The sequence below is a fragment of the Amnibacterium flavum genome (assembly GCF_003097495.1).
Classification (GTDB): domain Bacteria; phylum Actinomycetota; class Actinomycetes; order Actinomycetales; family Microbacteriaceae; genus Naasia; species Naasia flava.
Window position 1 is genome coordinate 624,549 of record NZ_QEOP01000001.1, and the last position, 55,544, is coordinate 680,092.

General features: G+C 68.0%; 58 protein-coding genes, 3 tRNA genes and 1 pseudogene (2 of these 62 cut by a window edge). 36 read left to right on the top strand and 26 right to left on the bottom strand.

The features are described from left to right. The 4 genes in view from yidC to rpmH are tightly spaced (at most 13 nt apart) and all read right to left on the bottom strand, a layout consistent with a single transcriptional unit that may run on beyond the window. Positions 1–287 carry the beginning of a membrane protein insertase YidC gene (gene yidC / locus DDQ50_RS02925; RefSeq protein ID WP_116755216.1) on the bottom strand. Its footprint begins 664 nt before the window's first position, so 287 of the gene's 951 nt are visible here — the first part of the coding sequence; it begins with the start codon at positions 285–287; its stop codon lies beyond the left edge, outside the window. Between the two features lie 3 nt (positions 288–290). After that, positions 291–599, bottom strand: a complete 309-nt coding sequence (yidD, locus tag DDQ50_RS02930) for a membrane protein insertion efficiency factor YidD (protein WP_116755217.1) — start codon at positions 597–599, stop codon at positions 291–293. Then, positions 596–931: a ribonuclease P protein component gene (gene rnpA, locus DDQ50_RS02935; RefSeq protein WP_116755218.1), complete on the bottom strand. Its 336-nt coding sequence runs from the start codon at positions 929–931 to the stop codon at positions 596–598. The genes yidD and rnpA overlap by 4 nt, the downstream gene beginning before the upstream one ends. A gap of 13 nt (positions 932–944) precedes the next feature. Continuing rightward, entirely contained in the window at positions 945–1,082 is a 138-nt protein-coding gene (rpmH, locus tag DDQ50_RS02940) for a 50S ribosomal protein L34 (protein WP_010204566.1), read from the bottom strand. Between the two features lie 364 nt (positions 1,083–1,446). Between rpmH and dnaA the strand changes: the two genes are divergently transcribed. From dnaA to DDQ50_RS02995, 11 genes are all read left to right on the top strand, one after another. Continuing rightward, positions 1,447–2,862, top strand: a complete 1,416-nt coding sequence (dnaA, locus tag DDQ50_RS02945; protein ID WP_116755219.1) for a chromosomal replication initiator protein DnaA — start codon at positions 1,447–1,449, stop codon at positions 2,860–2,862. Positions 2,863–3,295: 433 nt separating this feature from the next. Continuing rightward, on the top strand, positions 3,296–4,441 hold the full coding sequence (dnaN, locus tag DDQ50_RS02950; RefSeq protein ID WP_116755220.1) for a DNA polymerase III subunit beta: 1,146 nt from the start codon (positions 3,296–3,298) through the stop codon (positions 4,439–4,441). 16 nt (positions 4,442–4,457) lie between these two features. Further along, positions 4,458–5,351 (top strand): phosphogluconate dehydrogenase (NAD(+)-dependent, decarboxylating), encoded by an 894-nt coding sequence (gnd, locus tag DDQ50_RS02955; RefSeq protein ID WP_116755221.1) that lies wholly within the window; start codon positions 4,458–4,460, stop codon positions 5,349–5,351. An 18-nt stretch (positions 5,352–5,369) separates the two neighbouring features. Then, the gene (recF, locus tag DDQ50_RS02960; protein WP_116755222.1) at positions 5,370–6,590 is read left to right on the top strand and encodes a DNA replication/repair protein RecF; all 1,221 of its coding nucleotides are present in this window, start codon (positions 5,370–5,372) and stop codon (positions 6,588–6,590) included. Next, on the top strand, positions 6,587–7,090 hold the full coding sequence (locus DDQ50_RS02965) for a DciA family protein (protein ID WP_116755223.1): 504 nt from the start codon (positions 6,587–6,589) through the stop codon (positions 7,088–7,090). Before recF ends, DDQ50_RS02965 begins: the two co-directional genes overlap by 4 nt. 111 nt (positions 7,091–7,201) lie before the next feature. After that, a complete protein-coding gene (gene gyrB / locus DDQ50_RS02970) occupies positions 7,202–9,187 on the top strand; it encodes a DNA topoisomerase (ATP-hydrolyzing) subunit B (protein ID WP_116755224.1) in 1,986 nt (661 codons plus the stop codon). Positions 9,188–9,330: 143 nt separating this feature from the next. Further along, entirely contained in the window at positions 9,331–11,859 is a 2,529-nt protein-coding gene (gyrA, locus tag DDQ50_RS02975) for a DNA gyrase subunit A (RefSeq protein ID WP_116755225.1), read from the top strand. Further along, positions 11,852–12,259 carry a DUF3566 domain-containing protein gene (locus DDQ50_RS02980; protein ID WP_116755226.1) on the top strand — a complete coding sequence of 136 codons (408 nt, stop codon included), beginning with the start codon at positions 11,852–11,854 and terminating at the stop codon, positions 12,257–12,259. Before gyrA ends, DDQ50_RS02980 begins: the two co-directional genes overlap by 8 nt. Positions 12,260–12,329: 70 nt before the next feature. Next, a tRNA-Ile gene (locus DDQ50_RS02985) sits at positions 12,330–12,403 on the top strand. A 48-nt stretch (positions 12,404–12,451) separates the two neighbouring features. After that, positions 12,452–12,524 (top strand) — tRNA-Ala (locus DDQ50_RS02990). Between the two features lie 264 nt (positions 12,525–12,788). After that, complete coding sequence (locus DDQ50_RS02995) at positions 12,789–13,817, top strand: 6-phosphofructokinase (RefSeq protein ID WP_116756056.1); 1,029 nt, start codon at positions 12,789–12,791, stop codon at positions 13,815–13,817. A gap of 78 nt (positions 13,818–13,895) precedes the next feature. Here DDQ50_RS02995 and DDQ50_RS03000 read toward each other — a convergent pair whose 3' ends face one another. Further along, positions 13,896–14,456, bottom strand: coding sequence for a hypothetical protein (locus tag DDQ50_RS03000; RefSeq protein ID WP_116755227.1), 561 nt, complete (start codon positions 14,454–14,456; stop codon positions 13,896–13,898). A 104-nt stretch (positions 14,457–14,560) separates the two neighbouring features. On the opposite strand from DDQ50_RS03000, the gene DDQ50_RS03005 reads away from it, so the two are divergent. After that, positions 14,561–15,100, top strand: coding sequence for a peptidylprolyl isomerase (locus DDQ50_RS03005; RefSeq protein WP_116755228.1), 540 nt, complete (start codon positions 14,561–14,563; stop codon positions 15,098–15,100). Positions 15,101–15,105: 5 nt separating this feature from the next. Next, a complete protein-coding gene (locus DDQ50_RS03010) occupies positions 15,106–15,792 on the top strand; it encodes a rhomboid family intramembrane serine protease (RefSeq protein ID WP_240614212.1) in 687 nt (228 codons plus the stop codon). A gap of 129 nt (positions 15,793–15,921) precedes the next feature. Here DDQ50_RS03010 and DDQ50_RS03015 read toward each other — a convergent pair whose 3' ends face one another. Beyond that, complete coding sequence (locus DDQ50_RS03015) at positions 15,922–16,164, bottom strand: cell division protein CrgA (RefSeq protein ID WP_116755229.1); 243 nt, start codon at positions 16,162–16,164, stop codon at positions 15,922–15,924. A gap of 66 nt (positions 16,165–16,230) precedes the next feature. Between DDQ50_RS03015 and DDQ50_RS03020 the strand changes: the two genes are divergently transcribed. Genes DDQ50_RS03020 through DDQ50_RS03030 form a run of 3 tightly spaced genes read left to right on the top strand, consistent with a single transcriptional unit; the run spans position 16,231 to position 17,838 of the window. Beyond that, positions 16,231–17,019 carry a class E sortase gene (locus DDQ50_RS03020; RefSeq protein ID WP_205663558.1) on the top strand — a complete coding sequence of 263 codons (789 nt, stop codon included), beginning with the start codon at positions 16,231–16,233 and terminating at the stop codon, positions 17,017–17,019. A 1-nt stretch (position 17,020) separates the two neighbouring features. Continuing rightward, a complete protein-coding gene (locus DDQ50_RS03025; RefSeq protein WP_116755231.1) occupies positions 17,021–17,200 on the top strand; it encodes a hypothetical protein in 180 nt (59 codons plus the stop codon). Further along, a complete protein-coding gene (locus DDQ50_RS03030) occupies positions 17,197–17,838 on the top strand; it encodes an anthranilate synthase component II (protein ID WP_116755232.1) in 642 nt (213 codons plus the stop codon). Before DDQ50_RS03025 ends, DDQ50_RS03030 begins: the two co-directional genes overlap by 4 nt. 50 nt (positions 17,839–17,888) lie before the next feature. Here the strand turns inward: DDQ50_RS03030 and pknB are convergent, their stop codons facing one another. The 7 genes from pknB to DDQ50_RS03065 all read right to left on the bottom strand — a co-directional run bounded on the left by pknB (position 17,889) and on the right by DDQ50_RS03065 (position 26,787). After that, positions 17,889–19,628: a Stk1 family PASTA domain-containing Ser/Thr kinase gene (pknB, locus tag DDQ50_RS03035; protein ID WP_116755233.1), complete on the bottom strand. Its 1,740-nt coding sequence runs from the start codon at positions 19,626–19,628 to the stop codon at positions 17,889–17,891. Between the two features lie 4 nt (positions 19,629–19,632). Next, on the bottom strand, positions 19,633–21,384 hold the full coding sequence (locus DDQ50_RS03040; RefSeq protein ID WP_116755234.1) for a protein kinase domain-containing protein: 1,752 nt from the start codon (positions 21,382–21,384) through the stop codon (positions 19,633–19,635). Continuing rightward, positions 21,381–22,835: a peptidoglycan D,D-transpeptidase FtsI family protein gene (locus DDQ50_RS03045; RefSeq protein ID WP_116755235.1), complete on the bottom strand. Its 1,455-nt coding sequence runs from the start codon at positions 22,833–22,835 to the stop codon at positions 21,381–21,383. The genes DDQ50_RS03040 and DDQ50_RS03045 overlap by 4 nt, the downstream gene beginning before the upstream one ends. A 13-nt stretch (positions 22,836–22,848) precedes the next feature. Then, positions 22,849–24,177 carry an FtsW/RodA/SpoVE family cell cycle protein gene (locus tag DDQ50_RS03050; protein ID WP_116756058.1) on the bottom strand — a complete coding sequence of 443 codons (1,329 nt, stop codon included), beginning with the start codon at positions 24,175–24,177 and terminating at the stop codon, positions 22,849–22,851. Between the two features lie 65 nt (positions 24,178–24,242). Beyond that, the gene (locus DDQ50_RS03055; RefSeq protein WP_116755236.1) at positions 24,243–25,505 is read right to left on the bottom strand and encodes a Stp1/IreP family PP2C-type Ser/Thr phosphatase; all 1,263 of its coding nucleotides are present in this window, start codon (positions 25,503–25,505) and stop codon (positions 24,243–24,245) included. An 8-nt stretch (positions 25,506–25,513) separates the two neighbouring features. Beyond that, positions 25,514–26,044, bottom strand: a complete 531-nt coding sequence (locus tag DDQ50_RS03060; RefSeq protein WP_116755237.1) for an FHA domain-containing protein FhaB/FipA — start codon at positions 26,042–26,044, stop codon at positions 25,514–25,516. Continuing rightward, positions 26,041–26,787, bottom strand: coding sequence for an FhaA domain-containing protein (locus DDQ50_RS03065; protein WP_116755238.1), 747 nt, complete (start codon positions 26,785–26,787; stop codon positions 26,041–26,043). Before DDQ50_RS03065 ends, DDQ50_RS03060 begins: the two co-directional genes overlap by 4 nt. Positions 26,788–26,960: 173 nt before the next feature. On the opposite strand from DDQ50_RS03065, the gene DDQ50_RS03070 reads away from it, so the two are divergent. Together DDQ50_RS03070 and DDQ50_RS03075 are read left to right on the top strand one after the other, a co-directional pair. Continuing rightward, positions 26,961–27,047, top strand: a tRNA-Leu gene (locus tag DDQ50_RS03070). Positions 27,048–27,167: 120 nt separating this feature from the next. Continuing rightward, a pseudogene (locus DDQ50_RS03075) lies at positions 27,168–28,147 on the top strand (NAD(P)H-quinone oxidoreductase). Positions 28,148–28,178: 31 nt separating this feature from the next. Here DDQ50_RS03075 and DDQ50_RS03080 read toward each other — a convergent pair. Next, positions 28,179–28,538 (bottom strand): DUF2200 domain-containing protein, encoded by a 360-nt coding sequence (locus DDQ50_RS03080; protein ID WP_116755239.1) that lies wholly within the window; start codon positions 28,536–28,538, stop codon positions 28,179–28,181. Between the two features lie 210 nt (positions 28,539–28,748). Here DDQ50_RS03080 and DDQ50_RS03085 point away from each other — a divergent pair, with 210 nt between their 5' ends. Next, positions 28,749–30,077, top strand: coding sequence for a hemolysin family protein (locus DDQ50_RS03085; RefSeq protein WP_338065109.1), 1,329 nt, complete (start codon positions 28,749–28,751; stop codon positions 30,075–30,077). Here DDQ50_RS03085 and DDQ50_RS03090 read toward each other — a convergent pair whose 3' ends face one another. Then, on the bottom strand, positions 30,078–30,644 hold the full coding sequence (locus tag DDQ50_RS03090; protein WP_116755240.1) for a manganese efflux pump MntP: 567 nt from the start codon (positions 30,642–30,644) through the stop codon (positions 30,078–30,080). A 305-nt stretch (positions 30,645–30,949) separates the two neighbouring features. Between DDQ50_RS03090 and DDQ50_RS03095 the strand changes: the two genes are divergently transcribed. Beyond that, positions 30,950–31,321 carry a hypothetical protein gene (locus tag DDQ50_RS03095; RefSeq protein WP_133245891.1) on the top strand — a complete coding sequence of 124 codons (372 nt, stop codon included), beginning with the start codon at positions 30,950–30,952 and terminating at the stop codon, positions 31,319–31,321. Positions 31,322–31,336: 15 nt separating this feature from the next. On the opposite strand, the gene DDQ50_RS03100 is transcribed toward DDQ50_RS03095, so the two are convergent. From DDQ50_RS03100 to DDQ50_RS03125, 6 genes are all read right to left on the bottom strand, one after another. After that, positions 31,337–31,891, bottom strand: a complete 555-nt coding sequence (locus DDQ50_RS03100) for a phosphoribosyltransferase family protein (protein WP_116755242.1) — start codon at positions 31,889–31,891, stop codon at positions 31,337–31,339. Positions 31,892–31,953: 62 nt separating this feature from the next. Further along, positions 31,954–32,760: a dienelactone hydrolase family protein gene (locus DDQ50_RS03105; RefSeq protein ID WP_116755243.1), complete on the bottom strand. Its 807-nt coding sequence runs from the start codon at positions 32,758–32,760 to the stop codon at positions 31,954–31,956. A 29-nt stretch (positions 32,761–32,789) separates the two neighbouring features. Then, a complete protein-coding gene (locus DDQ50_RS03110) occupies positions 32,790–33,452 on the bottom strand; it encodes an HAD hydrolase-like protein (protein WP_240614213.1) in 663 nt (220 codons plus the stop codon). An 83-nt stretch (positions 33,453–33,535) separates the two neighbouring features. Next, entirely contained in the window at positions 33,536–34,231 is a 696-nt protein-coding gene (gene nucS / locus DDQ50_RS03115) for an endonuclease NucS (protein ID WP_116755245.1), read from the bottom strand. Between the two features lie 9 nt (positions 34,232–34,240). Then, positions 34,241–35,470, bottom strand: coding sequence for an MFS transporter (locus DDQ50_RS03120; protein ID WP_116755246.1), 1,230 nt, complete (start codon positions 35,468–35,470; stop codon positions 34,241–34,243). Beyond that, a complete protein-coding gene (locus DDQ50_RS03125; RefSeq protein WP_465252664.1) occupies positions 35,467–36,813 on the bottom strand; it encodes an MATE family efflux transporter in 1,347 nt (448 codons plus the stop codon). Before DDQ50_RS03125 ends, DDQ50_RS03120 begins: the two co-directional genes overlap by 4 nt. 74 nt (positions 36,814–36,887) lie before the next feature. Here DDQ50_RS03125 and DDQ50_RS03130 point away from each other — a divergent pair, with 74 nt between their 5' ends. Further along, the gene (locus tag DDQ50_RS03130) at positions 36,888–38,870 is read left to right on the top strand and encodes a M13 family metallopeptidase (protein WP_116756060.1); all 1,983 of its coding nucleotides are present in this window, start codon (positions 36,888–36,890) and stop codon (positions 38,868–38,870) included. Further along, complete coding sequence (locus DDQ50_RS03135) at positions 38,867–39,772, top strand: serine hydrolase (RefSeq protein WP_240614214.1); 906 nt, start codon at positions 38,867–38,869, stop codon at positions 39,770–39,772. Before DDQ50_RS03130 ends, DDQ50_RS03135 begins: the two co-directional genes overlap by 4 nt. A gap of 96 nt (positions 39,773–39,868) precedes the next feature. Here DDQ50_RS03135 and DDQ50_RS03140 read toward each other — a convergent pair whose 3' ends face one another. The 3 genes from DDQ50_RS03140 to DDQ50_RS03150 form a co-directional block, all read right to left on the bottom strand. Next, positions 39,869–40,639, bottom strand: a complete 771-nt coding sequence (locus tag DDQ50_RS03140; RefSeq protein WP_116755248.1) for an isocitrate lyase/PEP mutase family protein — start codon at positions 40,637–40,639, stop codon at positions 39,869–39,871. A gap of 262 nt (positions 40,640–40,901) precedes the next feature. Continuing rightward, positions 40,902–41,402 carry a GNAT family N-acetyltransferase gene (locus tag DDQ50_RS03145; protein WP_116755249.1) on the bottom strand — a complete coding sequence of 167 codons (501 nt, stop codon included), beginning with the start codon at positions 41,400–41,402 and terminating at the stop codon, positions 40,902–40,904. A gap of 19 nt (positions 41,403–41,421) precedes the next feature. Continuing rightward, complete coding sequence (locus tag DDQ50_RS03150; protein ID WP_116756062.1) at positions 41,422–42,714, bottom strand: glutamyl-tRNA reductase; 1,293 nt, start codon at positions 42,712–42,714, stop codon at positions 41,422–41,424. Positions 42,715–42,751: 37 nt separating this feature from the next. Here DDQ50_RS03150 and hemE point away from each other — a divergent pair, with 37 nt between their 5' ends. The 13 genes from hemE (at position 42,752) to hemL (ending at position 53,142) form a co-directional block, all read left to right on the top strand. Then, the gene (hemE, locus tag DDQ50_RS03155; RefSeq protein WP_116755250.1) at positions 42,752–43,831 is read left to right on the top strand and encodes a uroporphyrinogen decarboxylase; all 1,080 of its coding nucleotides are present in this window, start codon (positions 42,752–42,754) and stop codon (positions 43,829–43,831) included. Next, a complete protein-coding gene (locus tag DDQ50_RS03160; protein ID WP_116755251.1) occupies positions 43,828–45,153 on the top strand; it encodes a protoporphyrinogen/coproporphyrinogen oxidase in 1,326 nt (441 codons plus the stop codon). The genes hemE and DDQ50_RS03160 overlap by 4 nt, the downstream gene beginning before the upstream one ends. Before the next feature lie 81 nt (positions 45,154–45,234). Then, on the top strand, positions 45,235–45,603 hold the full coding sequence (locus tag DDQ50_RS03165) for a hypothetical protein (protein WP_116755252.1): 369 nt from the start codon (positions 45,235–45,237) through the stop codon (positions 45,601–45,603). Further along, complete coding sequence (locus tag DDQ50_RS03170) at positions 45,600–46,115, top strand: MarR family winged helix-turn-helix transcriptional regulator (protein ID WP_240614215.1); 516 nt, start codon at positions 45,600–45,602, stop codon at positions 46,113–46,115. The genes DDQ50_RS03165 and DDQ50_RS03170 overlap by 4 nt, the downstream gene beginning before the upstream one ends. A gap of 103 nt (positions 46,116–46,218) precedes the next feature. Continuing rightward, positions 46,219–46,533, top strand: a complete 315-nt coding sequence (locus tag DDQ50_RS03175) for a YtxH domain-containing protein (protein ID WP_116755253.1) — start codon at positions 46,219–46,221, stop codon at positions 46,531–46,533. A 12-nt stretch (positions 46,534–46,545) separates the two neighbouring features. Further along, complete coding sequence (locus DDQ50_RS03180; protein WP_116755254.1) at positions 46,546–46,962, top strand: phage holin family protein; 417 nt, start codon at positions 46,546–46,548, stop codon at positions 46,960–46,962. Continuing rightward, the gene (locus tag DDQ50_RS03185; RefSeq protein WP_165829671.1) at positions 46,952–47,227 is read left to right on the top strand and encodes a DUF3618 domain-containing protein; all 276 of its coding nucleotides are present in this window, start codon (positions 46,952–46,954) and stop codon (positions 47,225–47,227) included. The genes DDQ50_RS03180 and DDQ50_RS03185 overlap by 11 nt, the downstream gene beginning before the upstream one ends. A gap of 37 nt (positions 47,228–47,264) precedes the next feature. Then, the gene (gene hemQ, locus DDQ50_RS03190) at positions 47,265–47,930 is read left to right on the top strand and encodes a hydrogen peroxide-dependent heme synthase (RefSeq protein WP_116755256.1); all 666 of its coding nucleotides are present in this window, start codon (positions 47,265–47,267) and stop codon (positions 47,928–47,930) included. After that, entirely contained in the window at positions 47,927–49,090 is a 1,164-nt protein-coding gene (locus tag DDQ50_RS03195; protein WP_116755257.1) for a ferrochelatase, read from the top strand. Before hemQ ends, DDQ50_RS03195 begins: the two co-directional genes overlap by 4 nt. Further along, positions 49,087–50,061 (top strand): hydroxymethylbilane synthase, encoded by a 975-nt coding sequence (gene hemC / locus DDQ50_RS03200; protein ID WP_116755258.1) that lies wholly within the window; start codon positions 49,087–49,089, stop codon positions 50,059–50,061. The genes DDQ50_RS03195 and hemC overlap by 4 nt, the downstream gene beginning before the upstream one ends. After that, positions 50,058–50,849: a uroporphyrinogen-III synthase gene (locus DDQ50_RS03205; protein WP_116755259.1), complete on the top strand. Its 792-nt coding sequence runs from the start codon at positions 50,058–50,060 to the stop codon at positions 50,847–50,849. The genes hemC and DDQ50_RS03205 overlap by 4 nt, the downstream gene beginning before the upstream one ends. Further along, positions 50,849–51,823: a porphobilinogen synthase gene (gene hemB / locus DDQ50_RS03210; protein ID WP_116755260.1), complete on the top strand. Its 975-nt coding sequence runs from the start codon at positions 50,849–50,851 to the stop codon at positions 51,821–51,823. Before DDQ50_RS03205 ends, hemB begins: the two co-directional genes overlap by 1 nt. After that, positions 51,820–53,142 (top strand): glutamate-1-semialdehyde 2,1-aminomutase, encoded by a 1,323-nt coding sequence (gene hemL, locus DDQ50_RS03215; protein WP_116755261.1) that lies wholly within the window; start codon positions 51,820–51,822, stop codon positions 53,140–53,142. Before hemB ends, hemL begins: the two co-directional genes overlap by 4 nt. A gap of 87 nt (positions 53,143–53,229) precedes the next feature. Here hemL and DDQ50_RS03220 read toward each other — a convergent pair whose 3' ends face one another. After that, positions 53,230–54,225 carry an acrylyl-CoA reductase family protein gene (locus DDQ50_RS03220; RefSeq protein ID WP_116755262.1) on the bottom strand — a complete coding sequence of 332 codons (996 nt, stop codon included), beginning with the start codon at positions 54,223–54,225 and terminating at the stop codon, positions 53,230–53,232. A 171-nt stretch (positions 54,226–54,396) separates the two neighbouring features. Between DDQ50_RS03220 and DDQ50_RS03225 the strand changes: the two genes are divergently transcribed. Continuing rightward, complete coding sequence (locus DDQ50_RS03225; RefSeq protein ID WP_240614216.1) at positions 54,397–55,467, top strand: DNA-3-methyladenine glycosylase family protein; 1,071 nt, start codon at positions 54,397–54,399, stop codon at positions 55,465–55,467. Between the two features lie 7 nt (positions 55,468–55,474). Here the strand turns inward: DDQ50_RS03225 and DDQ50_RS03230 are convergent, their stop codons facing one another. After that, positions 55,475–55,544, bottom strand: the end of a protein-coding gene (locus tag DDQ50_RS03230) for an FAD-binding oxidoreductase (RefSeq protein ID WP_116755263.1). It continues 1,325 nt past the right edge of the window; 70 of the gene's 1,395 nt are visible here — the last part of the coding sequence; the start codon falls outside the window, past its right edge — the gene reads right to left on this strand; its stop codon occupies positions 55,475–55,477.

Sequence of the window (55,544 nt, forward strand, 5' to 3'; positions counted from 1 at the left end):
CGCGACATCGCCTCACGCGAGAACTGGTCGCGCTTGCCCTTGTACTTGTCCTGGATCTTCTTCAGCTGCGGTGCGACCTCGAGCATCTTCCGCTGGCTGCGGATCTGCTTCACGAAGATCGGGATGAGCGCGGCCCGGACGATGATGACCAGGCCGACGATCGACAGCACCCAGGTGATGCCGGCGGCGGGGTCGAGGCCGACTGCCGTCCACAGAGTGTGGAAGGAGACCAGGATCAGCTCGATGGCCCATTTGATGGGCCAGAGGACGGTTGAGATGGGATCCACGGGTCAGACCTTTCTCGTGGCACCGACGACGAAGCCGAACGGCGTTACTCGGTAGCGGAAGCGTCGACGACGTGGGATGTCATCGACACCGCCGGCTGCCCAGGGGTGACAGCGACACACGCGAGCTGCGGCGAGTGCCGAGCCGACCGTGGCGCCGTGCTCTTGTACTGCCTCGAGGGCGTACTGAGAACAGGAGGGGTAGTAACGGCAGACATCGCCGTAGAGAGGAGAGACGACGGCGCGGTATCCCCTGAGGAGGAGCACGAGCAGATTGCGGGGGAGGAGTATCACCGCATCGAAGATGCGTTTCATTTCATGCTCCCCATCGCAGCGGCCTCGATCTCGTGATGGAGGCTAGCCCAGTCGGCTGAGACCGCGGCGGGAAGTGCGCGCACCACGACATCACGAGCCGGCATGCCCTGGTCCACCAGTGAACGAGCGATGGCCTTCATGCGACGGCGGACGCGGTTGCGCACCACGGCGCCGCCGATCTTGCGGGTGATGATGAAGCCGAAGCGCGGGACGCCGGCGGTCGACGGGGACACAACGGACACCACGGCGAACTTGCCCGCGGTGCGGCGCCCTCGGCGCGACACCCGGCGATAGTCCGAGCCGGCGATGATCCGGTTCGCCCGCGTCAACACGCCGCGTCAGCGACTACGCGGAGAGTTCGGTACGACCCTTGCGGCGGCGAGCACCGAGGATCGCGCGTCCGGCGCGAGTGCGCATGCGGAGGCGGAAGCCGTGCACCTTGGCGCGGCGGCGGTTGTTCGGCTGAAAAGTTCTCTTGCTCATGGCATGCTCCAACAGGCTCAAAGAAGGCGGGTGCCCGCTCGACTTGCGACCTGGCGTAGCGACTCGGCGCTGCAGGCCGAGCGCGGGCAACTGGTTAAAAATACGCGTTAAGCACCACCGGGTCAAACAGACCTCCGGCCGGGTTTCCACGTTACGTCCATCCCGGCGTCTCCAGGGGCGGCGAATCGCCGTATGCCCCGACGAGGATTTGATAAGAGCGGCGCGCCTGGTTAACGTGAAACACCCGGGATGGCTCGACCTCCCACCTGAGCACGGCTCCTCCCCGGGCGGTAAAATCCTCATCTCCCGGCTGGTCGAGCAGGGCGCCGCGCAGGCGATAGAGCGCTAACTCAACGGGAGCCCAATGGCCGAGGCAGCACAGACCCGAGAGGTCTGGAGCGCGATGCTCGAAGCGCTCGGAACAGACGATCGGATCACCCCCCAGCTGCGCGGGTTCATCAACCTCGTCGAGCCCAAGGGCATCATGGCCGGCACGATGTACCTCGAGGTCCCGAACGATCTCACACGGGGGATGCTCGAGCAGCGCATCCGGGTCCCCCTTCTCAACGCCATCGCCTCGCTCGACCCCGGGCTCGAGATCGCGAACTTCGCCATCGTCGTGAATCCCGACATCGACACCACTCCGGTCGTGTCCGTCGCGGATTCTCCGGAACCCCACTACATCGAGAGCCCCGTCCAGACGGTGAGCGAGCAGGGCAGCCCCGTCGCCCGCGGTGAGACCCGTCTCAACAGCAAGTACAACTTCGACAACTTCGTCATCGGGGCATCGAATCGGTTCGCCCACGCGGCAGCGGTCGCCGTCGCGGAGGCGCCGGCCAAGGCTTACAACCCCCTCTTCATCTACGGCGACTCCGGTCTCGGCAAGACCCACCTCCTGCACGCGATCGGCCACTACGCCGTCAATCTGTATCCCGGCATCCGCGTCCGCTACGTGAGCTCCGAGGAATTCACCAACGACTTCATCAACTCGATCGCGACGAACCGTGCCTCCCTCTTCCAGGCCCGGTACCGCGACGTTGACGTTCTCCTCATCGACGACATCCAGTTCCTCCAGGGCAAGGACTCCACTCAGGAGGCCTTCTTCCACACCTTCAATACGCTGCACGACCACAACAAGCAGGTGGTCATCACCAGCGACCTGCCACCCAAGCACCTCACGGGCTTCGAGGACCGCATGCGCTCCCGCTTCGAGTGGGGGCTGATCACCGACGTCCAGGCGCCCGACCTCGAGACCCGCATCGCGATCCTCCGCAAGCGTGCCCAGAGCGACAAGCTGCAGGTGCCCGACGACATCCTCGAGTTCATGGCGTCGAAGGTGTCGAGCAACATCCGGGAGCTCGAGGGCACGCTGATCCGCGTCACCGCGTTCGCGAGCCTCAATCGGACACCCGTCGATATGGCCCTGGTGCAGACCGTTCTGAAGGATCTGATCACCCTCGATGCGGACAACGTCATCGCGCCGGTCGACATCATCAATCACACGGCGGACTACTTCAAGCTCAGCGTCGACGACCTCTACGGGGCATCACGGTCTCAGGCGATCGCCACCGCTCGACAGATCGCCATGTACCTCTGCCGTGAGCTGACGAATCTCTCGCTTCCGAAGATCGGTCAGCTGTTCGGTGGTCGCGACCACACGACGGTGATGTACGCCAACAAGAAGATCAGCGAGCTCATGAAGGAGCGTCGTTCGATCTACAACCAGGTGACCGAGCTCACAAGCCGGATCAAGCAGAATCACCGCTACTCGCGCGGCTGACGCCCGAGTTCTCCACAGATTCCACAGGCTTTTCCCCGGGTTTCGGCCCATTCATGCCCATTGCGGGATGCGTTGGCGCGCGTACTGCACAGCGTGTGCACAATCTGTGCATAAGTGGTGGGCGACACACCCTCAGCCTGTGGGGAACCGAGCCCGGCCTGTGGGAGTCGCTCGAGCGGGACTCGAGAACCTGCACTCCGGGCCCGACCTTCTCCCGGCCGAACCCACATCTTTCATGGTTGTAGTTCCCATACCGGCATTGGTCAGAAGCCGATCCGTCCACACAATCCACATGCGTTAAGAGTGTTCCTTTAAAGATCTATTTCTCTCTCTGCGACAACCTTGAAGGACGGGAGGGCTTCACCTCTGCGCGGTTCTGCCCGAGAGACGCAGCCGCTAGCATTGACCACCGGCAAGACAGACAGGGGTACGTGTGAGGTTCCAGGCGAACAAGGATGTGTTCAGCGAGGCGGTGTCCTTCGCGGTGAAGCTCCTTCCGCAGCGCACGACACTGCCGATCCTGAGCGGAGTCCTCATCGAGGCCGGCTCGACAGGACTGACCCTGTCCTCGTTCGACTACGAGGTGTCCGCTCGGACCGAGATCGCAGCCGAGGTCACCGAGCCCGGTCGTGCCCTCGTGTCGGGTCGACTCCTCGCCGACATCGCGAGCCGTCTGCCGAACGCCCCGGTCGATGTGTCCTCCGAGGACAACCGGATCGTCGTCCGCGCCGGCTCCGCCCGCTTCACCCTGTTGAGCATGCCGGTCGAGGAGTACCCGAGCCTGCCCAAGATCGGCGAGGTCACCGGTGTGGTCCCCGCCGACGCGTTCGCGAGCGCCGTCGCCCAGGTCGCGGTCGCCGCATCCCGCGACGACGTCACGCCGGTCATCACCGGCGTCCAGCTCGAGATCACGGGTGACCGACTCAATCTGATCGCCACCGACCGATACCGCGTCGCGGTACGCGGCATCCAGTGGGAGTCCTCGACGGCAGCAGCCGAGAAGATCACCGCACTCGTCCCCGCCCGGACGCTGCAGGAGGTCGGGAAGACCTTCGGATCGAGCACGAGCATCTCCGTCTCGATCACCGGAAGCGAGGACCGCGAGCTCATCGCCTTCAGCGCCGACCGCAAGACCGTCACGTCTCTCCTGATCAAGGGCAACTTCCCGCCGGTCGGCCGGCTCTTCCCCGAGACGACCGAGAACTACGCGGTCATGAACACCGGCGAGCTCGTCGAGGCGACCCGTCGCGTCCAGCTCGTCCTCGAGCGCGAAGCCGCTCTCCGCTACTCCTTCGATCTCGACGGACTGACCCTCGAAGCCATCGGCAGCGAGCAGGCTCAGGCGTCCGAGAACATCGAAGCCCTCCTCACCGGAACAGACACCGTCGTCTCGCTCAAACCGCAGTTCTTGCTCGACGGCCTCGGCGCTGTTCACTCGGAGTTCGTGCGCATCGCGTTCACGAAGACCGAGAACCCCAACAAGCCGGGTCCGGTGCTGATCACCAGCCAGTCCAGCAAGGACAAGAGCGGGTCGGACGACTACCGCTATCTCCTGCAGCCGAACCTGCTGCTGCGCTGAGCGAAGGATCTTCACTATGCAAATGGGCCTCATCGGACTGGGCAAGATGGGCAACAACATGCGCACCCGTCTCGACCAGGCGGGCATCGAGGTTGTCGGCTACGACACCAACCCCGCCGTCTCGGATGTCGCGGACCTGAACGAGCTCGCCGCTCGCCTCACCGCACCCCGCACCGTCTGGGTCATGGTGCCCGCCGGCGAGATCACCGACTCGGTCATCACCCAGCTCAAGGGCGTCCTCGACGCGGGCGACCTCGTGATCGACGGCGGCAACTCGCGCTTCACCGAGGACTTCAAGCACTCGGCGGACCTGGCGGAGAAGGGTATCGACTTCGTCGACGCCGGTGTCTCCGGTGGGGTCTGGGGACTCAAGAACGGCTACGGCCTCATGGTCGGCGGCTCGAACGAGCAGATCGAACGCGTCATGCCGATCTTCGACGCGCTGCGCCCCGAGGGTCCTCGCGCCGAGGGATTCGTCCACGTCGGCGAGGTCGGCGCGGGCCACTACGCGAAGATGGTCCACAACGGCATCGAGTACGCGCTCATGCAGGCCTACGGCGAGGGCTACGAGCTCCTCGACGCGCGCTCCGACATCATCAAGGACGTCACCGGCACCTTCAAGGCGTGGCAGCGCGGCACCGTCGTCCGCTCCTGGCTGCTCGAACTCCTGGTGCGCGCCCTCGAGGAGGACCCGGAGTTCGAGAACATCGAGGGCTACGTCGCCGACTCGGGCGAGGGCCGGTGGACCATCGAGGAGGCGATCGATCACGCTGTCCCGGTTCCCACTATCTCGGCGTCCATCTTCGCCCGCTTCGTGTCTCGCCAGGAGCAGTCGCCGGCGATGAAGGCCGTCGCGGCGCTGCGCCAGCAGTTCGGCGGTCACGCGACGAAGCCGTCCGCCGACGGTTGATCCGAAGGGGGGCACCGCATGCGCGTGCGCCACTTGAACCTCGTCGACTTCCGTAATTACGAGGTCGCCGATGTGGATCTCCACCCCGGCATCAACGTCTTCGTCGGCTCCAACGGGCAGGGCAAGACGAACCTCGTCGAATCCCTCGGCTACATCAGCTCGCTGGGTTCGCATCGGGTCTCGACCGATCAGGCGCTCGTCCGGCAGGGCAGGGATTCCGCGATCGTCCGTGCGCTCCTCGCGCACGGCGATCGGGAGATCCTGGTCGAACTCCAGATCAACGCCTCGGCGGCGAACAAGGCTCAGGTCGGCCGATCGCCCGCCAAGGTGCGGGACCTTCCGCGCTACCTGTCGAGTGTGCTCTTCGCTCCCGAGGACCTGGCACTGGTGCGCGGCGAGCCCGCCGGGCGCCGGCGCATGCTCGATCAGCTGCTCGTGCTGCGCACCCCTCGTCTCGCGGGGGTGATCTCGGACTTCGACCGGGTGCTGCGTCAGCGCAACACGCTGTTGAAAACGGCTCGCGCGACGGGGCTCAAGGGTGACCGGCTCAGCACGCTCGACATCTGGGACGAACGACTCGTCGAATTCGGCAGCGAGATCATCCGGGAGAGACTCGCTCTCGTCGACGATCTGCGCGGTCATCTCCAGTCGGCCTACCTGGCGATCGCGGGTGCGGACCATTCGCCGCGGATATCGATGCAGCTGAGCATCATGGCGGCCGATCCCGACGCCGACGACCGCGGTACCGCGAGGGTCGAGAGCTCCCTCCCCCTCGCCGAGATCTCGGAGAGCTTCCGTCAGACCCTCGCCCGTGTCCGGCCGCGCGAACTCGATCGTGCGATCACCCTCGTGGGCCCGCATCGCGATGATCTCCTGTTCGAGCTCAATTCGCTCCCGGCGAAGGGGTACGCCAGCCACGGCGAATCCTGGTCGTTCGCACTGTCCATGCGTCTGGCCGCGGCTGAGCTCGTGCGCGAGCAGTCGGCGGGCGGCGACCCCGTGCTGATCCTGGACGATGTCTTCGCCGAGCTCGACCAGCCCCGGCGTGAGCGACTCGCGCGCGCCGTGGCAGGGTACGAGCAGGTGCTCGTCACCGCGGCGGTCGAAGCCGACATCCCCGAGACGCTCCGAGGCCAGGTCATCAGGATCAAGGCCGGGCGCATCCTCGACGACGACCCCTCCGAATCGGCCGCCGTCGCCGCGTCGGGTGAATCGGACGGGACAGGGAACGGGGAATGAGAAAGCACGACGACGCGATCATCGACGAGTCCCGCGCGGTCTACCTGCGACTCCGGGAGACCTTCAGCGGGGTGAAGGGGACCGCGGGGAGACGTCGGGAGACTCGTCGGATCCAGCCCGGCGAGACGGTGCCGTTCGGACCGGGCCGCGATCCGGGCGCGGTGAGCGATGTCCTCTCCGCCCTCACCCTCTCGATGGGATGGACAGCTCCCTTGGCTCAGTCGGACCTCGTCGGCGCGTGGCAGGACATCGCCGGTCCCGAGACGGCCGAGCACTCGACACCCACCCGGGTCGAGGACGGAGTCCTCCACGTCCAGTGCGACTCGACGGCATGGGCGACGCAGCTCCGTCTCATGCGCACGGAGCTCGTCACGCGGATCGCGACCGGCTACCCCGAGGCGGGCATCCAGAACATCTCCTTTGCAGGGCCGGGGGCCCCCAGCTGGAAACGTGGCCCCAGGTCGATTCCAGGGCGGGGTCCGCGCGATACCTACGGCTAGGGCGGCAAAAGAGGTCAACCGCTCGATATTCGCGCCCTAGAGAGCCGTTCAGGCGCTCATGATCCCTCCATATTTGGTAGGATTGAGGCCGACCGGCGGGAGCCTCGACGTATGACGATGAACACGAACCACACCATGCCGGAAGACAGCTACGGCGCCAGCGCGATCCAGGTCCTCGAGGGTCTCGAGGCGGTACGCAAGCGGCCCGGCATGTACATCGGCTCCACGGGGCCGCGTGGTTTGCACCATCTGGTCTACGAGATCGTCGACAACTCCGTCGATGAGGCCCTGGCCGGCTACTGCGACAACATCCAGGTCTTCATCCGCTCCGATGGCGGTGTGACGGTCATCGACAACGGTCGCGGTATCCCGGTCGACATCCATCCCGTCGAGAAGCGGTCGACGGTCGAGGTCGTCCTCACCGTCCTGCACGCCGGCGGCAAGTTCGGTGGCGGCGGATACGCGGTATCCGGCGGCCTGCACGGCGTCGGAAGCTCGGTCGTCAACGCCCTGTCGTCCCGACTCGACGTCGCCGTCCGCCGGCAGGGTTCGGTCTGGCGGCAGAGCTTCGAGAACGGTGTTCCCCTCGAGCCGCTCGTTCAGGGAGAACCCTCCGACGAGACCGGCACGACCATCACCTTCTGGCCGAATGCCGAGATCTTCGAGACCGTCGAGTTCGACTACGAGACGCTCCGCACCCGCTTCCAGCAGATGGCGTTCCTCAACAAGGGACTCACCATCACGCTCGTCGACGAGCGTCAGAAGGTCGACGACGACGGCAACGACGTCAAGTCGCTGACGAACGTCTACCTCTACCAGCGAGGCCTCGTCGACTACGTCGAGTACCTCAACGCCAACAAGAAGGCCGACCTGGTCAACCCCGAGGTCATCGCCTTCGAGTCGGAGGACAACGACCGGAAGATCTCTCTCGAGGTCGCCATGCAGTGGACCACGGGGTACACCGAGAGCGTCCACACGTACGCGAACACGATCAACACCCACGAGGGCGGGACCCACGAAGAGGGGTTCCGTGCCGCCCTCACCACGCTCGTCAACAAGTACGCGCGGGAGAAGGGCATCCTCAAGGAGAAGGACGACAACCTCTCCGGCGACGACGTACGCGAGGGTCTGACCGCGGTCATCTCGGTCAAGCTCGCCGAGCCGCAGTTCGAAGGCCAGACCAAGACCAAGCTCGGCAACACCGAGGCGAAGGCGTTCGTGCAGCGGGTCGCCGGCGATCAGCTCGGCGACTGGTTCGAGCGCAACCCCGTCGTCGGCAAGGAGATCATCCGCAAGGCGATCTCCGCCGCGACCGCCCGCCTCGCTGCGCGGAAGGCCCGCGAGACCGCCCGGCGCAAGGGGCTGCTCGAGGGCGGCGGAATGCCGGGCAAGCTCAAGGACTGCCAGAGCAAGGACCCCGTCGTCTCCGAGATCTTCATCGTCGAGGGCGACTCCGCCGGCGGTTCGGCAGGAACCGGGCGCGACCCGTTCACGCAGGCGATCCTGCCGCTGCGCGGCAAGATCCTCAACGTGGAGAAGGCCCGCCTCGACCGCGCCCTCGGCAACGCGGAGGTCCAGGCCATGATCACGGCGTTCGGCGCCGGTCTCGGTGAGGACTTCAACGCCGACAAGGTCCGGTACCACAAGATCATCCTGATGGCCGATGCCGACGTCGATGGTCAGCACATCACCACGCTGCTGCTGACCCTCCTCTTCCGCTACATGAGGCCGCTCATCGACCTCGGCTACGTGTACCTCGCGATGCCCCCGCTCTACCGCATCAAGTGGAGCAACTCCCCGCACGATTACGTGTACAGCGACACCGAGCGCGACGCGGTGCTCGCCGACGGGGCGGCGCACAACAAGCGCATCCCCAAGGAGAACGGCATTCAGCGCTACAAGGGTCTCGGCGAGATGGACTACAAGGAGCTGTGGGAGACCACGATGGATCCCGAGACGCGCACCCTGCGTCAGGTCACCCTCGAGGACGCCGCGGCAGCCGACGAGATCTTCTCCACCCTCATGGGCGAGGACGTCGAATCGCGGCGCAGCTTCATCCAGCGCAACGCCAAGGACGTCCGCTTCCTGGACATCTGACCTCGCGCCGGCGATCGCCGGTCGAGGATGAGTGCCGCACACGCTTGCGCGGTGCCTCGAGACCTGGAGTGCGCGCGGACCCTTTCCGTCCACGCGCTGATCATCACGACATGAACTTCCCGCAGTAGAGAACGGACAATCACATGGCCGACAAGATCGAGCAGATCGACCTCCAGCTCGAGATGCAGAGGTCGTACCTCGACTATGCGATGAGCGTCATCGTCGGTCGCGCCCTTCCCGACGTGCGCGATGGTCTCAAACCGGTCCACCGCCGTGTCGTCTACGCCATGTTCGACGGCGGCTACCGCCCCGACCGCGCGTTCAGCAAGTGCGCACGCGTGGTCGGCGAGGTCATGGGCCAGTACCACCCGCACGGAGACAGCGCGATCTACGACGCTCTCGTGCGCCTCGTCCAGCCGTGGAGCCTCCGGTACCCGCTCGCGCTCGGTCAGGGCAACTTCGGCTCGCCCGGCAACGACGGTGCCGCCGCCTCGCGGTACACCGAGACGAAGATGGCGCCGCTGGCCATGGAGATGGTCCGCGACATCGACGAGGAGACCGTCGACTTCCAGGACAACTACGACGGCCGCACCCAGGAGCCCGTCGTCCTCCCCGCCCGATTCCCGAACCTGCTGGTCAACGGCTCGGTCGGCATCGCGGTCGGCATGGCGACCAACATCCCGCCGCACAATCTCCGCGAGGTGGCGGATGGCGCGCTGTGGCTGCTCCAGCATCCCGACGCTGATCGCGAGGAGCTCCTCGAAGCGCTGCTGCAGCGCATCAAGGGACCCGACTTCCCGACAGGGGCTCAGGTACTCGGGGTCAAGGGGATCCAGGACGCGTACCGCACCGGTCGTGGTTCGATCACCATGCGCGCGGTCGTCAATGTCGAGGAGATCCAGGGCCGCACCTGCCTGGTCGTCACCGAGCTGCCCTACCAGGTCAACCCCGACAACCTCGCGATCAAGATCGCCGAGCTCGTCAAGGACAACAAGATCGCGGGCATCTCCGACATCCGCGACGAGAGCTCGGGCCGCACCGGTCAGCGACTGGTCGTCGTCCTCAAGCGTGACGCCGTCGCGAAGGTCGTGCTGAACAACCTGTACAAGCACACCCAGCTGCAGGACAACTTCGGCGCCAACATGCTCGCCATCGTCGACGGCATTCCGCGCACCCTCCCGATCGACGGTTTCATCACTGCATGGGTCGACCACCAGATCGATGTCATCGTCCGCCGCACCGAGTACCGCCTGCGCAAGGCCGAGGCCGATGCCCACATCCTGCGCGGATACCTCAAGGCACTCGATGCGCTCGACGAGGTCATCGCCCTCATCCGTCGGTCTCCGACCGCCGACGACGCGCGTGACGGCCTGATGGAGCTGCTGACGGTCGACGAGATCCAGGCCGACGCCATCCTGCGACTGCAGCTGCGCCGTCTCGCGGCGCTCGAGCGTCAGAAGATCATCGACGATGCGATGGCTCTCGAGCGTCTGATCGAGGACCTCAAGGACATCCTCGCCAAGCCCGAGCGCCAGCGCACCATCATCTCGGAGGAGCTCACCGAGATCGTCGACCGGTTCGGCGACGACCGGCGCACCGAGATCCTGATGGGTTACGACGGCGACATGAGCGTCGAGGACCTGATCCCCGAGGAGGAGATGGTCCTCACCGTCACCCGCGGCGGCTACATCAAGCGCACCCGCAGCGACAACTACCGCAGCCAGCACCGCGGTGGGCGCGGCGTCCGCGGCGCACAGCTCCGTGCGGACGATGTGGTCGAGCACTTCTTCGTCACCACCACCCACCACTGGCTGCTGTTCTTCACCGACAAGGGTCGTGTCTACCGCGCGAAGGCCTACGAGGTGCAAGAGGCTGGTCGGGACGCCAAGGGCCAGCACGTCGCGAACCTCCTGGCACTCCAGCCCGACGAGCAGATCGCCGAGGTCCTCGACATCCGCGACTACGGCGTCACCCAGTACCTGGCCCTCGCGACTCGCAACGGCCTCGTGAAGAAGACAGCGCTCACGGAGTACGACACCAACCGTACGGGCGGCATCATCGCCATCAACCTGCGCGACGGCGACGAGCTGGTGTCCGCGCTGCTCGTGAACGACGACACCGATGTCCTCATGGTGTCCAAGAAGGGCATGTCGATCCGGTTCACCGCCACCGATGAGGCACTCCGCCCCATGGGTCGCAGCACGTCCGGCGTGATCGGCATGAGCTTCCGCGGTGACGACGAACTGCTCAGCGCCTCCGTCGTCGGGGGCGACGAATCGCAGAACTACGTGTTCGTGGTGACCGAGGGCGGTTACGCCAAGCGCACGTCCGTCGACCAGTACCGGGTGCAGAACCGCGGGGGACTGGGAATCAAGGTCGCCAAGCTCGAGGAGGCCCGCGGCGACCTGGCCGGCGCACTGATCGTCAACGACTCCGACGAGGTTCTCGTCGTTCTCGCCGGCGGAAAGGTGGTTCGCTCGGGTGTCTCCGAGGTACCTGCCAAGGGACGTGACACCATGGGAGTCGTCTTCGCCCGCTTCGGTGCCGAGGACCGGATCATCGCGGTCGCGAAGAACAGTGAACGCAACCTGGAGTCCACCGTCGTCGTGGAGGAAGAAGCCACCGACGACGCGACGCCCGGTGCTGGAGAGGAATTGAACGCCGATGAGTAGTGTCGCCGACAAGCTCGCGCGAAAATCGTCGAAGTCCCCTGCCACCAAGCAGGTGCGGCTGAAGCTCGTCTACGTCGACTTCTGGTCGGCCGTCAAGCTGTCGTTCCTCATCATGGTCGCCCTCGGCATCGTGCTGATCGTCGGAGCGTTCCTGGTCTGGATGGTTCTCGCCCAAACCCAGATCTTCGACACCCTCAGCGGCCTCTACGGTGAGATCTCCGGAGACACGAGCTTCAAGATCACCGATGTCTTCGGCCTCGGCCAGGTCCTGGGAATCGCGCTCGTCATCGCGATCCTCAACATCATCGTCGGCACGGTACTCGGCGCCATCGGCACCGTGCTCTACAACCTCAGCGTCCGGATCACCGGTGGAGTCCTCGTGGGCTTCACCAACCAGTGAGAAGGTCGTCAGGTCGGTAGCCGATTCGCCCCAGCCGCGCCGGTGGGGTAATGTCGAGTCTGCTGTTTTCGGGGCTATAGCTCAGGCGGTTAGAGCGCTTCGCTGATAACGAAGAGGTCCCAGGTTCAAGTCCTGGTAGCCCCACGTGCCCATGGTGCGTCGCCGTTTCGACGGCGACGCACCGACCAGCGCGGGGCCTTAGCTCAATTGGCAGAGCGCCTGCTTTGCAAGCAGGAGGTCAGGGGTTCGATTCCCCTAGGCTCCACATACGAGGAAAGCGCCTCCCGAAGGGTGGCGCTTTCGTCGTATCCGGGCCAAGAGGATGAGAAGCCCTTCGCAAGGGTGGGCCCCTGGCGCATGCTTGCGCCAGGGATCGATTCCCCTAGGCTCCACATACGAAGGAAGCGCCTCCCGAAGGGTGGCGCTTTCGTCGTATCCGGGGTCGCTGGTCCCGATTCCATGTCGGAGTCGCCTTCTCGATAGGTTGGGAGCGCGCGCATGCGCGAGAACGACAGGGACGGTGAATCTCATGAAGATCGGGATCTTGACTTCGGGTGGGGACTGCCCGGGACTCAACGCGGTCATCCGCGGTGCGGTGCTCAAGGGCGACCGCGCCTACTCGTCCTCCTTCGTCGGTTTCCGCTACGGGTGGCGCGGAGTCGTGAACGGTGACTTCGTCGACCTCAACCGGCACGACGTGCGCGGGCTGTCTCGTCAGGGCGGCACCATCCTCGGTTCCTCCCGCACCAATCCGTTCGAGGGTGAGAACGGCGGGCCCGAGAACATCAAGCGCATGCTGGCCGAGAACGGCATCGACGCGGTCATCGCGATCGGCGGCGAGGGAACTCTGACCGCGGCACGGCGGCTTTCCGACGAGGGCATCAACATCGTCGGCGTCCCGAAGACGATCGACAACGACCTCGCGGGAACCGACTACTCGTTCGGCTTCGACACCGCAGTCGAGATCGCGACCGAAGCGATCGACCGGGTCCGGACGACAGCGGAGTCGCATCAGCGGTGCATCCTCGTCGAGGTGATGGGGCGTCACGTCGGATGGATCGCGCTGCACTCGGGCATGGCTGCGGGGGCGCACGCCATCCTCATCCCCGAGCAGCCGACGAGCTTCGACCAGATCTGCGAATGGGTCGAGAGCGTCCGCGACCGAGGTCGCGCACCCGTTCTCGCCGTCTCCGAGGGGTTCCGCCTGAGCAATATGGACCAGGAGCACTCCCACAAGGGTCTCGACGCGTTCAACCGTCCCCGTCTCGGCGGCATCGCCGAGATCCTCGCACCCGAGATCGAGGCGAGGACCGGCATCGAGTCCCGCTCGGTCGCTCTCGGCCACCTGCAGCGCGGCGGTGTGCCGAGCGCCTACGACCGGGTGCTGGCTACGCGGCTCGGCATGCACGCGGTCGACGCGGTCGAGGCGGGACAGTGGGGAACCATGGTCGCGCTGCGCGGCACGGACATCGTGCACGTGACGATCGCGGAGGCGACCGGCGGTCTCAACCGGGTGCCGGACGAGCGCTACGAAGAGGCTGCGGTCCTCTTCGGCTGATCCGGCCCAGTTCTCGGCCGTCAACGACGAAGTGCCCGCCCCGCGATGCGGGACGGGCACTTCTCGAAGACTGGGGGACTACGCCTTGGGAGCTGTCTCGTCAGGGGCCGCTTCGGGCTCGTCGTCGGCGATCCAGAGGTCGTCGTCGGCACGGAAGGTCTGCCACGCGGCGTAGGCGATGCCGGCGAGGGCGACGACTCCGAGGCCGATCGCGATGTAGGTGCCCGGACCGGGGCCCTTCTTCGCGGGGACGACTTGCTTCTGCACTCGCTTGCCCACCTCGTTCGCCGTCTTCTCGAGACGCTTCCGGACATCGTTGCCGATGTCGAGGATCGAGAGGGCGGACCCGGCGACGGTGGCTACGGCGGGCAGCACGTCGTCGACGATCTTGTCCTTCGCGGTGCCGATGACGGCGCCACCGAAGGCGCGGCCCTTCTCGACTCCGGGGCGCAGCTTCTCGTCATACGTCGACGAGACGCGCGGAACGACCTCCTCGCGGGTCAGATGACCTGCCTGGCGGGACGCCTCGCGGATCACGGCCGAGGCGCGCTCCAGGACTTCCTGCTGCTCCTGCCAGAGTTCTTCCGCATGACCCTTGAGCTTGCGGAGCTCCTTCTTGCGCTTGCGGGAAAGACCCATATCTCTTCGCCTCCAATGCCTTGACACTCGCGTGGGCTCCATCTTGCCACCCAGAGCCCTGGGAGCGCCCTGAGGGTTTACTTGGGCTCGGTAAGATCGGGTCCATGACTTCGCACACCGCTGTCGCCACTCTGCACACGACGCAGGGCGACATCCGCATCAATCTGTTCGGAAACCACGCACCCAAGACGGTCCGCAACTTCGTCGGCCTCGCAACGGGTGACATCGAGTGGACCGACCCGGCGACGGGCGCCAAGCGTTCCGACCCCCTCTACTCCGACATCGTCTTCCACCGCATCATCCCCAACTTCATGATCCAGGGCGGCGACCCTCTGGGGCAGGGCACCGGCGGGCCGGGCTACGAGTTCGACGACGAGATCAACAACGAGCTCGACTTCACCCAGCCCTACGTTCTCGCCATGGCCAACGCCGGCAAGCGCGCGGGCAAGGGCACGAACGGCTCGCAGTTCTTCATCACGACAGCTCCGACGACGTGGCTCCAGGGTGCTCACACCATCTTCGGCGTGGTCGCAGACGACGAGTCGAAGGCGGTCGTCGACCGTCTCGGCAGTGTCCCGACCGACGGACGCGATCGCCCGATCGAGGAGCAGCGCCTCACCTCCGTCGAGATCAGCGAGGTCTGACCCGCGTGGCCGGTCAAGGGCCGGCACAACTGTGGCGGCGATTCGTCCGCGTCGTCGCGCCGTCGGCGACGAACCTCCTGATCCTGATCACGCTGGTCATCTACCTGCTCCAGCTCCTGCCGGGGATCGGGACGGCGGTGACGAGCGCCCTGCTCTACGCGCCTCAGTACTCGGTTCCGCAGAGCGGTTATCCGTTCGAGCCGTGGCGGCTCATCACCGTCGCCTTCGTCCACTCCCCGCAGCAGATCCTGCACATCGCGTTCAACATGCTCGCGCTGTGGATGTTCGGCCAGCAGTTGGAGACGATGCTCGGCAAGGGGCGGTTCGTCGCTCTGTACCTGATCTCCGCTCTCGGCGGTTCGGTTGCGGTCCTCTACCTGGGCAATGGCCCGGTGGTGGGGGCATCCGGTGCGATCTTCGGGCTGCTGGGAGCGTTCTTCATCCTGGTCCGCAAGCTCGGGGGCAAGGCGACGGGTCTTCTGATCGTCATCGGCCTGAACCTCGCGGTGGGCTTCTTCGTGGGTTCGATCTCGTGGCAGGCGCATGTGGGCGGTCTGATCGCGGGAGTGCTGGTGGGCTTGATCTACGTGCAGACGCGGCACCGCCGGTTGCGCCCGGCGCAGATCGGGCTGCTCGTGGGCCTCGCGGTCGTCCTCTTCATCGCCGGGATCTGGCCGGCTTTGTTCGCCTAGTTATCCACAGCCTCTTCCACAGTGTGGATGAGTTACACCCGTGTAACTCGTTCGGGGGTGGGGGGACAACCCGACGAAGAAGAAGGGCCGGTGAACATTCACCGGCCCTTCTTCATCGCGCTGACCGAGTCAGCGCCAACGTGTTGTCATCAGGAAGCCGATGAAGGCGATGCCGAAACCGATGAGGATGTTCCAGCTCGCGAGCTCCGCGATGGGGAAGGCTCCCTGGCTGACGTAGAAGACGATCACCCAGGCCAGGCCGACGAGCATGAAGCCGAACATGAGCGGCTTGAACCAGACCGGGTTCGGAGAGTCTTCGCCCGTGCGCTCTTCGGTGTGACGATCTGCGGATCGGACCTTGACTCGTGCCATGCGCGGAAGTCTACCAAAGGCGGCGGCGCAGCCGGGGGACAGAGCGAGAGCACGTAGGATTCCCGGGTGAGTACGGGGAATGAGGAGTCGGGCACGCCGCGGGCCCGCTTGTCGGTTCTGGGCGTCGGGGGCGAGATCCTCGTCACCGCCGGCGTGCTGGTACTGCTGTTCATCGGCTGGCAGCTCTGGTGGAACGACTGGATCCTCGCGGGCACGCAGACATCCGCCGCTCAGGAGCAGAGCCGGGAGTGGCACGACGTGCGCGACCCCGCCGTGCCGCCGTCTCCGCAGGCGTCGCCCGACTCGACCGCAGCCCCCGCCCCACAGGACTTCGGGGCTCCCGTCGTCGCCGAGGCTCCGGGGGACGGCGAGGTCGTCGCCAACCTCTACGTTCCTCGCTTCGGCGAGAGCTACGTGCGTACCGTCGCCGAGGGAACGGGCACGAATGTGCTCAACAGCACTCGTCTCGGCATCGGCCACTACCCCGGGACCCAGATGCCCGGTGAGGTGGGCAACTTCGCGATCGCCGCGCACCGCAGCGCCTACGGGGGCGGGATGCACCTCATCAACGAGTTGCGCCTGGGCGACCCGATCGTGGTCGAGACCGCCGACGGCTGGTACACCTACAAGTTCACGAACCTCGAATACGTCCTGCCGTCCGCCGTCTCGGTGCTCAATCAGGTGCCGCAGGCCCCCGACGCGATTCCGGGAGACCGCATCATCACCCTGACGAGCTGCAACCCGCTCTACTCGACGAGCGAGCGGATCATCGCCTACGGCGTCTTCGACTCGTGGCGCCCCAGCTCCGCGGGTCCGCCCGCCGAGATCGCGGCAGCCGTCGCAGCGGAGGGATGACATGTACGCAGCTCTCTGGCGTGCGCTCCCGGGACCGGTCTGGGCACGCGCCCTGATCCTCCTGGTGCTGGTCGCCGCCGTCCTCTTCGCCCTCGCGACGTGGGTGTTCCCCTGGATCGATGGCATGCTGAATCCACAGAACGTCACGGTCGACCAGACCACGAGTGCGGGAGAGGCATGACGCGAGTCCTCGTCATCGACAACTACGACAGCTTCGTCTACACCCTGAACGGCTACCTCCAGCAGCTGGGTGCCTCGACCGACGTCATCCGCAACGACTCGGTCGGTGAGGACGAGCTGCGGTCGATGCTGCGCGACTACGACGGCGTGCTCGTCTCACCCGGCCCCGGCAAGCCCGGTGAGGCCGGCCTGTCCATCGCTGCCGTGCAGATCGCGCTCGACACCGATCAGCCCCTTCTCGGGGTCTGCCTGGGCCATCAGGCGATCGCGGAGGCTCTCGGCGCCGTCGTCACGAATGCCGAAGAACTGATGCACGGCAAGACCTCGCAGGTCGAGCACGACGGCAGCATCCTTTTCGACGGAGTGCCCCAGCCGTTCACCGCGACTCGCTACCACTCGCTCGCCGTGGTCGACGGCACCGTTCCCGACGAGCTCGAGGTCACCGCTCGAACCGCCGGCGGCGTGATCATGGGCGTCCGCCACGTCGACAAGCCGGTCTACGGTGTCCAGTTCCACCCCGAGTCGGTCTTGACCGAGGGCGGCTACCGGATGCTCGGCAACTGGTTGAGCGTGGCGGGACTGCCTGAGGCGGCGGAGCGCGCGAAGTCGCTGAACCCGCTCATCGCCGCTGAGCGCTGAGCGGCAGCCGCGAGTCCAGCCACGAAGCTGCTGGGTGAGGCGGAACCGGCTCAGGTGCCGTCGCAGTACTCGAGGGTGATCTCGGAGCGCTGCGGAACAGTGCCCGGAGCGAGCGACTGGTTGACGACCTTGTCGGAGGCCTCACCGCACCCGTCGGTGCGCGAGACGGTCACGCGCAGGCCGAGTTCGGCTCCCTCGAGCTGATTGCGCGCGTCGGCGATGCTGAGGTTGCGCACATCGGGAAGTTCGACGAGACCGTCGGAGACGATGATCCCGATGGTCGAGCCCTCGGGGATGGGGGTTCCGGCGGCAGGGTCGGAGCTGATGACGGTGTCGGCGGGAACGGTGGAGGAGTGCTGCGCCGTGATCGATCCGACGGTGAAGCCGGCTGCTGTCAAGGCATCCTGAGCTGCCGAGAGTCCCATGTTGGCCAGCGTCGGCACCGCGAGCTCGGTGGGACCTGTGGACACGTAGACATCGACGGGGTCGCCGGGGGCGAGCCGTGTGCCCGACGGCGGATCGGTGCGGACGACCTGACCGACCTCGACGGTGTTGCTCGCCTCGCTGTGCTCGCTGGCGACCAGTCCGAGCTCTTGCAGGGCATCGGCTGCGCTGTCGTAGGTCGCCCCGACGAGGTCGGGCACCTCTCGGGACACCGTCGGCGCCTCCGTGTTCGGTGAGAGGGTGAGAACCCAGAACAGGACTGCCGCGACGATGACGATGACGGCCAGGATGCCCGACCAGATCCATACCGCAGGCGGTCGGTTCTGCGTCCGCACGACGGTGTCGTCGTCGACGGCGAGCTGCTTCATGGCGCTGTTCACACCGAGCGTCTCGCTGGGCGGGGCGCCGAAGAGGGCGGCGTTGAAATCGGGAGCGGGCAGCTTGCGCTGGGGGACATGGCCCGACGCGGCGGTCTGCACGTCCTCGCGGAACTCGGCGGCGCTCTGGTAGCGCTCGAACCGGTCCTTGGCGAGTGCCCGCATCACCACCGCATCGAGCGCGGGCGAGATCTTGGGGTTGATGGAGCTGGGCAGCGGCGGCTGCTCGCTCACATGCTGGTAGGCGACCGCGACTGCGGTGTCGCCGCGGAACGGGGCGCGGCCGGTGAGCATCTCGAAGAGGACGATGCCGGTCGAGTAGAGGTCGGTGCGCGCGTCGACGGATTCGCCGCGGGCCTGCTCGGGCGAGAAGTACTGAGCGGTGCCGAGGATGGCGGTGGTCTGCGCGACGGTCGCGGAGGAGTCGGAGATGGCGCGGGCGATGCCGAAGTCCATCACCTTCACCTGACCGGTGCGCGTGATCATGATGTTGCCCGGCTTGATGTCGCGGTGCACGACCCCGGCGCGGTGCGAGTACTCGAGGGCGGTGAGGATCCCCTCGACGATGTGGGTCGCCTCGGCGGGCTCAAGTGCACCCATGCCGATGATGTCCTTCAGCAGTTTGCCGTCGACGTACTCCATCACGATGAACGGGACCTGCGTCTCGGCCCCGCGCTCGTCGAGGACGATCTCCTCGCCGGCGTCGAAGACGCGGACGATGGTGGGGTGCGCCATGCGGGCGGCGGACTGCGCCTCCTGCCGGAAGCGAACCCGGAACGCGGGGTCGCTGGCCAGCGACGAGCGAAGCAGCTTGATGGCGACGGTGCGACCCAGGCGGGTGTCGGTGCCGAGGTGGACGTCGGCCATTCCTCCGCGGCCTACGAGCGAGCCGACCTGGTAGCGGCCGGCGAGCAGTCGACGGGAATCGGCGGCCTGCGGCTTCTGCGTTGGTCCTGTTGATGTCGACATGGGATCAACCGTTGGCCGTCGGAGCGGGGGTGGGGCCGGCCGGGGCGACCTCGATGGTCAGGGTCCCGGACTCGGGGGAGTTGCGGGAGCCGCAGTAGGCGACGTACTTGACGCTGATCGGGCCGGAGCCGGCAGCACCCGCGGTGATGTTGTTGTAGTTCGTCTGGCCTGCGCCGACCTGGAAGCTGCCGTTGCTCGCTTCGGCGGCGCCCGCGACCGTGACGGTGTAACCGCTGCGGGAGGTGCCGGCCGGGCACGAGTTGAAGGCGGCCCATGCGACGTTGATCGTCGAGGCGGCCGGGACGGGCTGGCTGCTCGGCGACTGGAGGGTCGGGGTGGCCGGTGCCGGGATCTCGGCCATCGGTCCGTAATAGGTGACCGTGATGGTCTGACCCTTCTGGACCGTTCCTGTCGGATTGAGGTCGTAGACGAGGCCCTCCTGGCCGTCGGCGGTGGAGGCGTTGCCCTCGGCGAGTGCGACCTCCAGCCCGAGACCGTTGAGCTGCTCCTCGACGGTGGCGAACGGCTGGTCCAGATAGGCCGCCTTGTCGACGCTCACGGTGTTGGAGGTGGGCGTCGGCGTCGGTGTGGCGCTGGTGGGCGGAGCGGACGTCGTCACCGGGGCGCTGGTCGCCGGTGTGTCGCCGCCGCGCCCCGACAGGTTGGCGAAGAGCGTGCCGACGAGGACGAGCGCGAGGACGACGATGATGGCGATGAGCGGCCAGGTCCAGGGGCTGCGCTTGCGCTTGCCGTCCTCGTCGCCGGGCTCGCCGTCGAGCGGGACGGGAGCGCCGGGGCCCCCGGGCGCGGCGAGGACCGTGGTCGCCTGCGTCGGCGCGGTCGACTGAGCGGGGAAGAGCTGGGTCGCCACCTCGGTGGGAGGGGTCGATGCTCCGTGCGGAAGGATGCCGGGAACGGCGGCAGCGGCGGCCGCGACGTCTCCTCGACGCAGTGCTTGAGCTGCGCGCGCGAGGTTCGCCGCCGACGCGGGACGCTCGGACGGGCTCTTGGCGATGCAGGCGTAGACGAGGTTGCGGACCGGCTCGGCGATGGTGAGCGGAAGGTCGGGCGGTGTCTCGTTGATCTGCGCCATCGCGATGGCGACCTGCGATTCGCCCGTGAAGGGGCGGTGGCCGGCGAGTGCCTCGTAGGCGACGATGCCGAGCGAGTAGATGTCGGTCGCGGGCGACGCGGGGTGACCGCTCGCCTGCTCGGGTGACAGGTACTGCACAGTGCCCATGACCTGGCCGGTCGCTGTGAGCGGAACCTGGTCGGCGATGCGGGCGATGCCGAAATCGGTGATCTTGACGCGACCGTCGGGGGTGATGAGGAGGTTGCCGGGCTTGATGTCGCGGTGGACGAGCCCTGCGGCGTGTGCAGCCTGCAGTGCCGCCGCGGTCTGGGCGACGATGTCGAGGACCTTGTCGGTCGGCAGGACGTGCTCGCGCTCGAGGATGGTCGACAGGGCTTCGCCCGGGACCAGCTCCATCACGAGGTAGGCGCTGCCGTCCTCCTCGCCGTAGTCGTAGACGTTGGCGATGCCCTCGTGGTTGACGAGCGCGGCGTGCCGGGCCTCGGCGCGGAATCGCTCGAGGAAGCCGGGGTCGCCGAGGTATTCGTCCTTCAGGATCTTGATGGCGACGGTGCGCCCGATGACGAGGTCGGTCGCTTCCCAGACCTCGCCCATGCCTCCGATGGCGATGCGGTTGGCCAGCTGATAACGCGACCCGAAGGTGAGCCCGGATACAGGTCTCATCGTGTCAGCACCGCCTCCATGACTGCTTTCCCGATCGGTGCGGCAAGCAGGTTGCCGTAGCCCGTTTGGCCGAGTCCGCCGCCGTTCTCCACAACCACCGCGACGGCTACCTGTGGGTTGTCCGCAGGTGCGAAACCTGTGAACCACAGGGTGTACGGATCGTCTTCGCCGTTCTCGGCTGTCCCCGTCTTACCCGCCACATCGACCCCGCCTATTCTTGCATTACTGGCTGCGCCATTCTCGACGCCGTTGACCATCATCTGAGTCAACGTTGCAGAGGTGTTACCGCTGATGGGTCTCGAGAACTCCTGCGCCTCGAACTGGCTGCGGACCGTCAGGTCGGCCCCCAGGATCTGATTCACCAGGTTGGGTCGCATGACGACTCCTCCGTTCGCGATGCCGGCGGACACCATGGCCATCTGCAAGGGGGTGGCGCGGTCATCGCCCTGACCGAACGCGGAGAGCGCGGTCTGGGCGTCGTCGAGTCCGCGCGGGTAGCTGCTGGGGGTGACATCCATGGGGATCTGGAGCTCCTGCCCGAATCCGTAGGCACGGGCCATGTCGCCGATCGCCTGCTCGCCGAGCTCGACACCGAGTTCGGCGAACGGGATGTTGCAGGACAGCCGCAGGGCGGTTGCGATGCTGGCCGTGTCGCCGCCCCCGCACGATCCGCCCTCGGAGTTGTTCACCAGCGAGTCGCTGCCGGGGAGCTCGTACTGGCTGGGATTGGGGAAGGTGCTGTCGGGGGTGTACTTGCCGCTCTCGAGGGCTGCCGAGGTGACGATGAGCTTGAAGACCGAGCCGGGAGGGTTCAGGTCGCCCGCGATGGCGCGGTTCTGCAGCGGCTCGTTCGGAGCGTCGAGGAGGGACTCGTAGGTCTGCTCCGCCTGCTCCGTGTCGTGGACCGAGAGCGTGTTCGGGTCGAATCCCGGTTTCGACACGAGGGCGAGGATCTTCCCGGTGGAGGGCTCGATCGCGACGACGGCACCCTGCAGGTCGCCGAGCGCGTCGTAGGCCGCCTGCTGGACGACGGGATCGATGGTGAGCTCGACGGTGTCGCCGATGGGCTCCTGGCCGGTGAGGATGCTGTTGATCTGGTCGAGGAACTGCGAGTCGGAGTGGCCGCTGAGGTCGTCGTTGAGTGCGCCCTCGATACCGGTCGGCGCCCCGCCGAGGGTCAGGTACCCGGTGACGGCCGAGTAGAGGTCGGGCTGGGTGTAGGTGCGGAGGAACTTGTACGGGTCGTCGACGGGGACGGACTCGGCGATGGCCTGACCCGCGACGAGGATGGGACCGCGCTGCGCCGAGTAGCTGGCGTACAGGGTGCGCACGTTGCGGGGGTCGTCGCGCAGGGCGTCGACCTGGATGACCTGGATGATCGACGTCGAGGTGAGCAGCGCGACGAACATCAGCACGACGAGCACACTGACCCGTTTGAGCTCGCGGTTCATGCGTTCACGCCCGTCATACGACGATCCTCGGCTGGGTGCGGACCGAGTCGGAGATGCGCAGCAGGAGCGCCGCGATGATCCAGTTGGCGATCAGCGCGGAGCCGCCGGCGGCGAGGAACGGTGTGGTGAGGCCGGTGAGCGGAATCACCCGCGTGACGCCGCCGATGACGATGAAGCACTGCAGAGCGAGAACGAAGGACAGACCGACGGCGAGGAGCTTGCCGAAGTCGTCCTGCCCGGCGAAGCCGATCCGCAGCCCTCTCGCCACGAAGAGCAGGTACAGCGCGAGGATGCAGAAGATGCCGGTGATCCCGAGTTCTTCGCCGAGGGTGGCGATGATGTAGTCGCTCTGCGCGACCGGGGTGAGATCGGGTCGGCCCTGGCCGAGGCCGGTTCCGATGATCCCGCCGTTCGCGAGTCCGAACAGGCCCTGCACCAGCTGGTAGGAACCGCCGAACGCGTTGTAGACGTCGGGGTTGAACGCGTCGAGCCAGTTCTGCAGACGGCCGCCCACATAGCTCAGGGTCTGGCTGGCGACCAGGGCACCGGCCGCGAAGAGGGCGAGACCGAGCACGACCCAGCTGAAACGGCCGGTCGCGACGTAGATCATGACGAGGAATAGCCCGAAGTAGAGCAGGGCGGTACCCAGGTCGCGCTGGAAGACGATGACCGACATCGCGAGCGCCCAGATCACGAGGATCGGCCCGAGGTCGCGGACGCGGGGGAGCTGCAGGCCAAGGAACCGCCTGCCGACGATCGCGAGCGAGTCGCGTCGTGTCACCAGGTAGCCGGCGAAGAACACGGCGAGGGCGATCTTCGCGACCTCACCCGGCTGGAACGTGAAGGAGCCGATGCCGATCCACACCCGTGCGCCGTTGATCTCGAGTCCGATGCCGGGGAGCATCGGCAGCAGCAGGAGGATGACGCCGACGAGCATGGCGAGGTAGGTGTAGCGCTGCAGCACCCGGTGGTTGCGGACGATGAGGAGCACGGCGATCGCGATGGAGATGGCGAGGGCCGCCCAGACGATCTGGCGTACCGCCACCGAGTCCCAGCCGACGTCCCCCTCGGCGACGTCGATCCGGTAGATGCCCGCGATGCCGATCCCGTTGAGCAGGGCGGCGATCGGGAGGATGAAGGGATCGGCTTCGGGCGCCACGAAACGCATGACGATGTGCATCGCGAGAGTCAGCACCGCAAGGCCGGCGACCAGGATGATGAGGGTCGGTTCGATGGTGTCGAGCGCCCCCAGCTGAACCAGGGCGACGGCACTGGTGTTGATGATCCAGACGACGAGCAGCAGGGCGAGCTCGAGGTTGCGCAAGCGCCGGGGGAGGCGCATGGTGCGCACCCGCCGTCCACCGGATCCGTCGTCAGGTGCATCGACGACAGGATTGTTCGTGACCGTCACTCGCCGCTCCCGGGCAGCAGGTTGCGTTCGAGGTTGGTGACGATCGCGAACGCGTCGGTGACGCTCTCGGCGTTGATGGTGCGCTCGACCCGGCTCTTGTAGAAGCTCGGGAGGTCCTCGACCAGCACGTCGGTGTTCTGGAACACCGAGGAGAGCGGGATCGGACCGATGGTCTGCTGCACGCCCTGGTAGATGGCGACCCGGTCGTCGTTCACTCCGACGTAGTAGCGGGTCTGCGTCCACTGGTAGCCGAGGATGGCGGCGATCACGACGGCCAGGATGACGAGGCTGATCGAGATGAGCCAGGTGAGGCGCCGCCGACTGGCGCGTTTGCGGTCCTCGGCGATGAGGGTGTCGAGATAGTCGTCGGCGTCGGCTTCGAGGTGCGTCTCCCTCGCGACGGATGTCGTCTTGATGGGGTGCAGGAGAAGGCTCGGCAGGCGCAGCCGACGACCTGCCTCGGGATCGAACTCGAGGGGCGAGGCGGCGGCGCCCACGGTGACGGCGACATCGGGTTCGGCCGGCGCGTCGGCCGGGTCGATGTCGGCGATGATGACCGTGACGTTGTCGGGCGCGCCGTGGTCGAGCGCTTCCTTCACCAGCCGGTCGGCGACCTCGCTGGGGCTGCCCCCCTCCGACATGATCTGGTGGATGCGCTCTTCGGTGACGTAGCTGCTGAGCCCGTCGGAGCAGAGCATCCATCGGTCGCCGGGCGCGGTGCCCAGGATGCTGGTGTCGATCTCGGGGGCGGCGTCGATGTCGCCGAGCACCCGCATCAGCACGGAGCGGCGGGGATGGACGGCCGCCTCCTCCGGGGTGATCCGCCCACTGTCGACCAGGCGCTGCACGAAGGTGTGGTCGGCGGTGACCTGGGAGAGCTCGCCCTCGCGGAGGAGGTAGATGCGGGAGTCGCCGATGTGGGCGATGGCCATGCTGTCGCCGACCCGGATCAGGGCGCTGACGGTGGTGCCCATGCCCGTGAGCTCGGGATGCTCGAACACCGTCTCGGCGAGCAGCTGGTTCGCCGCCACGAGGGCGGACTGCAGGGCGAACTCGGCATCCTGCGGTGAGGCGTAGTACTGGTTGTCCGTCTCGGCGATGCGGTTGACGGCGATGGCCGAGGCGACATCGCCTCCGGCATGACCGCCCATGCCGTCGGCGACGACGAACAGCTGAGCGCCGGCGAAGCCGGAATCCTGATTGTTCGAGCGGACCTTGCCGACATGCGACACGGCGGCACCGAGGGTTCTCTTCGCCATCCGCCCGCTTACCGCCGCAACTCGAAGCTCGTCGCGCCGACCTTGACCGGGGTGTTCATGGGCACCTGCGTCGGCACGGCGACGCGCTTGCCGTCGAGGAACGTGCCGTTCGTCGAGTCGAGGTCCTGGATGACCCACTCGTCGCCCCAGAGGAGCAGCCGAGCGTGGTGGGTGGAGGTGTAGTCGTCGCGGATCTGGAATCCCGATTCGCTCGAGCGTCCGATGGTGAGCGGCTCGGTCCCGAGAGGGATCTCGAGACCCGACTTGGGTCCGGAGGTGATGACGAGGCGACTCGCCGTCTTGGTGGTCGCCATCGGTTTGGCGCCTTGGACGGTCTGCGGGGTCCCTGTCGGCAGGGACTGCACCGCCGGGGGAGTGTGCACCGGGGCGGAGGGCGCGGCGAACGCGGGCTGCTCCTGCAGTTTGCGGACGCGGCTGCCGAACAGGTCGGATCGCAGCGCGTAGACGACGGCGAAGACGAACGCCCAGAGGAGGGCGAGGAATGCGATGCGGAGGATCAGGAGGGTGAGTGCGCTCATCGGCCCGCCCAGAAGTTGCCGAGGTCGCCGCCACCCCGCGAAGCGCTGTCGGGGCGCGCTGCCATCCCGTCGGTCCCGTCGCTCTGCGGCAGAACACGGAAGACGATGCGGGTGCGCCCGATCTGGACGACCGAGTCGGGAGCGAGCAGCGCCTTCGACACCCGCTCGCCGTTGAGGGTCGTGCCGTTGGTCGAGCCGAGGTCGTTCACCTGAGCCCGGTTGCCGTCCCACACGATCTCCACGTGCTTGCGACTGGTGCCGGTGTCGTCGATGGTGATGTCGGCGTCGGACCCGCGGCCGATGATGGTGCGGGACTGGGTGATCGGGTACCGCTTGCCCGCCACCTCGAGCACGGGCTGCCAGGTGACGTGACCCTGGCTGGTGCTGGAGTCGACCTGGACGAGACCGGCGGTGATCGAGTCGTCTTCGGTGAGGGTGATGCTGACGGTGCCGGCGAACTGATAGTTCTGCGATTTCGCGTACTGCTGCACCAGAGCGGTGAGCTCGTCGATGAGGTTCGGGCCGAGCGTGGACATGCGGGAGAAGTCGGAGGGCGCGAGTCGCACGACGAAGCGGTTGGGAGCGAGGATGCGCTCGCGCGACACAACTGCGGCGCGGGTATCGAGCTCTTTTCTGAGCGCTGCGGTGATCTCGAGCGGTTGCAGACCCGACTTGAACGTCTTCGCGAAGGCACCATTGACCGCGCGCTCGAGACCTCTTTCGAAGCTGTCGAGAATGCCCACAGTCAGCGGCCTTCCGTTTTTCGAGCGCGCAAAACGCGGCGCATGGCTATCGGAATGCTAGCCGCCCCGCCTGTCAGCCCCGTGTTGACGGGCCGGAACCACACCCGAAAGGGTAAATCGTGGCCAGAAGCGCTGTGGTAATCTCGTTCGTCGGCGTGCAAGCGCCGTGGTGAGCGCGAGTGGCGGAATAGGCAGACGCGCACGGTTCAGGTCCGTGTGCCCGTGAGGGCGTGGGGGTTCAACTCCCCCCTCGCGCACCAGAGAAGAACGAATACGAACGGCCGAGACGATGCGTCTCGGCCGTTCGTCGTCTGCGGCTCCGGCAGGTGATCGGGGTGGATGCTCGGACCACGCTCGCCCACGGATGGCACAGTGGGGGCATGCGCGCCATCGTGATCTCCCACCCTGGAGGACCTGAGGTCCTCGTCGTCGATGAAGTGGACGAGCCCGTCCCCGGGCCTCGCGAGGTCATCGTCGATGTCGCCGCCGCAGGCGTCAACCGGGCGGACGTGTCCCAGCGACAGGGCGCCTACCCTGCGCCCGAAGGTGCACCCGACTGGCCGGGTCTCGAGGTGTCCGGCACTGTCGTCGCGACCGGTGAGCAGGTCTCGCGGATCCGGGTGGGCGACTACGTCGTCGCCCTTCTGAGCGGGGGCGGTACGCCGATCGGGTCGCCGTCGATGAAGGACTGGTGCTTCGCGCTCCCAGCGGTGTCGACCTCGTCCTCGCCGCCGGGTTGCCGGAGGCGGTCGCGACCGTGTGGAGCAACGTCTTCCTGGCCGGTGGGCTTCAGTCCGGCGAGACGCTGCTCGTGCACGGCGGTACGAGCGGGATCGGGTCCATCGCCATTCAGCTCGCCGTCGCTCGCGGCGCCACCGTCTTCGCGACCGCCGGCACCGACGAGAAGGTCGCGTTCTGCGAGGGCCTCGGCGCGACTCGTGGAATCAACTATCGCGACGAGGACTTCGTCGCGGTCGTGAAAGAGGCGACGGGTGGGCGTGGGGTGGATGTGATCCTCGATCCGATCGCCGGGTCGTATCTCACTCGCGATGTGGAGGCGCTCGCCGTCGGCGGTCGGATCATGGTCATCGCGACACAGGGTGGACGCGAGGCGACTCTCGATGTCGGCCTGCTCATGCGCAAACGCGCACGGATCTGGGGAACGACCCTGCGGGCGCGGCCGCTGCAGGAGCGCCGAGACATCATGGCGTCGGTGGGCGAGCAGGTATGGCCGCTCATCGAGGACGGCACGGTGCGGGTGATCCTCGATTCGGTCTTCCCGCTGGAATTCGCCAAGAACGCCCATGCGCGCATGGAGTCGGGCGCTCACGCGGGCAAGATCCTCCTCGCGGTGCGCTGACGGGTCGCCGCGACCCACTCCGCCGCGAACGCTAGGCGATCGTCGCCAGGGGTGGACGGAGAACCTTCTCCATCGATTTCCCGCGCGCGAGCTCGTCCACCAGCTTGTCGAGGTAGCGGATCTTCTGCATCAGCGGATCCTCGATATCCTCCACCCGGATCCCGCAGATCACGCCCGTGATGAGAGTCGCGGACGGGTTGAGCCGCGCCTCGGCGAAGAACCGCTCGAAGGAGGTCCCGGTGTCGAGGTGCTGCTGCAGTGTCCCCCGGTCGAAGCCCGTCAGCCACTCGATCACCTCATCGAGCTCGGCCTGCGACCGCCCCTTCCTCTCCAGTTTCGCGAGGTAGAGGGGATAGACCGCAGCGAAGCTCGTCGTGAAGATCCGGCTCATGACAGAAGGGTAGCCGCGAGGGCGCGGACGCTGAAGAGTCTCCCTACTCACTCCGGGTGGCCGTCGCCGGCTGGTGCTCGACGGTCCTCATGTCGGTTTCGTCGTGGCCGTAGTGGGGGTTTCCTCAGTTTTCTCTGGAACGGTTATCAATATGGACGGCTGTCATAGACCCTCGCCGCCCCTCTTCTACGTCGCCGATGGGAGGGAGCGGTGATCGACCAGGACACCTGGCTGAACCTGGCCCTCGTCGTCGTGTTCGTTCTGATCGGCGGAGTCTTCGCCGCCACGGAGATCGCCCTCGTCTCGCTGCGCGAGTCGCAGCTGCGGCAACTCGAGAAGCGGAGCGCTCGCGGGGCGAAGGTCGCCTCGCTGGCGAGGGATCCCAACAGGTTCCTCGCCGCTGTGCAGATCGGTGTCACGGTCGCGGGGTTCTTCTCCGCCGCGTACGGCGCATCGACCATCGCGCCGGACATCGCTCCGCTGTTCGAGAGCGTCGGCCTCCCTCCGGCCGTCGCGTCGACGGTCGCCCTCGTCGTGATGACACTGGTGATCGCCTATCTCTCGCTCGTCCTCGGTGAGCTCGTCCCCAAGCGCCTCGCGCTGCAGCGTGCCGAAGGGTTCGCCGTGGTGGCGGCTCCGGTGCTCGACGGTTTCGCGGTCGCGATGCGCCCCGTCATCTGGGTGCTGTCGAAGAGCACCAACGGGCTCGTGCGACTGCTCGGCGGCGATCCGCAGGCGCGCAGCGAGAACATGTCGGAGGAGGAGCTCCGCGACCTGGTCGCCGAACACGAGACGCTCGACGACGAGGCGCGCCGCATCGTGGCCGATGTCTTCGACGCCGGCACCCGAACCCTGCGCGAGTCCATGCGGCCGCGTCACGAGGTGTCGTTCCTGCCGGGTGATATCAGCATCCGGGAGGCGTCGGATCGGGCACTCGACGAAGGCCATACCCGCTACCCGGTCGTCGGCGACTCCATCGACGACATCCTCGGCTTCGTGCACATGCGGGACCTCCTGCGCCGGCATCCGGATGCCGAACCCGACGCCCCTCTCCGCGCCATCACCCGCGACGTACTCGTACTCCCCGCCACGAACTCGTTGCTGACGACCCTGCCCGCGATGCGCCGCGACGGGGCGCAGATCGCGATCGTCGTCGACGAATACGGCGGGACCGCGGGGATCGTCACGCTCGAAGACCTCGTCGAAGACGTCATCGGACAGATTCGCGACGAGTACGACGACGAGGAATTCCCACTGGCGGACGGCGACGGAGGTCCGCTCGAGATCGACGGCGGGCTCGTCATCCAGGACTTCGCCGCATCGTCGGGCATCGAGATCGTCGACGGCGATTACGAGACGGTGGCGGGATTCATCCAGAGCACACTCCAGCGGATTCCCGCGGTCGGCGACCGGGTGGCTCTGGAATCCGGGACCCTCGAGGTCGTGCGAATGGAGGGATACCGGGTCGACCGGATCCGCTTCACCCCCGATCGCGAGTCGGATTCCCGAGCCGAGGCTGCGGGCAGCGGCGGAATCTGATCACCAGACGCCGAGGTGCTCGAGCAGCACCTGGAGGCCGATGAAGATTAGGACGACCCCTCCGGCGAGCTCGGCAGGGCGCTGGAATCGGGCGCCGACCCGTTGCCCGATGGCGACGGCGGTGAGTGACAGGATCAGCGTCGTCGCGCCGATGAGTGCGACCGCTCCCCAGATATCGACCTCGAGGAACGCGAACGAGATGCCGACAGCGAGGGCATCGACGCTCGTCGCGAAGGACAGGACGAGGAGCTCCCGCCAGCGGAGGCCCTGCGGCTCCGACTCGGCGCCGTCCTTCGTCGAGAACGCCTCCCACAGCATCTTGCCGCCGATCAGGACGAGCAGGCCGAACGCGATCCAGTGGTCGACGGCGGTGATGTAGTCGGCGAAGAACGAGCCGATGGCCCAGCCGATGAGGGGCATCCCGACCTGGAATACCGCGAAGGCCGTCGCGATGATGAGCGCGTTCCGAATGAGGAGCTTCCGCATCCGAACGCCTTGGGTGAGCGCGACGGCGAAAGCATCGGCGGAAACGCCGAGGGCGACGAGTACGAGGGCAGGGAACGTCATGCTCTGGTCCTTCGATCAGAGCCGGAGATGAGGAAGCTCTCCGGCATGAATGAGATGCCGAAGGTCTCGCTCGCCCGAACCCGGGTGGAACACCGGACGGGGACTTCCCCGTCAGTATGTCGATGAACCGCTGGCGCTGACGCGCTGGGAGCTACTCCCCTTCGCGCTCCACGCTACCAGGCACACCTTGCCGACCAGAGGACGGACCTTGCGATCAGCTCTCATTCAGCTGAATCTCAGCCCCGTGTATCACTCGGGTCTAACGTGAATCACGACCCATCATTCACTTTCAGAAGAGGCAGCCGATGAGCGAGTTGATGTCTGGGGAGACGTCGGACCTGATGTCACCCGAGAAGAACGTTCAGCGGATCATGTGGACCGGAACCATCTGGTTCGCCGCTGCTGCCGCCTCCGTGGCGGCGTTCACCGGCCTCCTGCTCGCCTCGGGGTGGCGACCCGCCCTGCTGCCGCCCGCCGACCAGATCGTCTGGTGGGTCGGAGCGTTGGTCGTCGTACTCAGTCTCGGGCTGATCGGCTGGTCGGGTTGCCCGATCCTCGAGGTGGACGTGCCGACGGCGGACCACAACAAGACGAAGACGATGCAGTTCGGCACCGCGATGTTCATCATCGGCGGGGCCATCGCCATCTTCGCCGTCCTTCTCGGTCCCGCCGCCTGAGCGGTCGGCGACCGGTCAGCGCCAGCGCAGCTCGCGCGAGTTCAACAGCGAGCGCAAGCCGAGTTCCCGGCGCAGGCGTGCGTCGTTCAGCGCGTCCACGATGACGACCGACCCCTCGACGTGCGCGCCGGAGGAGACGACGAGCTTCTTCATCGCGAGGAGCTGACCGCCCGAGTCGGCCCAGTCGTCGACGATCAGAACGCGGCTCCCGAAAGGGATGAGCCTTCTCCGCACCGCGAGGGGCATATTCCGCCCGCGGTAGTCGGACGGTGTTCGCTCGACCACCCACTCATCACTATCGGCCAGGCGGTCGATGTCCTTCTGCGCGGCGGCGAACCCCGCTCCGGCGGCTGCCGCGACGAGGACGCCGAGCCCGAGGCCGCTTCGATCCGGACCCAGGATGAGGTCTGGTTTCGCGTCCGGGAACAGGTCCACCAGAGCGGCACCGACGTCTCGGACGATCACCGGATCATTCAGCCAGCCCGTGCGACCCGCGAACCAATATCGCTGATCGGGGTCTCCCACCCAGCGGAAAGCGGCGATGAGGCGCGCGGTCAGCTCGGTGGGCATCCCGACACCATGGCACGGGCGCGGAAGACGGCGCCAGTCGCCCGTGCGGGGGTGACCCGGCTCTATCTGTCGAGCTGGGAGTGCAGGAAAGCCACGACCCGTTCGCGTGCTGCGAGGGCCGGATGCCCCGGGTGTTCCCGCACCTCGGAGGTGAGGACGGAGTGGGCGCCCTTCGAGAACCCACCGGGGTTGCCGGGCGACGAATCGAGCTCGATGACCTCGAACGCGTCGCCGAGCTTCTTCTCGAGGGTGGCGAACCGAGCCCGGGGAACCGAGGCGTCCTCCGAGAAACGCAGCCCGATCGCGCAGAATCCGGCGGACGCCGCTCGCTCGGCGACACGGTCCAGCTCGGCGCCGGACATGGAGGGGTCGCGCTGGCGGACCTTGCCGATCGGGAACGGTGCGGCCGGCTGGCTGGCCACCGATGCCAGGACCGAGTCGTCGACCGCGGTCGCGAGCGCGAATCCGCCCGTGAAGCACATGCCGATCACACCGACCCCGGCTCCCGGCGTCCGTGCGTTCAGGTCTGCCGCGACCGCGCGGAGGAAGTCGGTGATGGGCCGGTGGGCGTTGCTCGCGAAGGCGCGGAACTCCGCCGAGACGCAGAGCCGGAGGACGGTGCTGATCGTGTATCCGACCGTCATGTCCTTACCGGGGGTGCCGAACGGCGACGGGATGACGACCGTGAAGCCCTGATCGACCAGGTGGTCGGCGAGGCCGAGCACCTCGGGGGTGATGCCGGGGATCTCGGGGATCAGGACGACTCCCGGCCCGGATCCCTTCTCGTAGCAGTCGTAGGTCGAACCACCGCCGGTGAAGGGCGCGCAGGCCCATCCGGCGAGAGTCGAGCGAGGTGCGGTCTCGGTCATCCGGCCAGTATGCGCTCTTGCCTCTGAGCTCAGACCCCGTCGAGCAGGTAGGTCTGCAGTTGCGCGGGTGTTTTCGCCACGGCGATGGCGCCGACCCACTCATCGAGGGAGCCGTAGCCCCACTCGACGGAGATGGTCGGGATGCCGTTCGCTCCCGCTCCGATCACGTCGTGGCTGCGGTCGCCGACCATCACCGTGTTGCTGTGGTCGACGCCGAGCTCGTCGAGGTGGGCGAGCACCCACGCCACGACGTCCACCTTCTCGCTGCGGGTCTCGTCGTCACTGGCTCCGCCGATGAAGACGAAGAGGTCGTCGAGGCCGTAGTGCTTGAGGATCCGGATCGCCTGCGTCTCGGGCTTCGACGTCGCGACCGCGAGGGGGATGCCCGCCGCCTTCACGGCACGGATCACCTCGGGGACGCCCGGATACACGCTGCTGTCGAACGCGCCGTGCTCGTGGTACCTGGCGCGGTAGATGTCGAGTGCCCGGTGCCGTTCGGGGTCCTCGATACCGAGTGCGGCGAAGCCGTCCATGATCGGCGGGCCGATGAATTCGGTGAGTTCCGCGGGCGTGGGGACGGGCCGACCGAGCTGCTCGAGCGTGTGGATGAGCGACGCGGTGATGCCCGAGGCGGAGTCGGTGATCGTGCCGTCGAGATCGAACAGCACGCAGGTCCAGGGTCGGGTGGTCACCCGCGACACCCTATACGGCTCGAATTACAGGCTTGTTCCGCGGCGGGACGGGCCCGTTCGCGGCGAGTGGCCGGGACATCGGGTCAGAACAGGCGAGCGTGTGCGTCGTCCATGCCGCGCATGGCGTCGTAGTCGAGCACGAGACAGCGGATTCCCCGGTCCTGAGCCAGGGTGCGCGCCTGCGGTTTGATCTCCTGCGCCGCGAAGACACCCGTGACCGGCGACAGGTGCGGATCCCGGTTCATCAGCTCGAGGTAGCGGGTGAGCTGCTCGACCCCGTCGATGTCGCCACGGCGCTTGATCTCGACCGCGACCGCGCGGCCCTCGCCATCGCGGGCGAGGATGTCGACCGGACCGATCGCGGTCATGTACTCCCGCCGCACCAGGGTGTGTCCCTCGCCGAGCAGCACGATCTGCTCGGCGAGCAGCTTCTGCAGGTCGGCCTCGACACCGTCCTTGACGAGGCCCGGGTCGATGCCGAGCTCGAAGCTGCTGTCGCTCTCGACCTCGTGGATCGAGACGATCAGGCGGTCGTTCGTCTTGCCCTGGGCGACCGTCCACAGCTCGGTGATCCCCGCCGCGCGCTGGTCGTCGTCGGGCTCGGACACGGTGAGTGAGCAGGGCGGGCTCATCCAGTTCAACGGCTTGTACGAGCCGCCGTCGGAGTGCACGAGAACACTGCCGTCGGCCTTCACCATGAGCAGGCGAGGAGCGAGCGGAAGGTGCGCGGTCAGACGTCCCGCGTAGTCGACGGAACAGCGGGCAACGACCAGACGCATCCCTCGAGCTTAACTCTCCGCGGGGTCGCTCCGGCTTCCCGGCAGAGGGCGCGCCGCAGGTGTGGCGAGACCCGCGAGGGCGACGAGAACCAGCACCGGGATGAGCCCATTGAGAAGCCCGAAGTGCTCGCCCAGGAACCCGATCAGGGGAGGCCCGGCGAGGAAGGCCACGTAGCCGATGGTGGCCACCGCGCTCACCCGGGCCGCGGCGCGACGAGGGTCGTCGGACGCAGCCGACATGCCGACGGGGAATCCGAGGGAGGCTCCGAGCCCCCACAGCACGGTCCCGGCGATCGCGATGGGCGCGGATGGCACGAAGATGAGGATCGCCAACCCGGCGACGGCCAGGAGGGACGAGACACGCAGAACGGGCACCCGTCCGAACCGGTCGAGGAGTCCGACCCCCGCGAACCTGCCGATGGTCATCGAGGTGAGGAACAGGGCGAGCACGAGAGCCGCCTGGTCGTTCGCGAGACCGTGCCCGTCGACCATGGCGAGCGCGAGCCAATCGTTCGCGGAACCTTCGGCGAACGCCATTCCGAGGACGATCACCCCGATGAGGAGGGTGCGCGGTTCCGTCCAGACGCTCATCCGCTCGCGCCACCCTCGCGGTGCGCTGTCGTCATCGGCGTGCGGCTCGATGCCGACCATCTCGGACTGGTAGGAGCGGACCGCGATGATCAAGGCGATGAGGATCGCGGCCGCGATGGCCGAGGTGTGCACGAGAAGAGGGATCCCGAACGCCTCGGCCAGTGCGCCGATGCCTGTTCCCACGACGGTCCCGACGCTGAACATGGCGTGGAAGATCGGCATGATCGCTCGCCCGAGCACCCGTTCGTTCGCCGCTCCGGAGACGTTCATCGCCACGTCGCACATGCCGTTCCCCGCGCCGAACACGAGCAGTCCCGCGAAGGTCAGCCAGATGCTGTCGACCTGCGCTCCGACCGCGGCGAGCGGAAGTCCCAGAACGCCGACGCCCAGACTCAGGAGCACCCCGCGCGCTGCTCCGATACGGGCGATCACATGGCCCGCCGCCGTGAGTCCGAGGATCGACCCGACAGCGACTCCGAACAGGACGATCCCGATGACGCTGGTGCTCACCTCGAGCTGATCGCGCACCGTCGGCACCCGTGACAGCCAGGTCGCGATGGCGAGACCCGACAGCCCGAAGGTCACGAAGATCGCGTTGCGCCATGCCGAGATCTGCGGACGGGTGAGGCTGGGGGTCGGAGAGGTCACACGTTCGAGCCTATGGCCGGCGCGCGGCCCGCGAGGGGGATCCAGCGCGTGCCGCGAGCACGCAGTCCGAGAGTGATCGCGCGCGCGCCGAGCATGCCCGCACCGAGCGCGATCCACAGCAGGGCGACGGCGGCGACGGGATCGGTCGGAGCGAAGGCGACGGCCGGTGCGAGGGCCGCGAGATAGACGACGAGGTTGATGATTCCCGCGAATGCGAGGTAGCGACCGTCTCCCGCGCCGATCAGTACCCCGTCCAGCACGAAGACGTATCCCGCCAGCGGCAGTGACGCGGCAGTCAACAGGGTGGCGACCACGAGCGCCTGCCGCACGGCGTCGTCGGAGGTGAAGACGATGCCGATCACGGGGGAGAGCGCGGCGAGGACGACGCCGAAGACCGCCCCGGCGAGGATTCCCCAACCGGTCAGCCGCCGTGCGACGGTGACGACGCGCGTCCTGTCGCCCGCCCCGATCGAATGACCGATGAGCGCCTGGCCCGCGATCGCGAGGGCATCGAGGGCGAACGCGGCGGACAGGAACACGGTCATCGCGATCTGCATGGTCGCCAGTTCGGTCACTCCGAGAGAGGACGCCGCGACGGTGGTCGCCACGAACGAGGCGCGGAGGCTGATCGTGCGCAGGAGCAGCCAGCCGCCGCCCACCGCCGCTGTGCTCACCCCGTCGAGACCGGGGCGGAGCCGTGCGCCCGTCCGTCGGGCGGCCCGCACGGCGAGCACGACGTAGATGACCGCCATGCCCCATTGCGCGATGACGGTTCCCGCTGCCGATCCCGCGATACCCCATCCCGCGCCGTAGATGAGGAGGGCGTTGAGTGCCGCGTTCGTGCCGAAGCCCGCGGCGGCGATGACCAGCGGCGTCCGGGTGTCCTGCAGCCCGCGCAGCAGACCCGTCGCCGCGATCACGACCAGCATCGCCGGGAGGCCCCACAGAGACACCGAGTAGTAGACGGTCGCCGCCTCCCGGACGTCGGGCTCGGAGCCGAAGACACCGATGACGGCGGGAGCCGTCGGCAGGGCGACAGCGGTGATGACGAGACCGAGACCCAGGGCCAGCCACATCCCGTCGATGCCCGCGGTGACGGCACCCGCCCGGTCGCCGGCGCCCAACCGTCGCGCGACGCTCGGCGTGGTGGCGTAGGCGAGGAAGACCAGGAGTCCCACGAGCGTCTGAAGAACGGTGCTCGCGATGCTCAGGCCCGCGAGGGGCACCTCGCCCAGATGTCCGATGAGAGCACTGTCGGTGAGGAGGAACAGGGGCTCCGCGATGAGAGCCCCGAGCGCGGGCACGGCGAGACGTGCGATGTCTCGATCGAGGGGCAGCAGCATCCGGCGCATGGCTCGCCCGACGCTAGACCATTCCTCCCGCCATCCGCCGTCTTCGAGACTTAGTCTTGGAGACGATGAGCGCTCCCACCGGTCCCCGCCCCGAATCCGGCCTCGACATCGCGGAGTTCGATCCTGATATCCGCGTCCAGGACGACCTGTTCCGTCACGTCAACGGGCGGTGGATCGCGCGTACCGAGATCCCCGCGGACCGCGCGCGCTACGGCTCGTTCTACCTGCTCGCCGAGAAGGCGGAGGAGGCCGTGCGCGACATCATCATCGAGGCGCAGGGCGCCGCCGAGGGCACGCAGGAGCGCAAGATCGGGGATCTGTACTCGAGCTTCCTCGACGAGGAGCGGGTCGAGGCGCTCGGCGCCGAGCCTCTCGCCGACGACCTCGCTCGGGCTCGCGCCGTCTCCTCCGCCGAGGAGCTCGTGCAGACCATCGGCTCGATGCAGCGCAGCGGCAGCGTGAGCCTCATCCAGCTGTTCGTCGACAACGACCCGGGCAACCCGGAGCGCTACCTCATCTTCCTCGAGCAGGGCGGCCTGGGCCTCCCCGATGAGAGCTACTACCGCGAGGACAAGTTCGCCGAGATCCGTGCTGCGTACCTGCGCCACCTCGAGCGCGTCCTGGCGCTCGCCGGATGGGACGAGCCCGCCGTCGCCGCCGAGCGCGTCCTCCGCCTCGAGACCGCCATCGCCGCCGTGCACTGGGACAACGTGCGCACGCGTGACAGCGAGGCGACCTACAACCTGATGACCTGGGAGGAAGTCGCCTCGCTCGCCGCCGCGGCCGAGGGAGGCGGGCTGGACACCTGGTTGCGCGGGCTCGACGTGCCGAAGGAGGCGCTCGCCGAGGTCGTCGTCCGCGAGCCCGGTTTCCTCGAGGGGCTCGCGCCCCTCCTCACCTCGTCGCGCCTCGACGAGTGGCGCGACTGGCTGGCGTGGCAGATCATCCGATCCTCTTCGCCGTACCTGTCCGACGCGTTCGTCTCGGCGAGCTTCGACTTCTACGGCCGCACCCTGACCGGCACCCCCGAGATCCGAGCGCGCTGGAAGCGCGGGGTCAGCCTCGTGGAGGGCGCGCTTGGCGAGGCCGTCGGTCGCACCTACGTCGAACGGCACTTCCCGCCCGCGGCCAAGACCGAGATGGACGTGCTCGTCGCAAGCCTGATCGAGGCATACCGTCAGTCGATCTCGCAGCTCGAGTGGATGAGTCAGGAGACCCGCCTCCGAGCGCTCGACAAGCTCGACAAGTTCGTTCCCAAGATCGGCTACCCCGACACGTGGCGCGACTACTCGGCGCTCGTCATCGATCCCGCCGACCTCATCGGCAACGTCCGTCGGGCCGGTGACTTCGAGTTCGCCCGAGAGCTGGCGAAGATCGGCGCTCCGCTCGATCGCGGCGAATGGTTCATGACTCCGCAGACGGTCAACGCGTACTACAACCCGGGTTTCAACGAGATCGTCTTCCCCGCCGCCATCCTCCAGTTCCCGTTCTTCGTCGAGGGCCGAGACCCCGCCGCCAACTACGGCGCCATCGGTGCGGTCATCGGGCACGAGATCGGCCATGGATTCGACGACCAGGGGTCGCGATTCGACGGCGACGGCAGGCTCACCGATTGGTGGACCCCCGAGGACCGCGCGGCATTCGAGGAACGGACCGCGTCGCTCATCGGCCAGTACGACGCCCTCGAACCGCTGCAGACTCCCGGCCATCACGTGAACGGTGCGCTGACGATCGGCGAGAACATCGGCGATCTCGGTGGTCTCGGCATCGCCTGGAAGGCCTACCTGCTCTCGCTCGACGGCGAGGAGCCCCCCGTCATCGACGGGCTCACCGGCGCGCAGCGGTTCTTCCTCTCCTGGGCGCAGGCCTGGCAGCAGAAGTCGCGCGATGAGGAGGTCCTTCGTCTCCTCGCGATCGATCCCCATTCGCCGAGCGAGTTCCGGGCGAACCAGATCGTCCGCAACCTCGATCCGTTCTACGAAGCCTTCGGCGTCACCGAGAGTGACGCCCTGTGGCTGCCCGAAGACTCCCGCGTCACGATCTGGTGACCGCGACGACCGAGCGTCGGCGGCGGGGGAGGGGCCACCTGCAGCCGACGGGACGACATCGGGGGTTCGAGGCCACCGAGAACTTCAGTGCGGGGTTCCAGGCGCTCGCGCATCTGGCACTCGACGGCGCTCAGGTCTCGGCGCGTGCCATCGATCTGCTCACCGGTCGTGTCCTCTTCTCGGTCGACGATCACGTCGTCCTGCCCACCGCGAGCATCGGCAAGGTGCTGCTGCTGCTCGAGGTGTCGGCTCGCCTGGGCGTCGGAGGCTACTCGCGTTACGACATCCTGGACCGCACGTCGCCCGACGAGGTCGAGGACTCCGGGATCTGGCAGCACCTGCACACGCCCGCGCTTCCGCTCGCGGATGTGGCGAGCCTGGTGGGCGCCGCGAGCGACAACCTGGCCACCAATGTGCTCCTGCGCCGGGTGGGTCTCGACGCGGTGCGGGAGCGCACCGACGAGCTCGGCCTGCAGCGCACCGCCCTGCTCGATCGGGTCCGCGACCGCCGAGGACCCGATGACGCCCCTCAGCTGTCGGTCGGTTCGATGGACGAGCTGGTGTGGCTGTTCGCGGCGATCGCCCGGGGTGAGGCGATCGATGCCACGACGAGCTACCGTGTGGCCGACTGGCTCGCTCTCAACGTCGACCTCTCGATGGTGGCCAGCGCGTTCGGTCTCGACCCGCTGTCGCACGTCCGCTCGGACCACAACCTCACGCTGTTCAACAAGACAGGCACCGACAAGGGCCTGCTGAGCGAGGTCGGGGTGCTGCGCGGTCCCCGGGCGGGTGTCGCGTACGGCGTCACGCTCTCCTACCGCGACGACCGGCTCGCCGACCGATTGAGCGCACGCCAGGCGATGCACACCATCGGCCTCGACCTGCTCGAGTACGTCCACTGACCAGCCCCGCCCGCCCGCCCGCTGAGCGCAGCGAAGCGCAGGGACCTCGGCTGCGCTGACCCGCCCGCCCGCTGAGCGCAGCGAAGCGAAGGGACCTCAGTTGAGTTCGGGAGTGTCCTCAGGGATGACGCCGTTGCCGTACAGATCGGCGGCGAGGTCCTGCAGCGCACGGAGCGCGACCCTCTGAGTGAACGGCCCGTATGAGATCCGCGCCACTCCGAGCGCCTCGTAGTCGGCTGCGGGAAGAGCGCCCGGCCGGCCGATAACGGACAGCTTGCCTTCGCCGAGGCCCTCGACGAGTCGTCCGACGTGCTCCTTCGTGATGGCACCCGGTACGAAGACCAGCGCAGCGCCCTCGGACAGGAAGGCACGTCCGCGCGCGATCGCGTCGTCGATGCTCTCGTCGATCGGGCGGTCGCCGCCGCGGGCGATCGCATCGGTCCGAGCGTTGAGCTGGAACCGGATCCCTTCGCGCTCGGCCGCCTCGATGATGGCGCGCACCCGGGCGACCGACTCGTCGAACGGACGGAGGCGGTCCTCGACGTTCGCGCCGACCACGCCGTAGCCGATCGCACGGCGGATCGTCTCACCGGGTTCGGAATAGCCGTCGTCCAGGTCGGCGGTAACCGGGAGGTCGACGGCGTCGGCGATCACCTTCGCTCCCTGGAGGGCAACGTCGAGCGGCATGCCGCCGTCGGGGTAGCCGTACATCGCGGCGATGGAATGCCCGGCGGTCGCGATCGCCGTCGTCTCGGGGAGGGCGGCGACAGCCTTCGCGCTGATCGCGTCCCACACGTTCACGACCCGGAGGATCTCCGGGGCTTGGTGCAGTCGCTCGAGTTCGATGGCCTTGTCTGCGAGTTCCACGTCAGTCCTTCCCGTTCACCGCCCGGATCAGCGGGGACCTGCACACTACGGCGCCCGCATGAAGGAAAGATGAGTCGCGACGGGTTTTCGGCCGGTGGTCCGCCCGCGGAGCGCAGCGATGAGCCGGGCTTGCCTTCGTCGACCTTCATTTCGCTTCGCTCAATGGGCGGCGGCCGCTCTCGCCGCCCGCTGAGCCTGTCGAAGCGCAGGCGTCTCCCTTGTCGCCGTTCATTTCGTCAGGCTCAATGGGCGGCTTCGGGGATCAGTCCTCGAGGCGGCGCTCGATCAGGACCGTGTCGCGCCACTGCCCGCGAAGGGGGCCGTACCCCATGAGCCCGATCCGCTCCCGGACACCCACGATGCGAAATCCCAGAGCGGTGTGCAGCGCAAGACTCTCCTCGTTCTCCGGGAAGACATTGGACTGCACCGTCCAGACCCCGGCTCGCCGGGCGGAGGCCAGCAGCTCGGCGAGCAGGATCCGTCCGACGCCTCCCCCACGAGCAGCGGGATCGACGTAGATGGAATGCTCGACGACGCCCGCGTAGACGGGCCGAGCCGACACCGGGGACGCGGCGGCCCATCCCGTGACGGCACCGCCCGTTTCGGCGACCAGCCTCAGGTCCGGTCTCCTGGTCGCGTCGAAGGCGTCCCAGCTCGGAGGCTCGGCCTCGAATGTCGCATGACCGGTATCGATGCCGTCGCGGTAGATCCTCTCGACCGTCGGCCAGTCCTCGCGGGAGAGGGGGCGGACAGTCGCGCTCATCGACGTCGGGCGGCTGTGCTCAGGCGGAGCCGAGGTGACGGCCCTCGGAGGTGCCGGTCTCGGGAGTCGTCTCGATCCCGAGATCGAACAGCAGGTTGAAGGCCTGGGCGACCAGTTCGGCGTCGCCTTCGCGGGCGATCTCCTTCGCCCGCTGAGTCGGACGGTGCACCAGAACGCTCACGAGGTGCCGCATCGCCCGCTCGACGGACTCGCTCGCCTCGCCGCGCGCACGCAGGCGTTCGAGTTCGGCGTCGAGGAGGTCGAAGACGTGCGAGCGATAGGCCACGACCGCGGCGGTCGCCTGCTGCTCCGCGGTCTCCGCGCGGTAGGCGGCGGCAGCGGTGTCGATCATCGCGCGCGCCGAGTCGGTCGCCGCGAACTCCTCGAGAGGAGCGTGCAGGCGGATCGTCTCGAGGTCGAGGAGATCGGTTCCCTCGACGGTCGCGACGGCGGGATCGACGTTGCGGGGGAGCCCCATGTCGATGACCATCCGGCGGTGGGCGCTCGCCGCCTGGGCGGCGGTCATCATCGCCTTGGTGAGCACCACGTTCTCGGAAGTGCTGCAGGTCAGGATCACCGTCGACTCGGCCAGCACATCGGCGAGGTCGGCGCGGACCACCGGCTTCACGCCCTCACGGGTCGCGAACTTGTGCGCTCTGCCCGAGGGGGAGAAGACGGAGACCTCGGTGACGCCGCGGTCGCGGAGCGCCGCCAGGCTCGCGCCCGCGAAGCGGCCGGTGCCGACGAGCAGTACCTTCTGGTCGGTCCAGTCGGGGACCCGGCTGGAGGCCAGTTCGAGGGCGAGGCGCACGATGGACCGGCCTGCGCCGCCGACGCCGGTCTTCGTCTGGACAGCTCGCGAGGCGGTCGATGCGCGTTGGAACAGGCGCTCGAGCTCGGCGGAGGTCGTGCCCGATGCGCGTGCCGCGTCGAGCGAGCGGCGGACCTGGCCGGCGATCTCGCCCTCGCCGATGACAACGGACTCGAGTCCGCTGGAGACCGCGAAGAGGTGCTCGGCGACGGCGGAGTCCGCGTGGATCTCGAGGGACTCGCGCAGTTCGTTCGCCGAAACGCCGGTGCGCGTGGAGATCAGTTCGATCGCGCCCTGGGCGGCGATCTCGCGAGCCGCGACGAGCGGCTCCTCGATGTCGAGGTAGGCCTCGAAGCGGTTGCAGGTCGCGACGACGACGGCGCCGGAGACGAATCCGGAGTTCTCGACGAGGTCGGGGCCGACTGCCGGACCCGACACCGAAAGCCTCTCGAGCAGATCGAAGGCGGCCGTGCGATGGCTCGCCGAGAGACAGAGAAGCACGGAGGAGATCATACGCGGCCATGGAACACTGGTTGCTGTGTCAACCCTTCCCCAGACCCACCCACTCCTCGACGGCCGGACCGCATCCTCGCCCCTCGTACGCGCCTACCGCGGTGAGCGGGGGTCGACGACACCTGTCTGGTTCATGCGCCAGGCCGGACGCTCTCTGCCCGAATACCGTTCCCTCCGCGAGGGCGTCGCAATGCTCGACAGCTGCCTCGACCCCGCGATGGCCAGCGAGATCACCCTGCAACCCGTCCGCCGCCACGGAGTCGACGCGGCCATCTTCTTCAGCGACATCGTCATCCCCTTGCGCCTCGCCGGCGTCGACGTCGAGATCGTTCCCGGCCGCGGGCCCGTCCTCGGCCGGCCGGTGCGCACCGCGGCCGATGTCGCCCGGCTGCGGGAGCTCACTCTCGAACCCGAGGCGCTCGAGCCGATCCGTCAGGGCATCGCTGCGACCGTCGCGGAACTCGGCTCCACCCCTCTGATCGGATTCGCGGGCGCTCCGTTCACCCTCGCCGCCTACCTCGTCGAGGGCGGCCCCTCGAAGGACCACCTGGGCGCGCGCGCCATGATGCATGCGGACCCCGACTCCTGGCGCGACCTCATGGAATGGGCCGCCGACATCAGCGCGGCATTCCTGCGGGCTCAGATCCTGGCGGGAGCCAGCGCCGGCCAGCTCTTCGACTCCTGGGCGGGATCGCTCTCGCCCACCGACTACGGCACGTCGGTGCAGTGGGCCTCCGCGCGGGCGCTCGCCGCGGTCGCCGACCTCGGTGCGCCGCTCGTCCACTTCGGTGTCGGCACCGGGGAGATCCTCGCGGCGATGCGCGACGCGGGAGCCGACGTGGTCGGTGTCGACTGGCGGACCACGCTCGAGGAGGCCTCGCGGCGGCTGGGCGGCGACACCCCGGTCCAGGGCAACCTCGATCCGGCGCTCCTCTCGGCGCCGTGGCCGGTTCTCGAGTCGGCGGTCCTCGCGGTGTTGAAGAGCGGTCGCGCTGCACCCTCGCACGTCTTCAACCTCGGCCACGGCGTGCCGCCCGACACCGACCCCGATGTGCTGACCCGCATCGTCGCCCTCGTCCACGAGGCCGGAGGGGACTCGGCGTGACCTCGACCGCCGTCGTCGGAGGCGGCATCGCGGGACTCGTCGCAGCGAGATCGGCGGCCATCCGCGGCGACGACGTCACGCTCGTCGAGTCTTCGGGCGGGCTGGGCGGACGGGTGTCGTCCGTCGAGGTCGGCGGCGTCCGAGTCGATGTCGGAGCCGAGAGCTACGCCTCGCGCGGCACCCAGGTCTCGCAGCTCGTCGCGGCGCTCGGTCTCGTCGAGGTCGACCCCGTGGAAGGCGGAGCCTGGTTGCAGCTGGCCGACCGGGCCGTTCCGCTTCCGGGGATGAGCGTGCTCGGGATCCCGGGGTCGCCCCTCGCCACCGACGTCCGCGCCGTGATCGGAGCCCGTGCCGCGTGGCGCGCCTGGGCGGACCGCGTCATCCCCGAACTGCACGTCGGACGCGAGACGGACCTCGACCGACTGGTGCGACGCCGGATGGGCGATTCGGTCCTCGAGAAGCTCGTCCGTCCCGTCGTCGACGGCGTCTACGGGCTCGATCCCGCCGACGCCGACGCCGAAGCGCTCATTCCGGGCATCAACGGTGCCCTCACCGCCACGGGCTCCCTGTCTTCCGCGGTGCTGTCGCTGCGCGGCGGTGCGCAGGCGGGCGCTGCGGTCAGAGGCATCCGCGGGGGCGTCCACCTGCTCGCCGACGCCCTCGTCGACGACCTCAGGGCGCGAGGAGTTCGGCTGCTGAAGCGCACAACGGTCGACGGCGTCCGCCCCGACGGTGATGACTGGCGGGTGTCGGGTCCCGCATTCGACGAGCGCTTCAGGCATGTGGTGATCGCCACCCCGGGTGACGCCGCACGCGACCTGCTCGAGGCGAGTGTCGGGCGCGAGATCGTCGAGGGTTGGCCCGACGGACGCGACTCCACGGTCGTCGTCCTGGTGATCGACGACGACCGGCTGGACGACAGTCCTCGCGGCACCGGGGTACTGGTGGCCGATCGTGTCGACGGTGCAGCGACGGCGCTGACCCACTCCAGCGCCAAGTGGCCGTGGCTGCGCGAGGCCCTTCCCCGCGGACGCCATGTACTGCGCCTCAGCTACAAGGACCGGGTCGCTATCGACGTCCGCCGGGCGGTCTCCGACGCCTCCCGGTTGTCGGGCGTGGACCTGAGGCCTCAGGACGTCGTCGGCCACGCTTCCCGTTCCTGGCGTCAGGACGTCTCGCGCGCCTACCGGGGAGTGAGTGGACGCATCGACCGACTGAGACTCGCGGTCGACGAGCTCGACGGCCTGAGCGTGGTGGGCGCATGGGTTGCCGGCACGGGGCTGGCGGCTGTGGTGCGCGACGCGCAAAGACCGCCAACCTGAGAATAACCTGAGCTTCGTGCATGTCGTTAGACGATCTAGCTAGTTTGTCTAAAGACTTATCCCGTCTCCGAGGAGGGAACCATGCACAAGCTCAGCGACAACCCGTCCAAGCAGAGCGCGAGCGCGACGCACGCACACCGATCCGACCTCATCTCCTGGCGCCCGGCCCAGCCCGGCCTGTGGTCCGGCCAGATCGGCTTCGACTTCGCGGGACTCATCGAACTTACGGATGACGAGTACGTCGTCACGGACTGGCGCGGCGACAGGGTCGGGATCTTCGACTCGCTCGCGGATGCTCAGCGCGCCCTCGAGCCCTCGCACCGTGCACAGATCCGCGATGCGGCTGATCGGTCGGCCCTGCGTCTGAACATCATCATGTCCGCCGCCTTCGTCGTGACCACCGTCACGGCCGCCTCGTTCGCGGGCGCCTGGTTCACCGCCTCCTTGTGAGCACGGCGACAGCGCCCGAGTACGGCGCGTCGGGGTACTGGTATCCCGATTCCGATCACACGGTCACCGCGGTCGACACTCTGACCGCGCTCCGCCGGTACCGTGCGGCCGAGTCCCTCATGCGCCGTCGGACGCGCGAGTCGATGCGGATGGGCGAGACCGATCTCGCGGCCATCCGCTATCTCCTGGCCGCTCAACGTCGCGGGCAGAACGTCAGCCCGAAGGACCTCGCGGCGAACCTCGACATCTCGTCGGCATCGGTGTCGGTCATGATCGACCGGCTCGAGAAGAGCGGCCACGTGTCACGTCGTCGGCACCCGACCGACGGAAGGGGCGTCGTCGTCGTCGCCACCGAGGACTCCGAGACCGAGGTCCGCGAGACCCTCGGGATCATGCACGCGCGCATGCTCGCGGTGGCCGAATCGCTCAGCCCGGCCGAGACCGCCGCAGTGGCACGCTTCCTCACCGAGATGGCCGTCGCCATCGAGGATCTCAGCTCGGAATCCTCCTAGAGTCACCGCCGCTCGGCGCCCAGTGGAGGACATTCCCGGGTTGGGCTGACGCTGGACGGCTACTGTGTGGTTCCTACATACAACTCTCACGATCGGAGCGATCATGAAGGGCAAGCTGGTCTTTGTCGCAGGTCTTGCGACGGGATACGTGCTCGGCACCAAGGCGGGTCGCCGTCGGTACGAGCAGATCAAGTCGGGTGCGCAGAAGCTCTGGACGAGCCCGCCCGTTCGGCGCGGCGTCGAGCAGGTCCAGACGTTCGTCGACGATCACAGCCCCGACGTTCCCGCGGTGCTGGCCGACGGTGCCAAGAAGGTCATCGACAAGGTGGCAGCGTCTGCCTCGACCAAGTCGAGCACCCGCAAGAGCTCCGGGTCGGGCAGCAGCAAGACCGGCTCATCCACCACGTCGACCGAATAGGCGGCGCACACGATGGCTGTACCCGAAGCGGACGACGTGCGCAAGAAGTCTCTCGTCAAGCTGATCGCCGACGTGCCCGGCCTCGTCGGTCAGCTGATCCGTGACGAGCTCGATCAGATCAAGAAGGAGCTCGTCGCCAAGCTGACGGCTCTGGGTATCGGAGTCGGCCTCTTCGCCGGCGCCGCATTCATCGGATTCTTCCTCTTCGCGGTGCTCATCGCCGCCGCGATCCTGGGACTCGCCGTGGTGTTCCCCGGCTGGCTCGCCGCGCTCATCGTCGCCGCGTTCCTGCTCGTGGTCGCCGTGATCCTCGTGCTCATCGGGCTCGCGAAGGTCAAGAAGGGCGTCCCCCCGGTGCCGGAGGACTCCATCGACAGTGTGAAGAGCGATGTGCGAGCGATCAAGGGGATGGGTAAATATGACCACTGACGACCAGGCTCTGAGCCACAAGGAACGCCAACTGGGCGAGATCCGCTCCGACATCGAGTCGACCCGCGACAAGCTGGCCGAGACGCTCGATGCGATCGAGGACAAGCTCAACCTCCCCAAGCAGGCGCAGAAGGCGGTCGGTCGAGCCCGTGACCGCGTCAAGCAGCTCCAGGAAGACAACCCCGTCGTGCTCTACGCGTCGGCGGCGATCGTCGGCCTGGGTGCTGTCGGCGGTGTGCTGCTCTGGCGCATCGCTCGCCGCTGACCCTCTCGTTTTTGCTCGCCGAGGAGGCGGGTGTTGAATGGAATCCATGACGTCCGCTGGCTTCGCCGTGTGGACGGTGTTCCGCCGCGACCCGTCCCTCCCCCTTTCCGGAACCACCGACCAGATCGAGACCCTCGTCGCCTCGTGGGCTGACCGAGGGGTCGTCACGCGCGGCTTCTACGACGTGTCGGGTCTCCGAGCCGACGCCGATGTGATGGTGTGGCTCCACGCCGAGACCGCGGAGGCGCTGCAGCAGGCGATCCGTGAACTGCGGCGGACCGGGCTCTTCGCCGGGCTCCCCGTCACCTGGAGTTCGATGGGCGTGCACCGCGACGCGGAGTTCAACCGCAGTCACGTCCCCGGATTCCTGCGGGGAGAACCCGCACGGGAGTGGCTCAGCGTTTACCCGTTCGTCCGCTCCTTCGACTGGTACGTCCTCCCCGATGAGGATCGTGGCCGCATGCTCGCCGAGCACGGACGCAAGGGCGCCGCCTACCGCTCCGTGGTCGCCAACACCGTCGCCGCGTTCGCGCTCGGCGACTACGAGTGGATCCTCCCGATGGAGTCCGACGTGCTCACCGACCTCGTCGACATGATGCGCGAACTCCGCGCAACCGACGCACGCCTGCACGTGCGCGAAGAGGTCCCCTTCTTCACAGGTCGCCGTATCTCGGTAGCCGAACTCTCAGAGGTTCTTTCATGAGCGGACTCGTTCCCGCAGCATCACCCGCATCCATCGACGGCCCCGAGCACGTCACCCGACCGACCGCGTACGACGCGATCCTGCTGGCCAGCTTCGGCGGCCCCGAGGGGCAGGACGACGTGATCCCCTTCCTCCGCAACGTCACTCGTGGCCGGGGGATCCCCGAAGAGCGTCTCGAAGAGGTCGCGCACCACTACCGTGCATTCGGTGGCGTGAGCCCCATCAACGACCAGAACCGTGAGCTCAAAGCGGCTCTCGAGGCCGAACTCGCTCGCCGCGGCATCGACCTGCCCGTCATCTGGGGCAATCGCAACTGGGATCCCTACCTGCGCGACGCCCTCGTCGAGGCCGATCAGGCGGGACACCGCACACTGCTCGCCATCGCGACGAGCGCTTACAGCTCGTACTCCAGCTGCCGCCAGTACCGCGAGGACTTCGCGCTCGCCCTCAGCGAGACGGGGCTCGAGGGCACCGTCACGATCGACAAGGTGCGTCAGTTCTTCGACCACCCCGGATTCGTCCAGCCGTTCATCGAGGGTGTGGCCGAAGGGCTCGCCGAGATCGAGCGCCGACTGCCCGGGATCGATCTCGTCACCGAGGCGCGCGTCCTGTTCTCGACGCACTCGATCCCCACCGGCGACGCGGACAAGTCCGGACCTGATTTCCGTGGATTCGGGGCGGGTGGCGCCTATGCGGCGCAGCACCTCGCCGTCTCCGAGGTGGTCATGACCGAATCCGGCCGCGGAGTGCCGTGGGAGCTCGTCTACCAGTCCCGCAGCGGCCCGCCCACCCAGCCCTGGCTCGAACCCGACGTCAACGAGCGCATCGAGCAGCTCGCCGCCGACGGGGTCCGCGCGATCGTGATCGTGCCCGTCGGTTTCGTGAGCGACCATCTCGAGGTCAAGTGGGATCTCGACACCGAGGCCGCTGAGACGGCCGAGGAGCACGGCGTGCTGGCCGTCCGCGTACCCACCCCCGGCACCCACAGCGCCTACGTCGCCGGACTGGTGGATCTGATCGAGGAACGGCGCGACGCGCGTCCGGTCGCGGAGCGCAAGTCGGTCACCTCTCTCGGCCCCTGGTACGACGTGTGCCGCCCGGGCTGCTGCGAGAACGCACGGTTGGGGTTCCGGCCCGCCGTCGCGGGAATCGCCCCGTGACGATTCGTATCGGAACCCGCGCCAGCGCGCTCGCGCTCGCGCAGACCGGACACGTCGCCGATGCGCTGACGGCTGCGTCCGGTGCCGATATCGAGATCGTGACCATCACCAGTGAGGGCGACGTCAACTCGTCCTCCCTGTCGAGGATCGGTGGGACCGGAGTATTCGCGGGAGCCCTGCGCGACGCGCTCATCGCCGGCCGCTGCGACATCATCGTGCACTCCCTCAAGGATCTGCCGACGGTGCCCTTCGAGGGTCTGGTCCTCGCTGCTGTTCCGCCGCGCGCCGACGCGCGGGACGCGCTGTGCGCGCGCGACGGCGCGACGCTCGCAACCCTCCCGGCCGCAGCGCGGGTGGGCACAGGCTCTCCCCGTCGCCGCGCCCAGCTGCTCGCGCAGCGACCGGACCTCGACGTCGTCGACATCCGGGGGAACGTCGACACCCGCCTCTCGCGCGTCCGCCAGGGCGATCTCGACGCCGTCGTGCTCTCCTATGCCGGACTCGAGCGGCTCGGGCGCCTCGACGAGGCGACCGATGTGCTCGATCTCGTCGACTGGCCGACCGCGCCCGGGCAGGGCGCCCTCGCCATCGAGGTGCGCGCGGCGGATGCGGCGCACCTCTGGGCTCCCTACCCCGAGGCGACGGTCGTCGGGGCAGCCGTTTCCGCGCTCTCCGACCCGGTCTCCTCCTACGCCGTCACCGCCGAACGCGCCGTCCTCCGTGGACTCGAGGCGGGCTGCACCGCCCCCGTCGCCGCGGCTGCCACGGTGGGCGACGGCCGGATCTCACTGAACGCCGTCGTCTTCTCGGCCGATGGCACAAAGAGCATCTCGCGCGGTGCCGACGCGGCGTACGACAGCACCGACCTGTCGACCCTCCAGGTCGCCGCCGACCGCCTCGGCCGGGAGGTTGCTCTCGCGCTCCTCGATGCCGGCGCCGCCGAACTCGCACCGATGGGGGCCGGAGCATGACGCGCGCACGGCCCCTCGCCGGGTGGAAGGTGCTGGTGCCGCGCGGAGGCCCGTGGGGTCACGGGGTCGCCGCCGATCTGCGACTCCGAGGCGCCTCGCCCGTGGTGGCTCCCATGATCAACTTCGCGAGCACCGACGATTCGCCGACTCTCGAGCGAGCACTCGCCGATCTGGGCAGCGGCGTCTTCGACTGGGTGTCGGTCACGAGCGCGACGACCGTCGACGTGCTGTCCTCGCACCGGGCCACCATCCCCGAATCGACTCGCGTCGCGGCAGTGGGCGAGACGACTGCTGCTGCATTGCTCGCCGCGGGATATCGGGTCGATTTCGTCCCCAGCCGCGACAACTCGGCGGCGGGACTGCTCGCCGAATGGGAAGAGGTCGCCGGCAGCGGTTCGACGCAGCGGATCCTCGCGCTCCGTTCCGACATCGCCAAGCCGGTCCTCACCGACGGGCTGCGCGCGATCGGTCACGACGTCGACTCCGTCATCGCCTATCGCACTGTCGGAGTGCCCGTCGATCCGTCGGTCGTCGCCAATGTGGCGGCGGGCGCGTTCCAGGCGATCCTCGTCACCTCCGGAAGTGTCGCGGGCCAGATCCACGAGCAGTTCGGCGACATCCCCGAGAGCACCCTCGTCGCCTGCATCGGGCCTCGCACCGCCTCGGATGCTCGCGCCGTCGGTCTGCGCGTCGATCTCGTCGCGTCCGACCGCAGCGTGAGCTCGCTCATCGACAGCCTCATCGAGGTGGCCGCACGCCGCGAGACGAAGGATGGGGAGGATTGGTGATGCGCGTCAGACCGCGCCGACTGCGCCAGACACCGGCGCTGCGCGCCATGACGGAGCAGACGCGCCTGCATCCGCGTGAGCTCGTCCTGCCGATCTTCGTGCGCGAGGGCATCGACAATCCGATCCCCATCGGGTCCATGCCGGGGGTGGTCCAGCACTCCCTCGATTCCGCCCGTCAGGCCGTCAACGAGGCCGCCGAGGCGGGCATCGGAGGCGTCATGCTCTTCGGCGTTCCCCTCGAGAAGGATGCTGTCGGCTCCGGGGCGACCGATCCCGAGGGCATCCTCAACGTCGCGACGCGCGTCGTCGCATCCGAGGTGGGCGATGCCCTCGTGGTTCAGACCGACCTCTGCCTCGACGAGTTCACCGACCACGGTCATTGTGGCGTTCTCGCGTCCGACGGGTCGATCGACAACGATGCGACCCTCCTCCGTTACCGCGACATGGGTGTGATCCAGGCCGAGAGCGGTTCGCAGCTCGTCGGCCTGAGCGGCATGATGGACGGCCAGGTCGCCGCCGTCCGCGACGCGCTCGACGAGGCAGGTCATGCCGGCGTCGCGACCCTCGCCTACGCGGCGAAGTACGCGTCGGCCTTCTACGGTCCGTTCCGCGAGGCCGTCGACTCCTCGCTCATCGGCGACCGGCGCAGCTACCAGCTCGAACCCGGCAATCGTCGGGAGGGCGTCCGCGAGGCCGTGCTCGACATCGAGCAGGGTGCGGACATCGTGATGGTGAAGCCGGCCGGCAGCTATCTCGACGTGCTCTCCGACGTCGCCGCCATCAGCGAGATCCCCGTATGGGCGTATCAGGTGTCCGGCGAGTACGCGATGATCGAGGCCGCGGCCGCGAACGGCTGGATCCAGCGCCGTCGCGCCATCCTCGAATCCCTCGTGGGCATCCGTCGTGCCGGTGCCGACGCGATCCTCACCTACTGGGCGGTCGAGGTCGCGAACTGGCTGCGGGAGAACCGATGAACCGCGAACTCTTCGACCGGGCTCGGCTCTCGATCCCCGGCGGCGTCAACTCCCCGGTCCGTGCCTACGGGTCGGTCGGGGGAACCCCGAGATTCCTCGTCAGCGCCAAGGGGCCTCTGGTGTTCGACGCGGACGGCCGCGACTACGTGGATCTCGTCTGCTCATGGGGACCTGCGCTCCTCGGTCACGCCCATCCGAGTGTCGTCGCAGCGGTCCAGGAGGCGGCGGCCCGGGGACTGTCGTTCGGGGCGTCGACGCCTGCCGAGACCGAACTCGCCGAGCTGATCCTCCGCCGCGTGTCCGCGGGCGGAGTCGAACCGCTCGACCGCGTCCGCCTCGTCTCGACCGGTACCGAGGCGACGATGACGGCGATCCGGCTGGCGCGCGGGTTCACCGGGCGCGACCTCGTCGTGAAGTTCGCCGGTCATTACCACGGGCACTCCGACGGTCTCCTCGCCGAGGCGGGGTCCGGCATCGCGACGCTCGCCATGCCCGGATCGGCAGGCGTTCCCGCCCCGATCGCCGCACAGACGCTCGTGCTGCCGTACAACGATCGCGCGGCGCTCGACGCCGCCTTCGACGCGCACCCCGGCCGCATCGCCGCGATCATCGTCGAGGCCGCCGCCGCCAACATGGGCGTCGTGCCCCCGGCGCCGGGCTACAACGCATTCCTGAGCGAGACAGCGCATCGTGAGGGCGCGCTCCTGATCCTCGACGAGGTCCTGACCGGCTTCCGGGTCGGGCCTGCCGGCTGGTGGGGGTTCGAGAACAGCGACGAGGTCGGATACGAACCCGACATCGTGACCTTCGGCAAGGTCGTCGGCGGAGGGATGCCGCTCGCCGCGCTCGCCGGTCGTGCCGACGTGCTCGACATGCTCGCCCCGCTCGGCCCCGTCTACCAGGCCGGAACGCTCTCGGGTAATCCCGTCGCCGTCGCCGCGGGGCTCGCAACTCTGCGTCTCGCGGATGACGCGGTGTACGCGGCGGTCGACACCGCCGCAGCCCGCGTCGCGGCTGCGGCCGACGCAGCGCTCACATCCGCGGGAGTGCCGCACACCGTTCAGCACGCGGGCAGCCTGTTCAGTGTCGTCTTCTCCCCGTCGCCCGCCTCCGACTACGACGAGGTGCGCGCACAGGAGTCGTGGCGCTACCCGCCGTTCTTCCACGCGATGCTCGACGCGGGAGTATCCCTTCCTCCGTCGGTCTTCGAGGCGTGGTTCCTGTCGGCGGCGCACGATGAAGCGGCGCTCGAACGGATCGAGGCCGCCCTTCCCGCCGCCGCCCGAGCAGCAGCAGAGGCGACACCGCCCGCATCCTGACCGGCGGCCACCGCCGCCCGCCGAGCGCAGCGATGCGAAGGCAGGACGTTCGGTCGCGCTTCGACGGGCTCAGCGGGGGGCGCGGCCTCAGGCGCGGGTGTCGATGACCACGCGTCCCGCCACCCGGCCGGCGAGGACCTCGCGGGCGATGGTGGTGGCCCGCTCGAGCGGTTCGGTGCGGGGCGCGATGCTGTCGATCACGTCGACGGGGAGGGTGGCGAGCTCGGCCCATGCCTCTCGGCGGCGTGCGAGAGGCGCCTCGACGGAGTTGATCCCCGCGAGAGTGACCCCTCTCAGAATGAACGGCAGCACTGTGCCGGGCAGGTCGGGCCCCTGCGCGAGGCCGCACGCCGCGACCACTCCGCCGTAGGAGGTCTGCGCCAGCACATTCACCAGCGTCGTGCTGCCGACGGAGTCGACCGCGCCGGCCCAGCGGGAGCTCTGCATCGGCTTGCCGTCGGCGACGTCGATCTCGGATCGCTCCAGCACACGCTCCGCTCCCAGATCGACGAGCGCGTCGGCGAGGCTCTCCCGCCCGGTCACGGCGGCGACCCGATACCCGCGAGCCGCGAGCAGCGCGATCGCGAACGACCCGACTCCGCCGCCCGCACCGGTCACGAGGATCTCGCCGTCGTCGGGGGACACACCCGCTGTCGCGATCGCCTGCACCGCGAGCGCTGCGGTGAAACCGGCCGTGCCGATCGCCGCGGCCGTCCGCGCCGTCATCCCGTCGGGGAGGGCGATCGTGTGGGCAGCGGGCACCGCCGACCTCTCGGCGAGGCCGCCGTCGAAGCGCTCGCCGAGTCCGCCGCCATTGGTGATGACGGTGTCGCCCGCCGACCAGCCGTCCGCCGAGGTCCGAACGCGTCCGACGACGTCGATACCCGGCGTGAGGGGAAGACTGCGGAGGATCCCGGGCCCACCCGTCAAAGCGATCGCGTCCTTGTAGTTCACCGAGGAGAAGAGGACGTCGACATCGATGCCGCCCTCGAGCGCTGCTGCGGCGGTCTCGACCCGTCGCAGGATCGCCTCGGGGCGGGCGTCGGGGAGCGGTCGGTCGACGACGATGGCGCGGTGGCTCATCGGACGGCGCCTGCCTGCTCGGGGTGCCGGGCTGCCATGGTCTGGGACATCGTCGCCTCCTGGGATGCAGGGCCGCTCCGTCGCTCGCCCGCTCATCACGTTACGCGGAAACATGCGGCGCAGGGCGACTCGTCTCGGTGATGTCCGATGAGGCGCCTACGATGACCTGCGGTGGCAAGGGTGGGCGTCGGTTCGAGCGGGAGCGGATTCGCGGCAGCGAACCCGTGGTTCGCGAGCGCCCAGATGACGGACGACCGCCCGCGGCGCGGCCCGCACCGAACGCCGGGGCAGGTGGCGCCCGTCGTCGAGACCCCGGTGCGCGAGAGCGTCTACCGTCCGCGAGAGCCGGTGTCGCTCCGCCTCGTCCTCGGGTCCCTCGGGCGCGGTCACGGCGATCCGACCTTCCGCTGGGATCTCGACGGTCGGCACGGCGCACCGGGTGTGTGGCGCACCCTGCTCACGCCCGAGGGCCCGGCCACCATCCATCTCGCGCAGCGGCTCGATGGCGACATCGTCTCCCGGGCGTGGGGAGCGGGCGCCGAATGGGCCACCGATCAGCTGCCGCGCACGCTCGGGTCCGAGGACGACTGGTCGGGGCTCGACGTGTCGTCGGTTCCTCTGCTGGCCGACACGCTGCGGCGACGTCCCGATCTGCGCATCTCGCGCGTCGACCTGGTCCTCGAGATGATGATCCCCGCGATCATCGAACAGCGCATCACGGGTCTTGAGGCGCGTCGGGCCTGGCGCTACCTGCTGAGCCGGTACGGCACCACCCCTCCCGGACCCGCACCGCAGGGGATGCGCGTCTTCCCCGACGCGACGACCTGGCGGCGCATCCCATCGTGGGAGTGGCACAAGGCGGGTGTCGACCCGGCACGGTCGCGCACCTGCATCAGGGCCGCCACCGTCGCGGATGGTCTCGAACGCACTCTCGCGTTCGATCCGGGCCGCGAGGTCGAGTCGCGCATGAGGACCATCGCCGGAGTGGGGGTGTGGACCGCCGCCGAGACCGCGCAGCGATCGCATGGCGACCCCGATTCGGTGAGCTACGGCGACTACCACGTGCACGACGTCGTCGGCTATGCGCTGTCGGGCGAACCCGCCGACGACGATCGCATGCTCGAACTGCTCGAGCCCTGGCGTGGCCATCGCCAGCGGATCGTGCGACTGATCTACGCGAGCGGGTTCCGCAAACCGCGCTTCGGACCGCGCATGACCGTGCAGGACCACCGGGCGCACTGAGCCGGGATCAGCCGTCGATCCCGCCTGCGGGACCTGCCGGATAGGCGAACAGCCCCTCGGGATCCCATGCGGTGCGC

Coding starts and splice junctions, on each gene's coding strand:
- DDQ50_RS03015 (WP_116755229.1), bottom strand. CDS start 16,164: ATGGCACGAGTCAAGGTCCGATCCGCAGATCGTCACACCGAAGAGCGC.
- DDQ50_RS03185 (WP_165829671.1), top strand. CDS start 46,952: ATGACCACTGACGACCAGGCTCTGAGCCACAAGGAACGCCAACTGGGC.
- DDQ50_RS03220 (WP_116755262.1), bottom strand. CDS start 54,225: ATGAGCCACCGCGCCATCGTCGTCGACCGACCGCTCCCCGACGCCCGC.
- DDQ50_RS03205 (WP_116755259.1), top strand. CDS start 50,058: ATGACGCGCGCACGGCCCCTCGCCGGGTGGAAGGTGCTGGTGCCGCGC.
- DDQ50_RS02965 (WP_116755223.1), top strand. CDS start 6,587: ATGAGAAAGCACGACGACGCGATCATCGACGAGTCCCGCGCGGTCTAC.
- hemQ (WP_116755256.1), top strand. CDS start 47,265: ATGGAATCCATGACGTCCGCTGGCTTCGCCGTGTGGACGGTGTTCCGC.
- DDQ50_RS03080 (WP_116755239.1), bottom strand. CDS start 28,538: ATGAGCCGGATCTTCACGACGAGCTTCGCTGCGGTCTATCCCCTCTAC.
- DDQ50_RS03060 (WP_116755237.1), bottom strand. CDS start 26,044: ATGAGCGCACTCACCCTCCTGATCCTCCGCATCGCATTCCTCGCCCTC.
- gnd (WP_116755221.1), top strand. CDS start 4,458: ATGCAAATGGGCCTCATCGGACTGGGCAAGATGGGCAACAACATGCGC.
- DDQ50_RS03125 (WP_465252664.1), bottom strand. CDS start 36,813: ATGCTGCTGCCCCTCGATCGAGACATCGCACGTCTCGCCGTGCCCGCG.
- nucS (WP_116755245.1), bottom strand. CDS start 34,231: ATGCGTCTGGTCGTTGCCCGCTGTTCCGTCGACTACGCGGGACGTCTG.
- gyrA (WP_116755225.1), top strand. CDS start 9,331: ATGGCCGACAAGATCGAGCAGATCGACCTCCAGCTCGAGATGCAGAGG.
- hemL (WP_116755261.1), top strand. CDS start 51,820: ATGAACCGCGAACTCTTCGACCGGGCTCGGCTCTCGATCCCCGGCGGC.
- rpmH (WP_010204566.1), bottom strand. CDS start 1,082: ATGAGCAAGAGAACTTTTCAGCCGAACAACCGCCGCCGCGCCAAGGTG.
- DDQ50_RS02995 (WP_116756056.1), top strand. CDS start 12,789: ATGAAGATCGGGATCTTGACTTCGGGTGGGGACTGCCCGGGACTCAAC.
- DDQ50_RS03050 (WP_116756058.1), bottom strand. CDS start 24,177: ATGCGCCTCCCCCGGCGCTTGCGCAACCTCGAGCTCGCCCTGCTGCTC.
- DDQ50_RS03100 (WP_116755242.1), bottom strand. CDS start 31,891: ATGCCCACCGAGCTGACCGCGCGCCTCATCGCCGCTTTCCGCTGGGTG.
- DDQ50_RS03005 (WP_116755228.1), top strand. CDS start 14,561: ATGACTTCGCACACCGCTGTCGCCACTCTGCACACGACGCAGGGCGAC.
- DDQ50_RS02980 (WP_116755226.1), top strand. CDS start 11,852: ATGAGTAGTGTCGCCGACAAGCTCGCGCGAAAATCGTCGAAGTCCCCT.
- DDQ50_RS03055 (WP_116755236.1), bottom strand. CDS start 25,505: ATGGCGAAGAGAACCCTCGGTGCCGCCGTGTCGCATGTCGGCAAGGTC.
- DDQ50_RS03030 (WP_116755232.1), top strand. CDS start 17,197: ATGACGCGAGTCCTCGTCATCGACAACTACGACAGCTTCGTCTACACC.
- DDQ50_RS03145 (WP_116755249.1), bottom strand. CDS start 41,402: ATGAGCGCGACTGTCCGCCCCCTCTCCCGCGAGGACTGGCCGACGGTC.
- DDQ50_RS03045 (WP_116755235.1), bottom strand. CDS start 22,835: ATGAACCGCGAGCTCAAACGGGTCAGTGTGCTCGTCGTGCTGATGTTC.
- DDQ50_RS03025 (WP_116755231.1), top strand. CDS start 17,021: ATGTACGCAGCTCTCTGGCGTGCGCTCCCGGGACCGGTCTGGGCACGC.
- dnaA (WP_116755219.1), top strand. CDS start 1,447: ATGGCCGAGGCAGCACAGACCCGAGAGGTCTGGAGCGCGATGCTCGAA.
- gyrB (WP_116755224.1), top strand. CDS start 7,202: ATGACGATGAACACGAACCACACCATGCCGGAAGACAGCTACGGCGCC.
- DDQ50_RS03090 (WP_116755240.1), bottom strand. CDS start 30,644: ATGACGTTCCCTGCCCTCGTACTCGTCGCCCTCGGCGTTTCCGCCGAT.
- DDQ50_RS03095 (WP_133245891.1), top strand. CDS start 30,950: ATGAGCGAGTTGATGTCTGGGGAGACGTCGGACCTGATGTCACCCGAG.
- DDQ50_RS03195 (WP_116755257.1), top strand. CDS start 47,927: ATGAGCGGACTCGTTCCCGCAGCATCACCCGCATCCATCGACGGCCCC.
- yidD (WP_116755217.1), bottom strand. CDS start 599: ATGAAACGCATCTTCGATGCGGTGATACTCCTCCCCCGCAATCTGCTC.
- DDQ50_RS03000 (WP_116755227.1), bottom strand. CDS start 14,456: ATGGGTCTTTCCCGCAAGCGCAAGAAGGAGCTCCGCAAGCTCAAGGGT.
- DDQ50_RS03130 (WP_116756060.1), top strand. CDS start 36,888: ATGAGCGCTCCCACCGGTCCCCGCCCCGAATCCGGCCTCGACATCGCG.
- recF (WP_116755222.1), top strand. CDS start 5,370: ATGCGCGTGCGCCACTTGAACCTCGTCGACTTCCGTAATTACGAGGTC.
- DDQ50_RS03180 (WP_116755254.1), top strand. CDS start 46,546: ATGGCTGTACCCGAAGCGGACGACGTGCGCAAGAAGTCTCTCGTCAAG.
- DDQ50_RS03165 (WP_116755252.1), top strand. CDS start 45,235: ATGCACAAGCTCAGCGACAACCCGTCCAAGCAGAGCGCGAGCGCGACG.
- DDQ50_RS03105 (WP_116755243.1), bottom strand. CDS start 32,760: ATGACCGAGACCGCACCTCGCTCGACTCTCGCCGGATGGGCCTGCGCG.
- DDQ50_RS03040 (WP_116755234.1), bottom strand. CDS start 21,384: ATGAGACCTGTATCCGGGCTCACCTTCGGGTCGCGTTATCAGCTGGCC.
- pknB (WP_116755233.1), bottom strand. CDS start 19,628: ATGTCGACATCAACAGGACCAACGCAGAAGCCGCAGGCCGCCGATTCC.
- DDQ50_RS03175 (WP_116755253.1), top strand. CDS start 46,219: ATGAAGGGCAAGCTGGTCTTTGTCGCAGGTCTTGCGACGGGATACGTG.
- hemB (WP_116755260.1), top strand. CDS start 50,849: ATGCGCGTCAGACCGCGCCGACTGCGCCAGACACCGGCGCTGCGCGCC.